Origin of the sequence: Yinghuangia seranimata (assembly GCF_029953285.1) — a bacterium.
Taxonomy (GTDB): domain Bacteria; phylum Actinomycetota; class Actinomycetes; order Streptomycetales; family Streptomycetaceae; genus Yinghuangia; species Yinghuangia seranimata.
Map to the genome: position 1 here is coordinate 1 of NZ_JASAOI010000079.1, position 46,975 is coordinate 46,975.

Here is a 46,975-nt window from a genome sequence, read left to right on the forward strand (position 1 = left end):
GCGCGCCTCCGGGCCCTCGGCGCGCCGGGCGTCGGCGGCGACGCGGGCGCCGGCGGTGGAAACCGGCGTGCCCGGCGCCGCATCGGGTGCCGGCGGCGCGAAGCACGCCGCAGACAGAGAGGACCAGCCCGTGTCACTCATGGAGCAACGCGACGCGGCGCCCGTACTGCGCGTGGTGCCGTACTCGTTCGCGCAGGCGTACGGCTATGCGCCCGCCGGTGTGTGGAGGGCGCCCTACGCGTTCCGCCTCGCCGGGATCCCGGGGCGGAGCGGCATCGTCACGGCGGCGGGCTGGCAGGTCGTCACGGCGGCCGCGCCGCGCGCCGACGGGATGCTGCGGGTCGGGTCGCTGAACCGGCCGGGGGACGCCGTCGAGGTGCCGGTCGGGCGGCCGGGGAACGTCCCGGCCTGGGCCGAGCCGATCGCCGCCGTCGCGCACGCGCTCGGCCGTACGGCGGGCCCGGGCGCGGGACTCGACCTGCTGCTGCACGCGGACCTGCCGGAGGCCGCGGGGCTCGCGCCGTCCGTGCCGATGGCGTGCGCGGCGGCGCTCGCCTGGACCACGTTCCACGGCCCGGAGGTGCCGACCGCCGCGCTCGACGCCCTGCTGCGCAACGTCGTGCCGCCGCCCGGCGACACGGCCGACGCGGACGCGCTGCGCACGGCGTCGCTGTACGGCGGCGAGGAGCGCGCGCTGATCATGGGCCCGTCCGGACCAACCGGCGAACTCCCGTTCGAGCTGGCCGCCGAGGGGCTCCGCCTCATGCTGGTCATCCCACGCGATCGCGGCACCACGCACACGCCGATGGCCTCGGTCGTCGAGTCGCTGCGCGGCGCACGCGACGAGGCGGAGCGGGCGCAGCGCATGGAGATGTTCCTCCGCGAACGCGAACTCCCCCGCGCGCTCAGCCTGCTGACCGCCTCGCAGCTGTCCCGCGTGCCGGGGTACGGCACGGGCTGGGCCGAGGCGGACACCACCGTCGACGCCGCCAAACGCGGCGGCGCCCTCGGCGCCCGCCTGGCCGGCGGCACGACGGGCTCGGCGGTCGTCGCGTTCGTACCGGGCCCGCTGCTGGCCGAGGTCAGGTCGAACGTCGTCGCGGCGTTCCGCCAACGCGGCCGGCTCACCCCGAGGTTCCTGACCGGCACCGGCGGCGCAGCGGCAGGGCCGGCCGAGGAAGACTGACCCGGGACGCGGCAGGCCTGACCCGGTAGCACGTGGGCGCCGACGGAGGGCGCCCACGTGCAGGACGCCAGACGGAGCCGTGGACCAGGTCGGCCTGTCGCCGTCCCGATCGGGCCTGCCGGGTCCGGCGGGTCTGTCGCCGTCCCGATCGGGCCTGCCGGGTCCGGCGGGTCTGTCGCCGTCCCGGTCAGGCCTGCCGGGTCCGGCGGGTCTGTCGCCGTCCCGATCGGCCTACCGGGTCCGGCGCGTCTGGCGCCGTCCCGGTCAGGCCTGCCGGGTCCGGCGCGTCTGGCGGGTCACTTCGGACGTGGCACGAGCGCTCACCCCACGACACGGGACGACCCGAAGCGATCCACCAGCCACGTCCGGTCGGCGCACGCCCTGCGCGCATCGATGCCGCCCGCAGCGCGCCGTGCACACCGTCGCCGCGCGCGGGGCTCGCCGCGCGCGGGGCTCCTCGCGACATTCCTTGCGCGTACGGTCCGCGGTGTTGGCTGCGCTCGCCCCATCTGCGCGAGGATGCGGCTTATGTCGCACCGTTTCCGCTCGTCAGCCGTCAGCCGCCTCGGGGTCGCGGGGCTCGCCGCCGGGGCGCTCGTGCTTGCCCTGGCCGGTCCTGCGTATGCGCACAACGAGGTGTCGGCCTCGGACTCGCACGCCCTTGCGACCGACGTCACGCTGACGTTCGGGGCGGAGGCCGAGTCGACGAGCACGGGCATCGTGGCGTTGCGCGTCGAGTTGCCGCAGGGCATCGCGCCGTCGGACGTCACCTATCTGACCGGCCCTGAGGGCTGGGCACTCGCGCCGAGCACCGGCGGGTACACGGTCGGCGGGCCCGCGCTCAAGGTCGGCACGGACGCGTCGTACCAGGTGAAGGTGCGGCAGCTGCCGGACGCTTCGTCGCTCACGTTCAAGACGCTGCAGGCGTACGCGGACGGCCGTGTCGACCGGTGGATCGACGCACCCGGCGCCGGGGCGGACCACGGCGACACGACCGGAAAGCCCGCGCCGACGCTGCGGCTCCAGCCGGCCCTGCCGGGCGCGACCCCGATGCCGCCGGCCGCGCCGTCCGCCGCCCCGGCCCCGACGCCGCCGACCGCAGCGGTGACACCGCCGGGTCCGGCTCCGGGATCGCCCGCGTCGGCGCAGACGCCCACCGCGACCGCGACCTCGGAGACGAAGTCCAGGCACACCGCCAACAATTCGGCCGCGCTCGTGGTCACCGTGGCCGTCGTGGCGGTGGTCGTGACCGGGGCGGTCCTGTGGTGGTGGCGCAAGCGCGCACCGGGGCGGGGGTCGGGCCCGGAGGCGTAGGCCCGTCGCCTCACGTGTACTCCGTCTCCTCCACCCCCGACTTCGCCCGCGCGAACGCGCACAGCGCGCCCACCTGCGGGCTGATCGGCTTGCGCAGCCACGCGAAGCCGATGGTGCGCTCCATCGGCGGCGTGAACGACCGTACGGTGACGGCCGACGAGAACCGCGTGGCCAGTTCGGCGTACCACAGCACCGATCCGATGCCGGCCGCCACGCAGGCGAGCCACGCGCCGCGTTCGTCGGTCTCCATGGCGACCTCGGGGCGGATGCCGCGGGTGGCGAAAAGCATTTCGAAGTCGCGGCGGCGGGCCGCGTGGGAGCTCGGCAGGATCATCGGCAGGCCGTCGAGCGCGGCCCACGGCACCGGGTCGGGCAGGTGGACGTCCTGCGGCGAGACCAGCACGACCTCGTGGTGCCGGACGGCGTGGACGCGCAGGTCGCCCGGCACGGGGAGGTCGGCGAGGACGAGGTCGGCCTGGCCCTTGCGGAGCCCCGCGAACAGGCTGTCGCGGCTGTCGTAGCACTCGACGGACACGTTGATGTCCGGGCGCTGCCGGTTGAAGGCCGGCAGCAGGTTGCTGATGAACTCGATCGCGAGCGTCTGGGTCGAGCCGAGCCGCAGCAGGACGGGCTCGGCGGTGCCCTGGGTGCGGACGGTGTCCTCGATGGTGCGGATTCCGGCCAGCACCTTCTTGGCCAGGTGGACGACGCGCACGCCCTCGGGGGTGAGCACCATGCCGCGTCCCGAGCGGACGAACAGCTCGATCTTCAGCTCGCGTTCCAGGGACTGGAGCGACCGCGACAGCGCAGGCTGCACCACATATAACGCGTGCGCCGCCGCGGTCATGCTCCCGTGCTCGACAACGGCGATCAGGTAACGCAGTTGTTGGAGAGTCACGTTCGCACCGTACTCCAGCGTATGTGAACGGTCATCACATCTGCACGGTTGTCATGTCCCGTTCCGTGTGCCGACACACGGTCGGCCCTACAGGTTCAGGAGGCCGGTGCCGTCGAGGGCTCAGAACCAGGTCACGGCCCATGTGAACGACGCCGTGCCCGACTTGCCCGCGCTGTCCGTCACGGTGACGGTCACCTGCGCCGTCCCCACACCCCACGCGGTGCCGGTGATCTGCCCCGTCGAGGAGTTGAGGGACAGCCCGAACGGCAGCCCGCTCGCCGCGTACGTCAGCGTCGCGCCCGACTGGCTCGGCGTCGCGCTGATCTTCAGGCTCACCTTCTGGTTGAACCTGCTGCTCTGGTTGCCCGGGTTGACGACCGAGACCTGGCCGCCGCCCGGACCGCCCTGCCCGATCGTCCACGTGAACGACGAACTGGCGCTGCCCGCGGAGTTGGTCGCCGTCACCATGACGGTCGACGTCCCGGCGGTCGTCGGCGTCCCCGACACCAGGCACCCCGGACTGACCGACAACCCGGCCGGCAGCCCGCTCGCGGTACAGGTCGGCGCCGGACTGCCGGTCACCTGGAGCTGCAGACTCACCGGCTGCCCGACCGGCGACGTCTGCGCGCCGGGGTTGGCCACCGTCGGCGCGCCACCACCACCGGGTGGGATCGCCTCGGGGGGCAGCGGGACCTTCCACAGCGGGCTGTTGGCGCCTTCCGAGCCGACGAGCAGCGCCTTGCCGTCCGCCGTGTAGGTCAGCGACTCGCCCTGCGACACGCTCGGCAGCGCGAACTGCGTGAGCAGCGTGCCGGGCGCGGTGTAGACGTACGCGTTGTTGTAGTCGCGGACGGTGAACGACCTGCCGTCGGGCGCGAACGCGCCGTCCGTGCCGGTCAGCGCCGACGCGCCGACGCGGGTGAACGTGTTGGTGCCGGACGTCGAGAGCGCCGCCGGGCCCTGGTACACCGAGCTGCTGCCGGTGCCGAACAGGATCTTCGACGCGATGTAGACCCGGTTGTCGCGCGGGTCGATCATCATCGTCTCAGCGTCGTGCTTGCCGTCGGCGTAGGCGACCGAGTACACGGTCGGCGTCACGTTCCCGTCGGCGAGCGTGTCGGGTTCGACGAAGCGGTAGATCTTCAGGTCGCCGCGCGAGGAGAGGTTGTCGCCGATGTCGCCGACGTAGAGGGCCGGGCGGCCCTGCTCGTCCTTGCCCATCGCGATGGCTTCCCAGTCGGTGTTGGTGGCGCCCGCGACGCGCAGCACCGCGCGCGTCTGACACGTCGCCGCGTCGACGGCGAAGATGTCGGGCGTATTGCCGCTGTCGTTCTGCGTGTACAGGACCCCGGGGTGCTTGACGCTCACCGCGAGGCCGCTCGACTCGCCGATGCGCGAGTCTCCGATGTTGCAGACGGTTGAGGGCGGGTCGGCGGCGTGCGCCGTGCCCGCCCCCAGGGTCGCGGCGCACAGCGCGGCGACGACCATGGCGGGGATGATCCGGACGGCGGTCCGGCCGGCCCGGCCGCCGTGCCCGGGTCGGAGTCTTCCGTGTCGGTCCATGCGTCCAAGGAGATGAGCGGGCGCTCCGCCCGGTCCAATACCGGTCGCTCATCGATCCATGACGGCAGTACATCGGCCCAGGCCCGACCGCTTCCGGTCCGAATCCGCCCACGACCCGGACCGATTCGGCATCGGTGCATGACGTCTGGGTCGGAATGCGGTGTTCCCCTCCGCGAACCCGCAGGTCAGAGCGGTGTGTTCGGTGCCTCGCGGCGGCACCCCGGATTCCGGTCGTTGACCGGTCCGGACGGCTGCCGCACCATGCCCCCGGTGCTGGCCATCCCTCCGCCACGCCCCGGCGCAGCCTCCGTCCGGCGCGCGCGAGCAACGAACCAATGCCCGTTCGCAGTGCACCCGCTCACTCCAAGGAGGCATCCCGTGCTCACACGCGCACGCCGGTCGTGGTCCGCGAAGGTGGCGGCACTCTGTGCCGGTACCGCCGCGGTCGCCACGGCCGGCATCGTGGCGATGACGGCCAGTCCGGCCGCCGCCGCCACCATCCCGACGTTCGACCACGTGGTCATCGTCGTGCACGAGAACACCAACTACGAGGACGTGGTCGGGAGTTCCTCGCTCCCGTACATCAACACGCTCATCAACGGCGGTGCCTCGTTCACCAACTTCCACGGCGAGTCGCACCCGAGCCAGGGCAACTACTTCGCGATGTTCTCGGGCGCCACCCAGGGCGCCACGTCGGACTCGTGCCCCGAACCCGGCCAGCCGTTCAGCGCCGACAACCTCGGCAAGCAGCTGCTCGACGCCGGCAAGACGTTCGGCAGTTACAACGAGGACTGGGACGGCAACCAGGCCACCTGCACCACGGCGAAGTACGCGCGCAAGCACAACCCGTGGATGGCGTTCAGCAACGTGCCGATCAGCACGGCGCACAAGATGTCCGCCTTCCCCACCGACTACACCCAGCTGCCCACCGTGTCCTTCGTCGTGCCGAACCTGTGCGACGACATGCACGACCCCGGGTGCACCACCACGGGTGACACCTGGACCAAGAACAACCTCGACGGCTACGCGCAGTGGGCCAAGACGCACAACAGCCTGCTGATCGTCACCTGGGACGAGGACGCGTTCCGCTCGCAGAACCAGATCGCCACGGTCTTCTACGGCGCGAACGTCAAGCCGGGCACGTACGGCACCAACTACAACCACTACAACACGATGCGCACCCTCGAGGACATGTACGGCCTGCGCACCGCGGGGCAGTCGTCCAGCGTCCCGGCGATCACCGAGGTGTGGAACACCTCGACGCCGACGACGCCGGTCATCGCCAACCCGGGACCGCAGGCGTCCGTCGTCGGCCAGGCGGTCAACGTGCCGCTGTCGGTCAGCGGCGGCACCGCGCCGTACACGTGCACGTTCAGCGGCCTGCCGGCCGGGCTGTCCAACCCGTCGAACGGCTGCACGGTGCAGGGCACGCCGACCACGCAGGGCACGTCGAACGTCACGGTGACCGCCAAGGACGCCGCGAACCAGACGTCCGCCGCGGTCGGCTTCTCCTGGACGGTCAACCCCAGCGGCGGCAACACCGCGCCGACCGTGACCAACCCGGGCAACCAGACCACCGCCAAGGGCGCGTCGGTGAACCTGCAGGTGCAGACCACCGGCAACCCCGCGCCCACCTGCTCGGCGAGCGGCCTGCCCGCCGGGCTGTCGATCAGCTCCGGGTGCCTGGTCACCGGTAGCCCGACGACCGCCGGGACGTCGAACGTGACGGTCACGGCGACGAACGCGGCCGGCAGCGCCAACGCCGCGTTCACCTGGACGGTCACCGACGTGACTCCGCCCGGCGGCGTCAAGGTGGCCAACCCCGGCAACCAGAGCAGCAAGTTCAACCAGAAGGTGAGCCTGCAGATCAACGCGTCCGGCGGCACCGCGCCGTACACGTGCTCGGCGACGGGGCTGCCCTCCGGGCTGTTCCTCAACCCGTTCAACTGCCAGATCACCGGCAACGCGTGGGGCGTCGGGACCGCCTCCGTGACGGTCACCGCGAAGGACAGCGCGGGCGCGACCGGAAGCACGTCGTTCACCTGGACGGTGACGTGGTTCTGACCGTGACCGGGCCCTCGGGCCCGGCCCCGGCCGAACCCCGCCACCCCCGGCACTGACACCGGCCGGCGTGCCGGGCCCGTTCCCACGAACGGCCCGGCACGCCGGTCCGGCCCGCCACGGACGGTCCAGGAGCGCACCGTGTACCTGTCCTCCAGCCGCAGCGGCGACGTGACGACCGGCGTACGCCCGGCACGCGACGGGCGTGTGCCGCAGGCCGCCACGCCGCCCGCCCGCGCCTCCCGCGTCGCGCGCGTCGTCGCGCCCAACGTCATCGCCCTCGGGCTCGTCTCCCTGGTGACCGACATCTCGTCGGAGATGGTCACCGCGATCCTGCCCGTGTACCTCGTCCTCGGCCTCGGCCTGTCGCCGCTCGCCTTCGGCATGCTCGACGGCCTCTACAACGGCGCCACCGCGTTCCTGCGCGTCGCCGGCGGCCACATCGCCGACCGCACCCGCCGCCACAAACCCGTCGCGGGACTCGGCTACGGGCTGTCCGCGGCGTGCAAACTCGCGCTGCCGGCCGTCAGTTCGGTGCCCGGCATCGGCGCCGTCATCACCGCCGACCGGATGGGCAAGGGCATCCGGACCGCGCCGCGCGACGCGCTGATCTCGCTCTCCAGCCCGGCCGACCAGCAGGGCCGGGCCTTCGGCGTGCACCGGGCGTTCGACACCACCGGGGCGCTGCTCGGGCCGTTCGCGGCGATGGCCGTGCTGTGGTTCACGGCGCAGGCGTACGACGCGGTGTTCGTGGTCAGCTTCTGCTTCGCCGCTTTCGCGGTGCTGCTGCTGGTGCTGTACGTCCGCGAAGCCCCGGCCGCGCCCGAGGCCAAGGCCGCGACGGGCCGCCCGCGGCTGCGCGAGGCCGTCGCCGTACTGCGCGTGCCCGGCTTCGCGCGGGTGTGCGCCTACGCGCTCGTCCTCGGCGCCGCGACCATCGGCGACGGCATGGTCTACCTGCTCCTCCAGCGGCGCGTCGACCTGCGGCCGCACCTGTTCCCCCTGCTGCCGTTCGGCACCGCGCTCGGGTTCCTCCTGCTCGCCGTGCCCGTCGGGCTGCTCGCCGACCGCGTCGGACGGCTCCGCGTCTTCCTCCTCGGCCACGGCGTGCTCCTCGCCTGCTACCTCACCCTGCTCACCCCGCTCCCGCGCGCCGCCGCCGTCGCCCTCCCCCTGCTCCTCCTCGGCGTGTTCTACGCCGCCACCGACGGCGTCCTCATGGCCGTCGCGGCACCGCTCGCCCCGGCGCGGCTGCGCGGCGGATCACTCGCCCTCGTCCAGACCGGCCAAGCCGCCGGACGCGCCCTCGGCGCGGTCGCCTTCGGCGCCGCCTGGACCGCCTGGGGCCCCCACCAAGCCCTCGTCGCCGCCGCCGTCACCCTCGCCGCGGCCGGCGCCGCGGCGGCCCTCACCGCCCACCGCTACGACACGTCCCCCCGGGAGCCCGCACGATGACCCGCACCACCCGAACCCTCGTCCTCGTCATCGTCACCGCACTCCTCGCGGCGGTCGCCGTCGTCTACACGATCCGCGCCGCGGGGCGCTCCGACGGGGGGCCCAGCCAGGACATCACCGAGGTCACGCTCGACCAGCCCGGGCGCATCCTGTTCCGCACCACCGCCGCGGGCACCGGACGCGACCACCTCGCGGCCGTCGACCTCGCCCGCACCGGCAAGGACGACGGGGCCGACGACCGGCGGATCTCCCCGACGTCCTGCCTCGTCTTCCACGCGGCCCACGGCACCGGCGTGTGCCTCAAGCTGGCCAACGCCGCCCTGCACACCTACAACGCGGTCGTCCTCGACAACCGGCTCCTGCCCGTCGACTCGCACGAGACCGCGGGCACGCCGTCCCGCGCCCGCGTCTCCCCCGGCGGCAACCTCGTCGCCTGGACCGTGTTCGTCGGCGGCGAGTCCTACGCGGGCCTCGACTTCTCGACCCGCACCTCGATCCTCGACCGGCGCAGCGGCACGCTGTACGACAACCTCGAGACCTTCACCGTCATCCGGGACGGCAAGCCGTACACCGCCGCGGACATCAACGTGTGGGGCGTGACCTTCGCCGCCGACGAGAACCGCTTCTACGCGACCGTCTCCACCGACGGCCACCGCTACCTCGCCGAAGGCGACCTCGCCGCGAAGACCCTGCGCACGATCCACGACAACGTGGAATGCCCCTCCCTCTCCCCGGACGGCACCCACATCGCCTACAAGAAACGCATCGCCGGCACGGACCCGTCCCGCCCGTGGAAGCTCTTCACCCTCGACCTCCGCACCGGCACCGAAACCCCGACCTCGGAAACCCGCACCCTCGACGACCAGGCCGAATGGCTCGACAACACCACCGTCCTCTACACCCTCCCCGGCGACCTCCGCGCCGACGTCTGGGCGGTAAACGCCGACGGCACGGGGCAGCCGAAGATGATGGTGCGGTACGCCCTCTCCCCGACGGTCTTGCGGCCTTGAGTCTGCTAGCAAATCGCTAGCAACGCTACTATCATGCTTGCATGACAACCGTTTACATCCGCGACGTCTCCGAGGAGACGCTGACGGTCCTCAAAGTCCGGGCCGCCCAGGCCCGCCAGTCGCTGCAGGCGTACATGCGCGACTTGATAGAGCGCGAGGCCGCGCTCCCGACGCTCGAAGAAGCCGCTGCACGCGCTGCGGATATCGCCAGGCTGAACGCCTCGAGCGGCCCGATCACGAACGACGACGTTCTCGCCGCCATCGACGAGGGGCGGAGGGGCCGATGATCGTCATCGACTGCAGCGCGCTCGTCCAGATGTACACCGACGCAGGTGCGGTAGGGGCTTCGGTTCGCAGCCGGTTGGCCAAGGCCGACATGCTCCTCGCGCCTCATTTATTGGATGTCGAGGTGATGTCGGCCTTACTCGGCATGGCCCGCGGAGTCCGGGGCGGGGTGCCCAAACTGACGCAGCCGGCCCTGGAAGCGGCACTCCAGGCATACGCGGCTCTCCCGATCCGGCGCATGGAGCACATGCCGTTTGTGGGCCGGGTCCGCGAACTGTCCGCGAACCTGTCGACCTACGACGCGGTGTACGTCGCATTGGCCGAGGCGTACAACGTGCCCCTCGTCACGACGGACGCGCGTATCGAGCGCGCCGGCGTCGCGCGCTGCGACATCGAGACGATCATCGCGCCGGAGCAATAACCGGTGGCTCGGTGCGGCGTGCCCATGCCTATCCTGGTGACCGTATGGATACGCCGCCTGCCTCCGCTCCGCTCGCTGATCTGCGGGCTCGTCTGACCGGTGTGACCCTGCGTGACGAGCGTCGGTTGGCGCGGCGGATCGACGGGGCACGCCGGGTTCGCGACCCCGAAGCACGGGCCGCCATCGCCGTCGAGCTGGCCGGGGAGGTGGAGAGCGCCGAGCTGAAGGCGCAGCTGCGGGTCGAGGCCCGGCCGGCGATCACGTATCCCGAGCAGTTGCCGGTGTCGCAGAAGAAGGACGACATCCTGGCCGCGATCCGCGACCACCAGGTGGTGATCGTCGCGGGTGAGACCGGGTCGGGGAAGACGACGCAGCTGCCGAAGATCTGCCTCGAGCTGGGCCGGGGGGTGCGCGGCCTCGTCGGGCACACGCAGCCGCGCAGGCTGGCCGCGCGGACGGTCGCGGACCGGATCGCCGAGGAGCTGAAGACGCCGCTCGGGTCGACGGTCGGGTACAAGGTGCGGTTCAACGACCAGGTGTCGGACGAGTCGCTGGTCAAGCTGATGACCGACGGCATCCTGCTCGCCGAGCTGCAGAACGACCGCGAGCTGCTGCAGTACGACACGCTGATCATCGACGAGGCGCACGAGCGCAGCCTCAACATCGACTTCATCCTGGGCTATCTGAAGCAGCTGCTGCCGCGGCGTCCCGACCTCAAGGTCGTGATCACGTCGGCGACGATCGACCCCGAGCGGTTCTCGCGGCATTTCGGGGACGCGCCGATCATCGAGGTGTCGGGCCGCACGTATCCCGTCGAGGTGCGCTACCGCCCGCTGGTCGCGGACGACGCGCACGAGGAGGACGGGAACGAGGACCGCGACCAGGTGCAGGGCATCCTGGACGCGGTCGACGAGCTGCAGGCCGAGGGCCCGGGCGACATCCTGGTGTTCCTGTCGGGTGAGCGGGAGATCCGCGACACCGCCGAGGCGCTGACGAAGCGGAACCTGCGGAACACCGAGATCCTGCCGCTGTACGCGCGCCTCTCGTCGGCCGAGCAGCACCGGGTGTTCCAGCAGCATTCCGCCCGCCGCGTCGTGCTGGCCACGAACGTCGCGGAGACGTCGCTGACGGTTCCGGGCATCAAGTACGTCGTGGATCCCGGCAGCGCCCGCATCTCGCGGTACAGCCACCGGACGAAGGTGCAGCGCCTGCCGATCGAGGCGGTGTCGCAGGCGTCGGCGAACCAGCGCAAGGGCCGGTGCGGCCGTACGTCGGACGGCATCTGCATCCGGCTGTACAGCGAGGAGGACTTCGTCGCGCGCCCGGAGTTCACCGATCCGGAGATCCTGCGCACGAACCTGGCGTCGGTCATCCTGCAGATGACGGCGATCGGCCTGGGCGACATCGCCGCGTTCCCGTTCATCGACCCGCCGGACCGGCGCAACATCAAGGACGGCGTCGACCTGTTGCAGGAGCTGGGCGCGATTGACCCGGCGCAGACGGACGTCCGCAAGCGACTGACGCCGGTGGGCCGCAAGCTGGCGCAGCTGCCGGTGGACCCGCGTATGGCGCGCATGGTGCTGGAGGCGGAGCGCAACAACTGCGTGCGCGAGGTGATGGTGATCGCCGCCGCGCTGTCGATCCAGGATCCGCGCGAGCGGCCGGCGGACAAGAAGGAGCAGGCGCAGCAGCAGCACGCGCGGTTCGTCGACAAGGAAGCCGGCTCGGACTTCCTGACGTACCTGCGGCTGTGGGACTACCTGCGCGAGCAGCAGAAGGAGCGTTCGTCGTCGGGCTTCCGGCGGATGTGCAAGCAGGAGTTCCTGAACTACCTGCGGATCCGCGAGTGGCAGGACGTGTACAGCCAACTGCGGCAGACCGTACGGCAGATGGGCATCTCGATCGGCGACCAGCCGGGCGACGCGCAGCGCATCCACAGCTCGATCCTGGTGGGCCTGCTGAGCCACATCGGCCTGTACGACGCGGCGAAGCGCGAGTACGGCGGCGCGCGCGGCACCCGGTTCGCGGTGTTCCCCGGTTCGTCGCTGTTCAAGAAGTCGCCGCGCTGGGTGATGTCGGCGGAGCTGGTCGAGACGACGCGGCTGTGGGCGCGGGTGAACGCGCGCATCGAGCCGGAGTGGATCGAGCCGCTGGCCGAGCACCTGGTGAAGCGTTCGCACAGCGAACCGCACTGGGAGCAGCGGGCGGGCGCGGTGATGGCGTTCGAGAAGGTGACGCTGTACGGCGTGCCGATCGTCGCGCAGCGCAAGGTCAACTACGGGAAGATCGACGCGGAGCTGTCCCGCGAGCTGTTCATCCGGCACGCGCTGGTGGAGGGCGACTGGCGGACGCACCACAAGTTCCTGAAGGAGAACCGCGCGCTCCTGGAGGAGGTCGAGGAGCTCGAACACCGGGCGCGGCGCCGGGACATCCTCGTGGACGACGAGACGCTGTTCGACTTCTACGACCAGCGCGTCGGCCGGGACGTGGTGTCGGGGCGGCACTTCGACACGTGGTGGAAGAAGGCCCGGGCGACGCAGCCCGATCTGCTGAGCTTCGAGAAGTCGATGCTCATCAACGAGCGGGCGGGCGGCATCGACGAGGCCGACTATCCGGACGTGTGGCGTCAGGGCGGCCTGGAGCTGCCGCTGACCTACCAGTTCGAGCCGGGCAACGCGGCCGACGGCGTGACGGTGCACATTCCGCTGGCGGTGCTGGGCCAGGTCGTGCAGGACGGCTTCGACTGGCAGATCGCGGGCCTGCGCGAGGAGTTGGTGACGGAGCTGATCCGGTCGCTGCCGAAGACACTGCGCCGCAACTTCATTCCGGCGCCGGACGTGGCGCGGGCCGCGCTGGCGCGCATGACGCCGCGTCAGGAGCCGTTGGCGGCGGCACTGGGCCGCGAGCTGCAGCGGCTGAAGGCGATCCCGGTGCCGCCGGAGAGCTGGGACTTCTCGCGGATACCGGACCACCTGCGCATGACGTTCCGGGTCGAGGACGAGCGCGGGAAGATGCTCGCCGAGGGCAAGGACCTCGCCGAGCTCAAGCTGCGGCTGAAGCCGAAGTCGCAGGCGACGCTGTCGCGGGCGGCGGACACCGTCGAACGGGCGGGCCTGACCGAGTGGGGCGACCTGGGCACGCTGCGCCGCACCTTCGAGAGCACCCGGAACGGCCATCCGGTCAAGGGCTATCCGGCGCTGGTGGACGAGGGCGACACGGTCGCGGTGCGGGTCTTCGAGACGGAGGCCGAGCAGCAGGACGCGATGTGGCGCGGCACGCGCCGGCTGCTGACGCTGGGCGTCAACTCACCGGTGAAGGCGATCGCGGGGCGGCTGCCGAACCGCGCGAAGCTGGCGCTCAGCCACAACCCGCACAAGAACATCAACGACCTGTTCGACGACTGCGTCTCGTGCGCGGTCGACAAGATCATGGCGGACGCGGGCGGCCCCGCGTGGGACGCCGAGGGCTTCGCGAAGCTGCTCGCGAAGGTCCGCGCCGACCTGCCGGCGACCACCGAGGACACGGTGGTCAAGGTCGAGCGGATCCTGACCGTGCACCACGCCCTCGAGGTCAAGCTGAAGGGCACCACGAGCCTCGCGCTGGTCCCCGCGCTCACCGACGTCCGCGCGCAGTTGGCGGCTCTGGTGCACCGCGGGTTCGTCACCGAGGCGGGCTGGCGCCGGCTGCCGGACGTGCTGCGTTACCTGCGCGGTGTGGAGCGCCGCCTGGCGAAGCTCCCGAACGACCCGCACGCCGACCGCCACCGCATGCTGAAGGTCGCCGACCTCCAGGAGGCCTACGACGCCCGCCTGGCGAACCTGCCCAAGGGCCGCCCGGTCCCCGACGAACTCCGCCAAGTCCGGTGGATGCTCGAGGAGTTGCGGGTGAGCTACTTCGCCCAGTCGCTGGGCACGCCGTACCCGGTCTCCGACAAGCGGATCCTGAAGGCGCTGGAGGACTGACGAGCCCGCCCGCGCACGAGCCGAGCGGCATACTGTGGGGGCGGATCCCCTGCACGTGCAGCGCCAGGCTCAGGGAGGAGCAGCCATGACCGCACAGCCGTTCGATGAAGGTCGGGCGACCATAATCCCGCAGCCTCCGATGGACGCGGATGCCCTGCGGGTGGCTGTCGCCAGGCTGACGCCTGAGGACTCGGCGCTCTTCGAGCAGAAGTACCGCGAGGCATGGAACGCCGCGTACCGGACGTCGAGCACGCAGCCGATGCGGGCGTTCCTGGTGGACTGGTCCATCCGGGTGGCCGTCCATCGCATTCCGGAACGCGCCCGGCGATGGCGCGACCTTGAGTACCTGTCCATGGCCGCGCCGAACCGCGAAGCGTCCCGGGCGGCCTCGGCCGCGCTCGGTGAGCTGCTGCGCGCCGCCGAACGCGAGGTACTGGGCCGTTGAGCAGGTGGGTCTGGGAGTTCGAACCGAACCATGAGTTAGTCGTCGAAGGGCTGCCGAAGACCGCGGCCGACCGGCTCGACGAGGTCGCCGCCAGGCTGGCAGCCGCCGCGGAAGTCGCGTACCCGACGCTGCCGAAGCCACCGCCAGGGGTGTCGAAGCTGCTTTCGTTCGCGGAGGGCGACCTCCTGGTCTACTACCAAGAGGACTACCGCGACCTCGACGAGATCGACACAGGCATCATCGTGATCGTCCGCGCTGTGTACATCGGCCTTGAGTGACTGCGTGCCGGCGCCGCCCCATCAGCGGCCGTTGACCGATCGGATGTGAACCCCGTGCACGCTCTTGTAAGTGCGCGGGGTCTGCCCTACGGTCCGCCGTCGTGGGACGTATACGCGGGGGAACCTTCGGGGTTGTGTCGGCCTGTGTCGCGGTGCTCGTCGCCGCGGTGGGGCTCGGTCCGGCGGCGCATGCGGTGCCGTCCGTGGTCGTGCCGACGGTCAGCGGGCCGGTGACGGGTCCCGGTGAGCCGTGGGGCGCGGTGTCGGACTCGGGGGCGTCGCGCGGGTACAGCCAGCGCGAGTACTTCCTTTCCGGGACGGCGACTTCGTACCGGGCGACGGGTCCGTGGGACGCCTCCGGCGTGTGGGGTGCGGCGCCCGACGCGACGGCGCCGTACACGACGCGCGTGCTGGTGCGCGCGCCGAGTGATCCGGCGCGGTTCAACGGCACGGTGGTCGTCGAATGGCTGAACGTCAGCGCCGGGTTCGAGACCGCGCCGGACTTCCTCTACAACGCCGAGGAGATGCTGCGGCGCGGGTACGCGTGGGTCGGCGTCTCGGCGCAGCTGGCCGGCATCTCCGGGACGGGCGCGTACGGCACGCTCGGCATCCCGCCGCTGAAGGGCTACAACCCCGCCCGCTACGCAGCGTTGGACCATCCCGGCGACGCCTACTCGTACGACATCTTCACGCAGGTCGCCGGCGCGCTGCACGTGACCGGCGGCGCGGGCGACCTGCTCCCCGGGTTCCCGGCCGCGCGGCGGCTGATCGCGGACGGCGAGTCGCAGTCGGCGTTCCGGCTGACCACGTACGTCAACGCGATCCAGCCGCTGGCGGGCGCGTACGACGGCTTCCTGATCCACAGCCGGTTCGGCGGCGCGGCGCCGCTCGGCGCCGGGCTGACGGACGTGGTGCCGGTCGCGCACGTCCGCACCGACCTGACGGCGCCGGTGCTGGTCGCCGAGTCGGAGACGGACGTGCCGTACCACCTCCCCGCGCGCCAGGACGACTCGGCGTCGTACCGGCTGTGGGAGATGCCCGGCACCGCGCACGCCGACGCGTTCGCGGGCGCGAGCGCGCTGGGCTGCGTCAAGCCGGTCAACGACGGCCCGCAGCGGTACGTGATGCGGGCAGCGTTGCGCGCGTTGGACGGCTGGGTCGCCGGTGCGGGCGCGCCGCCGTCGATGTCGCGGGTCGCGACGACGGCCGCGGGCGTCATCACACGCGACGCCCACGGCAACGCCCTCGGGGGCATCCGCACACCGCAACTCGACGTCCCCACCGCGACGTTGACGGGCGACGGCAACACCGGGGCGGGCAACTTCTGCTTCCTCACCGGCACCACGACGCCGCTCTCGGCCGACACCCTCCGCGCGCTGTATCCGACGCACGCCGCCTATGTGTCGGCGTTCGACGCGGCTGCCGACGCCGCCGTCTCGACGGGCGCGGTGCTCGCGGACGACCGCGCGGCGATGCACGGCGAGGCGGACGCCGCGGACGTGCCCCCGGCGTTCGGCACCGGGCCGGTGCTGACCGACATCACGATCCAGGCGGCCGTCCACCCGGGCCCGCTGTCGATGACGCAGACGGACGCCGGCATCACGCTCTCCCCCATCACCATCAACGGCACCGCGCAGACGATGACCGGCAAGCTGAACCCGGTCTCCGTGGCCGACTTCCGCGGCTCGGTCCTCGGCTGGTCGCTGACCGGCCAGCTCACCGACTTCCGGTCCGACACGGGCGGCCTCATCCCGCGCCGCGCGTTCTCGTGGACGCCGCGCTGCGCGGTGACCGACCCGGACTCGCCGAGCAGGCCGCAGGCGGGGGCGCAGGCGGACTTCGGGGGTGCCGCGGGCATGACGCTCTGCGCGCAGCCGACGGCGACCGGCGTCCAGGTCACCGGCGGCGCCTTCCAGGCCGACGCCGACGTGAAGCTGGCCGCGCCCGCCTACCCGCTCGCCGGGACGTACACCGCGACGCTGACGCTCTCGCTCAGCTGAGCACCCCGTACTCTGCCGATCATGGGAGATCCGTACCGCATCACGTTCGTCTGCACCGGCAACATCTGCCGTTCCCCGATGGCCGAGTGGGTGTTCCGGCGGCACGTCGAGGACGAGGGGCTCGACGGTGCCGTCGAGGTGGACAGTTCGGGCACCGAGGGCTGGCACCGGGGCAAGCCGGCGGATCCGCGCACCGACGCGACGCTGGTCAAGTTCGGGTACGAGACAGGGCATGCGGCGCGGCCGTTCGACGCCCGCTGGTTCCCGGCCTACGACCTCGTCATAGCGCTCGACGAGGACCACTTCCGCGAGCTGCGGCGCCGCGCCCCCGACGAGGCGTCGCGCGCGAAGGTGCGGCTGCTGCGCGAGTTCGACCCCGACGCGGAGGCCGGCGACCTCGACGTCCCGGACCCGTACTACGGCGGGATCGACGGCTTCGAGGACGTCCTGGCGATGATCGAAGCCGCCACCCCGGGCATGCTCGCCGAGGTCCGCAGGGGCCTGGACGCCCGGGCCTGAGCCCGAACGAAAGCGCGGGCCGCACCGGAGGGAGATCCGGTGCGGCCCGCGCTCAGGGTGTGCGGACGGGTCAGCCCACGTGCACGGCCGGGCCGCCGCCCGACGGCAGGGCGTCCTTGCCGGCGTTGACGAAGATCGCGCTGACCACCGCGCCGACCACCATGATGGCCGAGGCCCACGCGAACGCCGTGGTGTAGCCGTCGAGTTGCGCGTGCGCCACGGTGTTCTGGAGCACCGCCGGGTCGGCGAGGGCCGGGCCGAGCTGCGCCTTCTTGTCGGCCATGTAGTCGGCGATGGCCGTGGTGGCGAAGCTGTTGAGCAGCGCCGTGCCGAGCGCGCCGCCGACCTGCTGGACGGCGTTGATCGAGGCACTCGCGGCACCGGCGTCGCGCTCCTCGATGCCGATCAGCGCGGTGCTGGCGACCGAGGTGAACACCAGGCCGAGGCCCAGGCCGATGATGACCATGCCGGGCAGCACGTGGGTGGCGTACTGCGGTTCGACGGTGACGAAGGTCAGCCAGAAGGTGCCGACCGCGGCCAGGACGGCGCCGGTGAACAGCGGGACGCGCGGGCCGATCTTCGGCAGCAGCGCCGCGGAGGCGCCGGCCGTGATGAACACGCCGACGGTGATGCCGAGCGCGCCCGCGCCCGCCTTGACCGCGCCGTAGTGCAGCACGCCGCGCATGTAATAGATCATGAACAGCGTCGAGCCGATGAACGCGGCGCCGACCAGCAGCATGACCAGGAGCGAGCCGCCGCGGTTGCGGTCGGCGACGATGCGCAGCGGCAGCAGCGCGTGCTCGGTGCGCTTCTCGATGAAGACGAAGACGATCAGCAGCAGCACACCCGCGACCAGCATCGCCACGGTGAGGCCGTCGCTCCAGCCTTCCTCGGCGGCGCGGGTGAAGCCGTAGACGAGGGCGGCGAGGCCCAGGGTGACGGCGATGGCGCCGGGGATGTCGTAGCGGGTGTCGCCTTGGGCGCGGCTCTCCTTGACCATCGGCATCGCGGCCAGGATCGCGATCACCGCGATCGGGACGTTGACCAAGAGGCACCAGCGCCACGTCGCGTACTGGGTCAGGACGCCGCCGAGCAGCAGGCCGATGGCCGCGCCGCCCGCGGAGATGCCGCCGTAGACGGCGAACGCCTTGGCGCGCTCCTTGCCTTCGGTGAAGGTGACGGTCAGCACCGCGAGCGCGGCCGGAGCGAGCAGTGCCGCGAAGACGCCCTGGAGGGCGCGCGAGCCGAACAGCATGGCCTCGTTCTGGGCGGCGCCGCCTATCGCGGACGCGGCGGCGAAGCCGATCATGCCGGTGACGAACGCCTTCTTGCGACCCCAGAAGTCCGCGATGCGGCCGCCGAGGAGGAGCAGGGCGCCGAACGCGAGCGCGTAGGCGGTGACGACCCACTGCTTGTTGGCGTCGGACATGTCCAGCGCCTTCTGGGCGTCGGGCAGGGCGACGGTGACGATGGTCGCGTCGAGGACGACCATCAGCTGGGCGATCGAGACGATGACCAGCACCCACCAGCGGCGCGAGTCGGCCTCCGGCGCGCCGCCGGACAGCGGCGGCTTTTTGTCGAGTGTGGTTTGGGACATGGCGGTACCCCCGGTGGTGGGTGCGGTGAAATCCGGCTGGCGGGCAGCCGGGTGATGTCGGAACGGCGCGGTTCAACCGCGCGTCCCGCGATCCGATTCCCGGATCGGGCCGGGCGGGCGCGGACGGGACGGGGTCCGCGGGCCCGGGACGGTCAGCTGTTGCGCAGCGCGGGCAGGATGACGGTGTCGACGACGGAGATCAGGAAGTCCTCGTCCACGGGATGGCCTTCGCAGACCGGACGGTGGATGACCTGCTGGACGAGGATCGGCCCGCAGTGTTCGGTGGCCGCGGGCCGGTGGGCCAGTTCGCCGCGGTCGATGGCACGGCGGACGAGGTCCTCGAAGGCCTCGCGCTCGGGCCTGATGAGCTGTTCGCGCATCGCGTCGCCGAGTTCGGGGTTCTTCATGACGGCGTGCCCCATGGCGGTGAGCAGTTCGCCGTCCGGCTGCGCGAACCGCGCGAGCGAGCGGGCGATGGCGTGCAGGTCGCCGACCAGGCTTCCGGTGTCGACCGTCAGGGAGACGGGCTTGGCCCGGTGCATGGCGGCGATCACGAGGTTGGTCTTGTTCTGCCACTGCCGGTAGAGGGTGGCCTTGCTGGACTTGGCGCGGGCGGCGACCGCGTCCATCGTGAGGGCCTCGTAGCCGACCTCGCGGAGGATGTCGACGACCGCGTCCAGCACCTCGGCGGTGCGTTCGGACGTCAGCCTGCTGCGGCGCTCGCTGTCGGCCTTGACCTGCTCGGGTGACACCCGGCCCCTCCCTTCGGCACACCGGTGTACGGACGCATGGAGACTAGCGGAGCACAAAACCGGGAACGAAACGGTTTCGTACCGATAGCCATGAGCATACACCCATCGAAACGAAACCGTTTCGTACTTTCGAGGGTGACCGCCGCCACATGCGGCACCGGGGCCGGACCGGGCGGCCCAAGATCGCGTGGCGGCCCGGGACCGCGCCTAGGCTGAAGGCTCCGAGCACGTCCCCGACTTCGACCGAGGAGTTCCCGCATGGGTTCAGCCGACGGCTTCGTCCTGCTCGCCGACGCACACGCCTACCTCCGCGCCGCCGTCCGCGGCGTCCCCGCCGACGCGTGGGGCAGCGCCACCCCGTGCGACGAGTGGACGGTGCGCCAGGTCCTCAACCACGCCCGGCTGGACCAGCAGGCACTGCTGATACAGATCGCGCAGATCGGCCCGATGTCCGACCCGTTCGAGCCCGAGGACGCGGTCGCCGCCGACCCGTACGCGGAACTGGACGGCATCCTCACCGCCGCCATGGCCGCGTGGGAGGCCGTCCGCGACCAGGAGGTCGTGCAGACCCCCATGGGCCCGATGCCGCCCACCGCCGCCACCGCGGCCGCCGCGCTGGACGCCGGGCTGCACGCGTGGGACATCGCCCGCGGGACCGGCCAGGACCTCCCGCTCTCCGACGAACTCGCGGACGGCCTCGGCGACATCGCCAACCATCTGATCCCGTTCGTGCGCGACTCGTTCGGCAAGTACGCCGCCGAGGTCCCCACCGACGCCGCCGGTCCGGCCGCCGCACTGCTGGCGTTCTCCGGCCGCGACCCGCTCTGGAGCCCGAAGGCCTCCTGAACAGCGGTCAGTTCAGGAAGCGTTCGACGGCCTCGCGGGCCCGGGCGTTCGAGGCCGCGGCAGCGGCCAGCGCCCGGGCCAGCACGTCGATCCACTCGTCCAGGCCCACCTGGCGCCGCGAGAGCACGACGCCGCGGACCTCGTGGCAGACCTCCCCGACGACCCGGCCGTGCTCCACCCGCAGCGCGAGCCGCTGCTCGCCGAGCGCGACGTCCAGTTCGGCGACCGAGCCCTCGCGGCCGGCCAGCCGCTCCGCCAGCGAACGCCTGCGCGTGACCGTCACGGCACCGGGCGGCAGCGAGTCGGCGAGGTTCGCCGACAACACTGTGGCGTAGAGGTTCAGGTCCGCGCTGTCCCGGCGCAACGCCGCGGCCAGCAGCTCCACCTCGAAGTCAGGCATCGAGGCTCAGCACCATGGTCGGCCGGTCGATGACGTGGTCGTCGCGGAGCGGGCGCACCGCGGTCCCGATCGCGAAGAACTCGGTGGTGTGCGACCCCCACGTGTGCGAGTGCTGCCGCAGCTGCACCGCCACGATCCCCTCGGCCTCCAGGGCGCTCGCCTCGGCTTGCATGCGGGTCATCGCCAACTCGCGTGCGTCGTAGAGGGCTTGGGTGAACTGCTCGATCTCGACGTTGCGTCCCGCCGTGTTGAGCACCTGGCCGAGGCGCTGGTGCGCGACGTGGTAGACGCACGACCCCATGACCATGTCCAGCGGCGCGTACCCGGCACGGATCAGGGTCCAGAAGTCCTGGCCGGACAGGTCCGAGGTGAAGGGCCTGCCCTTGTTGTTGAGCCACGTGCCGCCGGCTCCCGGGTCGGCGCCGTCCGCCTTCACCGCGGTGCCGACCGCGATGAACTCGGCGATGTCGGAGCCGAACTCCTTGAACTGGATGTCCAGCCGCACGCCGACGACGCCGTCCGCGCCCAAGGCGCTCGCCTCGGCCTCCATGCGGCTCATCGCCAGCTCGCGCGCGTGGTACATCGCCTGCGAAAGCTTCGTCAGCTCCTGGTTCTTCGACCACCGGCCGAGCTGGATGCCGACGTGGTAGACCGAGGAGCCGAGCACCAGGCCGAGCGGCCGGAACCCGGCCTCGCGCACCAGCAGGAACTCGTTCACCGTCAGGTCCGACGTGAACAGCGAGCCCTTCTCCCCCGGCCGCAGCTGCGCAAGCCGCCGCATGGCGTCCTCGGGGACGCCCTCCATGGCCGGCTGCGCGCTTTCCCCCGTCCCGGCCGGTTCCCACCCTGCTCGCTCGGTCATGTCAGCGCTCGCGCTCCAGTCTCATGATGGTCAGTGTTCCAGGCCCGGCCGCCCGTTCGGAGCGGCGGAACCCGGCGATCGAGGTGCCGACGAAGACCGCCTCCACGACGACGTCGCGCGAACCTTCTGCCGCGGGGCACTCGTTCTCGCGCACATTCAGGTCGATCTCGTCCAGCACCACCCCGTCGCCGCCGTGCTTCCCGGCGTCGAGGGCCAGTTGCCGCCGCGCGTCGCGACGGGCGCTGTTCATCAGCCAGGTGTAGCCGTCGATCTCCTGGTTCTCGAGCCGCCAGGTGTTCCGGCCGAACCTGCGCCAGTCGTCGTGCCGGGTCGCGATGGCGATGCCGAGGACGAGTCCGGTGGGGACCCATCCGCTGTGCACGAGCTTGGCGAAGTCCTGGCCGCTCAGGTGCGAGGTGAACGGTCTGCGCGGCCGGACGCGCGAGTGCGCCCGGACCGCGGTGCCCAGCGCGGTGAACTCCACGCCCCCGGCCGGGAACCGACCGATCCGCAGCTTCACCCCGACGATCCCGTCGCCGCCGAGCTCGCGGCACTCCGCGACCGCGCGGGCCAGCGCCAGCCTGCGCGCCTCGTACAGCGTCGCGACCATCGGCCCGAACGACGGCGCCGACCACGAGGATCGGACGCTCGTCACGCCGGGCGCCGACCACGGTCCCGGGCAGCTCCAGGCGCCCGTGTACCCGATGTGGAAGACGGCCGTGCCGAGCACCTGCCCGACCGGCTCGAACCCGGCGCCCTTGATCGCCACGAACTCCTCGGCCGACAACGCCGAGTCCCAGGTGCCGGCGCCCCGGGGTCCCGCCGAACCGCCGGCGGCGTCCCCCGGCCCGCCTATCCCGCCCCCCGCTTGCACCTACGCCAACTCCTCGACGAACGCGGCCAGTTGGGCAAGATTACGGCACTCCACCATTGGGACCACCCGGTCGTAGGTCGACGCCGCCGAGTCTCCGGTGTCCCAGTCGCGCCGCGGCTCGGGGTTGAGCCAGTGCGCGCGGCGCGCCGCCTCGACCAGCTTCGCGAGCGTCGGGAGCGCGAGCTGCCCGTAGTTGGAGCGGGCGTCGCCGAGGATCAGCAGCGCCGTCTTCGGGCCCACGACGTCCGGGTACTTCTCCGCGAACAGGTCGAACGCGCGCCCGTAGTTGGTGCGCCCGGTCACCCACACGATGTCCGCCTCGGACGTCATGCGCTTCATCGCGTCGCCGACGTCCACGCCCGGCGCGAAGAACCCGGTCACCTCGTCGAGGTTGTCGACGAACGCGAACACCCGCACCTTGGTGAACTGTTCACGCAGCGCGTAGGCGAGCAGCAGCGTGAAGTGCGCGAACGACGCCACCGAGTCGCTCACGTCGCACAGCACGACCAGCTCGGGCTTGTGCGGCCGGCGCGGCCGGTGGAACGTGCGCACCGGCACGCCGCCGGTCGACAGCGACGCGCGCACGGTGCGCCGGAAGTCGAGCCGCCCGCGCCGCCCGGCCTTGTGCTTGACCGCGAGCCGGGTCGCCAGGCGGCGGGCCAACGGGTGGACGGCGCGCCGCAGTTCGGCCAGGTCGTTGCGGGTCGCGCGGAGGATGTCGAGGTGCTCCAGGGGCGGCCGCACCGCGACCTTCGCGACCCGTTCGGCGCCGGCGTCCTCGGCGAGCCGACGGCGCACCTCGGCGGTGATCATCTGCTGCAGCACCGCGAGCCGGTCCTCGAGCGCGCGCCGCGCGGTGCGCTCCGCGAGCCCGCCGCGGTCCTGTCCGGCGAGCACTTCGCGCAGCAGCCCGGCCATCAGGGTGCGGGCGTCGAGCGCGGAGCCGACCGCGTACGCCGACCAGGTCTGCCGCGGCGCCGACGCCGGCGAGCGCCCGTACGCGGCCACCGCCTCGCGCACCAGCTGCCGCATGCCCGCTTCGTCGCCGTCGAGCAGCAGGTCGAACAATCGCTCGCGCATCGCCTCGGCGACCGGGTCGGGGGTGAGCGGGCCCGTCCGCAGCGGCCGCTCCGCCCGTTCACCCGCCGGCGGGGTGGCGACACCGTCCCCGACGGCCGCCGGGAACCACAGGTCGAACAGCGTGTCGAAGGTCCCGCGGTGCGTCGGCCGCTTCACCAGCGTCGTCGCGTAGGCGGCCCGCAGCGCCTCGCGGTCCACCAGGTCGAGGACGGTCAGCGCGCGCGCCGCGTCCAGGCCCTCCGCGAGCGAGACCGGGAGCCCGGCGCCGCGCAGCGCCTCCAGGAACCCGACGTGCCGTTCGAGGAGTGCCATGTCAGCCCAACTCTGCGGTGGGCAGCCCGAGTTCCTTGGCGGCGCGGTTCTGGTCGGAGACGTGCTTGAGGACGACGCCGAGGGTGCGCGCGATGGCCTCCTCGTCCAGCGCGTCCGCCTCCAGCGCGAGCAGCGTGCGCGCCCAGTCCAGCGTCTCGGCGATCGACGGCGACTTCTTCAGGTCCAGCGCGCGCAGCGTCGCCACGGTCCGCACCAGCTGCTCGGCGAGCGCGTCGGTGATGCCCGGCACCTGGGCGAGCACGATGTCGCGCTCCCGCTCGGGCGTCGGGTAGTCGAGGTAGAGGTACAGGCAGCGGCGCTTGAGCGCCTCGGACAGCTCGCGCGTCGCGTTCGAGGTGAGCACGACGAACGGACGGCGCGCCGCGGTGACGGTGCCCAGCTCGGGGATGGTGACCTGGAAGTCCGACAGCACCTCCAGGAGCAGGCCCTCGACCTCGACGTCGGTCTTGTCGGTCTCGTCGATCAGCAGCACCGTCGGCTCGGTGCGCCGGATCGCGGTCAGCAGCGGCCGGGCGAGCAGGAACTCGTCGCTGAAGATGTCGTCGTGGGTCGCGTTCCAGTCCTGGCCCTCGGGGGTGGCCTGGATGCGCAGCAGCTGCTTGCGGTAGTTCCACTCGTACAGCGCGCGGCCCTCGTCGAGGCCCTCGTAGCACTGCAGGCGCACCAGGTCGGCGCCGGTGGCCGCGGCGACCGCCTTGGCGAGCTCGGTCTTGCCGACCCCGGCCGGGCCCTCGACGAGCAGCGGCTTGCCGAGGGCGTCGGCGAGGAAGACGGTGGTCGCGATGTGCGCGTCGGCCAGGTAGTCGCCGGCCGCGAGCCGGGCGCGCGCGTCCTCGGGCGAGGTGAACAAGGACACGGCGGCTCCCTCGGCTCAGCTTGACGTGGTCAAGATGCTACCGAGCCGTAGTCAGCGCATCGAGGCCAGGCGCAGCTCGACGACCACGCGTTCGACGCGCGCGTGGTCGGGGTGCTCGGGCAGCACCGAGTCCACCGTCTCGAGCGCGGCGAACTCGCTCTCGAACAGTGCCGCGAACGCTTCCGGGTCGGACGCGGCCAGCTCGCCGGCCGCGAACAGCTCCTCGCGCTGCGCGGACATGTCGATCGCCAGGTGACCGGTCGCGAGCAGGCCGCGCGCCTGGCGCAGCAGCCGCAGGCAGTGCCGGCCGTGCTTGGCGGTGCGCTTGGCCAGGTCGGACGAGAAGCCGCGCTGCCCCGCCCCGTGCCGGGACAGCAGCTTGCGGGACTGCTGCAGGGCGTAGCCGCCGTACGCGCCGCGCACCGCCGCCGTCGACAGGAACGCCTCCCGGACCTCGCGCAGCGCGCGGCCGCCCTCGGTCTCCACGACGTAGCCGTCGAGCCACAGCAGTTCGCTGACCGTCGGATTGCCCTTCAGGGCGAGGGTCGTGAACTTGTACAGCTCGTGCACGGTGACGTCGGGGTCGGTGGTGACGCGCGAACCGGTCAGCACCGAGGGCCCGCGCAGCCCGAGCACGTCGGCGGGCGGCGCGAGGTAGACGCCGAGCCGGTCCTCGTCGGAGCCCTCGCCGGCCAGCCCGTACGCGGTCGAGCCGACCACACCTAGCAGCAGCGTCGCTCCGGTGTCCTGAGTCACGACCGTAGGCCTTTCGCGTGGTGAGGCGGCGCCGACGCTCCCGGGTCCCCGGGTTCGGCTTCCGGTCCGGGTGGGGTCGGGTCCGGACATGAGTATCGGGGAGGGCTGCGGCCCGAAGACAGTGGATTTCCCCGACGACAAAGCCGCCTTGCCTACGCCCAAATGGTGAGAGGAGGCCACGACCCTCGGCCGATGACCGCGATCCGGTTCCGGCCGAGGATGGAGCGAGCCTCACACAACGGGGATGAGGGGGACGGTGGTGCAGGCCGGTCCCTTCGCTTGATCGGAAGGGAAGGTCGATGGGCTACGGGCTGGCCGCTCGACCGGCATGGGACATGGACATCACAAGCTGGTGGTTCGTACTGGGCATGGCGCTGGCGACGGTGGGGGCCGCCGTCGCGACCGTGCTGACCTGGCACCGCAGGCGGCTCAAGAGGACCCGCCGGGTCACCGCGCTGATCGTGACGCAGCTGATGGTCACGCTGACGATCCTGGCCGCGGTCAACAGCCAGATGTACTTCTACAGCACGGTCTCGGACGTCCTGTCGATCGCCGACGGGCCGCCGGGGCCCAAGCTGCACGTGCCGCACGTCGACGGCCCGGACCGGCTGCGCGCCGACGCGGCGACACCCGGGCCGGGGGTCCCCGGCTGGCTCTCGGCGCACAAGAGGCTCGACACCCGGCACGGCGTCCTGGTGTCGACGACGGTGACCGGCGCGAGGTCCCGGCACTCGCTGCCGGCGCACGTGTACCTGCCCGCCGCGTACTTCGACCCGGCGCGGGCGGACGAGCGGTTCCCGGTGATCCAGTTGCAGTCCGGCTACCCGGGCACGCCGAGCACGTGGGTGCGGCGCATGCGGATAGAGCGGATCCTCGCCGGGCTGATGGGCTCGGGCCGGGTGCCTCCGGTCATCGCGGTGCTGCCGGAGCAGAACCCGGTGCAGGGGCGGGACAGCGAGTGCGTGGACGCGGTGGACGGCGCGCGCGCCGCGACCTACCTCGGGGAGGACGTGCCGGACGCGGTCGCGGCGAACTTCCGGACCGCGGAACGCCCCGCGCGCTGGGGCATCATGGGCTACTCGACGGGCGGCTTCTGCGCCGCGAACCTCGCCATCCGCTACCCGGACCGGTTCGGCGCGGCCGCGAGCCTGTCGGGCTACTACAAGGCGATCACCGACATGACGACGGGCGACCTGTACAAGGGCGACGAGCAGGCGCGCAAGGACAACAGCCCGATCGTGACGATCGACCGGCCGCGTGAACGGCCGCTGCGGATGTACCTGTTCGCGGCGCGCGGCGAGGGGCACGCGGTGCGGGACATGCAGAAGTTCGCGCTGAAGTTCCGGGCGCCGAACGAGGTGACGACGGTGGTCGCGCAGTCGGGCGGGCACAACTTCCACACCTGGTCGGCCGGCATCCCGGCGGCGCTGGAGTGGCTGGGGGCGCGCGTCGGGGAGCCGCCGCGGGACGTCGTGCAGGCCCGTACGTCGCCGTCGCGCTGAGGACCGCGCGCACGGTGGGATCAGTCCGTGCGCGCGGTCGGTTCGGGGGTGCCGGTCAGCGGTTGGCGGCCGCGACGATCATCAGGGTGCCGAAGATCACCGCGAAGCCGAGCACGTAGATCGACAGCCGGATCCACATGCCGTTCTCGCGGCTCTTCTCGTTTTCGGGCAGCGCCATGGGACACGCGTCCTTTCGGTCGGAGCGCAGGAGGGGGTGCGGCGGGGTCGGTGGGTCAGTGCGTGGCGGGGGGCAGGCAGGCGGTGAGTCCGACCATCGCGGGCGCCGCGTGCACCATGAGGAACTCGACGGGCGTGTGCTCGTCGGCGGACTCCATGACGTGCGGCATCGCCGAGTCGAAGTGCGCGACGTCGCCGGGCGCCAGCATCCGGACGGTGTCGCCGAGGGTCAGCCGCAGCTGGCCGGCCGTGACGTACAGCCACTCCTCCCCGGGGTGGACGCGCGCCGGGCCCCGCGCGCGTCCGGGTGGGACGCGGACGCGCAGCGCCTGCATGCCGCGCCGCGGGCTGCCGGCCCGCCAGTACGTCCAGCCGTGCGCCTGGAAGGGCTCGGCCTGCTTGGCGCGGACGACCGGCTCGTCGCCGGCCGCGCTCTCGCCGAGCAGGACGGAGACCGCGGTGGCGTAGACGCGGGCCAGGGTCAGGAGGGCGGGCAGCGACGGCTGGCGCTGCGCGTTCTCGAGCCGGGACAGGTACGGGACGGACAGGCCGCTCGCGTCCGCGGCCTCGTCGAGCGTCAGCCCCAGCGCGAGTCGGGCCGACTTCAGGCGTTTGCCGAGGCCGGGGGATTCGGGCATAGCATCACGCTAGCCAGCCGCACCACACGTGGCAATTTTCTTGCCTTGGAGGCAAAACCCTCATGGACATAGCCCTGCTTCAGGGACAGTCGCAGCTGATCATCCGGCAGAACTTCCGGCTGATCGTCAACCAGTACGTGGTGCACCTGGTGAACCCCGACGGCTCGCACGGCGCGGTCGTCGGATACGCGCAGCAGAAGCGCGGCAAGCTCAAGGAAGAGGTCGTCCTCTACACGGACGAGAGCAAGCAGTTCGAGCTGGCCCGCTTCAAGGCCCGGCAGGTGCTGGACGTGCGCGCACAGCACGACGTCACCGCCGTGGACGGCACGCCGCTCGGGGTGTTCTCGAAGAACTTCAAGAAGTCGCTGATCCGTTCGACGTGGCACCTGGAGCGGCCGGGCGCCGAGCGGGCGACCGGGCAGGAGCGCAGCCTGTTCGGCGCGATCCTGCGGCGGCTGTGGGGGTTCATCCCGGTGGTGGGCGACTTCCTGCCGGCGCCGACCTACCACTTCGACTTCGTCGGCGACGACACCAAGGCTCCGGTGCTGCACGTCGAGCGGCAGATGAAGCTGCGCGACCAGTACTTCGTGACGTTCACCGACCCGACGATGGACCGCCGCTTCGGGATCTGCGTGGCGGTGGCGATGGACGCCATCCAGAACCGCTGACGGCACGCCGCGCGGGCCCCGGGTATCCGGGCCCGCGCTCCGGCGTCCGGGGCGGGAGGTCAGCCCTCGTCGGGCACCAGCACGGGCGTGTCGACCTTGAGGACCTCACCGCGGAAGAAGCGCGGGTTGCGGCCCCGGATGACCTCCATGACCACGACACCGATGACCAGGACGCCGACGCCGATGACGAACACGCTGCCGACGCCGAGCACCGAGCTGCCGCTGCCGTAGCCCGGGCTCCACGCGTCCACGAGTGTCTTGACGAAGATCGCGCCGAGCATGAGTCCGCCGGCCAGCGGCATGAGGCCCTTGATGAGGAAGTCCCGGGGGTCGCGCAGCAGGTCGTGGCGGAAGTAGCGGACGCTGGAGAACGCGGTCAGCGCGTAGTAGAAGCAGATCATGAGGCCGAGCGCGGCGATGGTGTCCTGCAGCACCGACGTGCTGACCAGCGTCATCACGGTGTAGAAAACGCCGGTGACGACGCCCGCGACGATCGTCGCGTAGCCCGGGGTCCGGTACTTCGGGTGCACGCGGGCGAACGCGGGTGGCAGCGCCTCGTAGGTGGCCATCGCGAGCGCGGTGCGGGCGACCGGGATGAAGGTGGTCTGCAGGCTCGCGACCGAGCTGGCCAGCACCGCGACGTAGAGCATCGTGCCGAGCCCGGAGCCCATGACCGGGTCGGCGAGCTTGGCGAAGATGTTCTCGTTGTCGGTGTTGAGGCCGAGCCCGGTGTCGCCGACGCCCGCGACCATGAGCGTGGCGATGCCGGTCAGCAGGTACGCGGTCACGACGACCAGCAGCGTGAGCATCGCGGCCCGGCCCGGCACGTTGCGGCCGCCCGCGGTCTCCTCGTTCATGGTCAGGGCGGTGTCCCAGCCCCAGTACATGAAGATCGACAGTGACAGGCCGGCGGTGAGCGCCGCGAAGTTGTCGATGCCGAACGGGTTGAGCCAGCCGGCCGAGAAGGACAGCGACGTGTCGAAGTCACCGGCCTGCGCCTTGGTGACCGCCATGACGATGAACAGCGCGAGCACCGACAACTGGAGGATGACGAGGAAGTACTGCACGCGCTTGGTGACCGTCATGCCGCGGTAGCTGATCGCCGTCGCGGCGGCGATGAAGACCATGGTGGTCGGGATGTGGATCGCCTTGTTGTGGTCCCACGACGCGACCCAGTCGCTGCCGGCGAGCTTGCCGAGCGTCAGGTAGAAGAACGACGTGCCGATGCCGGCCAGGTTGGACAGCACGATGATGGTGGCCATCACCAGTCCCCACCCGGTCATCCAGCCGACCCGGGGGCCGAACGCCTTGACCGTCCAGGTGAACGACGTGCCCGCGTCGGGAACGACCTTGTTCAGCTCGCGGTACGCGAACGCGACCAGCAGCATCGGGATGAAGCCGATGAGGAAGACCGCCGGCAGGTGCAGGCCGACCTCGCGGACGGTCGGGCCGAGCGCGCCGGTGAGCGTGTAGACGGGGGCCACCGTCGAGATCGCGACCACCACGCTGCCGACCAGGCCGATCGCGTTGTGACTCAGGCCCTTGTCCCGGATATCGGGTTCGTCCCGATAGTGCAGATGATCGGAGCCGTGATGGTCATGCGTGTGCTGATTGGTCACAATCGACCAGAATAAGTCAGCATCGATGGAATTTTGACCGGCACGCCTGGGCTTCCCAGGACAAACCGGGACATCTACAGAAGGTCCTCCGGGCGGATCGGGATCCGGTCCACCGCCCGCCCCGTCGCCGCGCGGATCGCCGCGACCACCGCCGGCGTCGACGAGACCGTGGGCGCCTCGCCCACCCCGCGCACGCCGTACGGCGCGTTCGGGTCCGGCAGCTCGAGGATCTGCACCGGCATCGCGGGCGCGTCGGCGATCGTCGGGATCAGGTAGTCGGTGAACGAGCCGTTCACCACCAGCCCGTCGCGCACCACGATCTCCTCCGTCAACGCCAGGCCGATACCCTGGGCCCCGCCGCCCTGGATCTGCCCGACCACCGCCTGCGGGTTCATCGCCCGCCCGACGTCCTGCGCGGCGGCCAGCTCCACCACCTTCACGATCCCCAGCTCGGTGTCGACGTCGACCACCGCGCGGTGCGCACAGAACGTGTACTGCACGAACGCGTCGCCCTGCCCCGTCACCGGGTCGAGCACGGCGGTCTTCCGGTGCCGGTACTCGGCGGTGTGCTCCACCGGCGTGTCGCCCAGCACCCGCGCGAGGTCGTCGAGCACGCGGCCGTCCGCGCCGACGATCTTTCCGCCGGACAGCAGGCAGTCGCCCGACCGTCCGGCCCGGCGCAGCACCTCGTCCCGCACCAGGCGGCACGCGTCGCGCACCGCGCCGCCGCTGACGTACGTCTGCCGCGACGCCGACGTCGACCCGGCCGAGCCCACCCGCGTGTCCGCCGGATGCAGCACGACCCGGTCCACGCCCAGCTCGGTGCGGGTGATCTGCGACCACACGGTCACCCCGCCCTGCCCGACCTCGGCGGCCGCGGTGTGCACTGTGGCGACCGGCTCCCCCGCGACCACCTCCAGGCGCACCCGGGCGGTCGAGTAGTCGTCGAAGCCCTGCGAGAACGCCACGTTCTTCACGCCCACCGAGTAGCCCACGCCGCGCCGCACGCCCTCGCCGCGCGTCGAGTACGAGTAGCCGCCGGGCAGTTCGCGCTGGTCGGTGGGCTCCGCGGGAAGCGGCAGCGCGCGCACCATGCCGAGCAGCTCGGCGACCGGCGCGGGCGCGTCCAGCACCTGCCCGATCGCCGTCACCCCTCCCTGCGCGAGCGCGTTGCGCTGCCGGAACTCGACAGGGTGCAGCCCGAGTTCGGCGGCCACCCGGTCCATCTGGCTCTCGTACGCGAAGCACGCCTGCACCGCGCCGAAGCCGCGCATCGCGCCGCACGGCGGGTTGTTGGTCACCATGCCGATCGCCTCTAGCGCGACGTTCGGGACGTAGTACGGGCCGATGCCCAGGCCGGCCGCGTTGCCGACCACCGCAGAGGTGGTGGACGCGTAGGCGCCGCCGTCGAGGACGATGCGCGCCTTGACGTAGACGAGCTTCCCGTCGCGGTTCGCGCCGTGCTCGTAGTCGAGCGTCGCCGGGTGCCGGTGCACGTGCCCGAGGAACGACTCCTCGCGCCCGTAGATCATCTTCACCGGCTTGCCGGTGTGCAGTGCCAGCAGGCACACGTGCGCCTGGAGGGTGATGTCCTCGCGCGCGCCGAACGCGCCGCCGACCCCGCCGAGGGTCAGCCGGACCTTCTCCTCGGGCAGCCCCAGGACCGGGGCCAGCTGCGCACGGTCGATGTGCAAATACTGCGTCGCCACGTACAGGTCGACGCCGCCGTCCTCGGCGGGCACGGCGAGCGCCGCCTCGGGGCCGAGGGGCGCCTGGTCCTGCATGCCGATCACGTAGTGGCCGCGCACGACCACGTCGGCGCGCGCGGTGTCGGGGTCACCGCGCCGCACCGGCTGGCGGGCGACCACGTTGCCGGGGAAGTGCGGGTTGAGCGTCGGCGCGCCGGGTCCGAGCGCCTGTTCCTCGGTCACCACGGGGGTCAGCGGCTCGTAGGTGACCTTGATGCGCGCGGCGGCGCGGCGCGCGGTCTCCGGGTGGTCGGCGGCGACGACCGCGACCGGTTCGCCGTGGAAGCGCACCTCGCCCTCGGCGAGGACGGGGGTGTCGGCGGTCTCCAGGCCGTACAGGTTCTGCCCGGGGACGTCCTCGTGGGTCAGCACCGCGAACACGCCGGGCAGCGCCAGCGCTTCGCCGATGTCGACGGCGGTGATGCGGGCGCGCGGGTGCGGGCTGCGCAGTGTGGCGCCCCACAGCATGTCGTCGGCCCACAGGTCGGAGGCGTACGCGAAGGCACCCTTGACCTTGAGGATGCCGTCGGGGCGCGGCGGGGTGGTGCCGATGCCCCCGTCCGCAGGTCGGGCGGGCGTCTCGGTCGACGTGCCGGTGCCGGTTCCGACGCCTGTGCCGGTTCCGGTTCCGCTGGTCGGGTGGTCCACGCGTACCCCCTCGTCGGAGTCTCGTTCCCCGTCCACTCCCTCAAGGATCCCGCCGCGGGGCTTCACCTTGCAGGGGGCGCGCCGTACAGTGCCGCACGAATGACACCGAGTGCCACGATCGCGGTACCGCCGGACCCCGGGGAGAGACCATGTCGCTGCCGCCTATGGACGCCCAGCTCAGCGCGTTCCTCACGCTCGCGCCGCCGATGGCGTACGCCGGCGATCCCGTCGAGTTCCGCGCGGAGATGCGGCGCCGGCTCTCGGTGCGCCCGATGACGACGCCGCTGCCGCGCGTCGAGGACCGCACGATCCCCGGCCCCGACGGCGCCCCCGACCTTCCGGCGCGCGTCTACTGGCCGAGCGACGAGGTCGGCCTGCCCGTGCTCGTCTATTTCCACGGCGGCGGCTTCTGCATCGGCGACATCGAGTCGCACGACGGCGTGACCCGCAAGCTGGCCGAGCAGGTCGGCTGCGTCGTCGTGTCCGTGGAGTACCGGCTCGCACCCGAGCACCAGTTCCCGGCCGCGTACGAGGACTGCTACGCGGCCTACCTGTGGGTCCGCGAGAACGCCGCCGAGCTGGGCGGCGACCCTTCCCGTGTCGCGGTGGGCGGCGACAGCGCGGGCGCCTCGCTGTCCGCCGGCCTGTGCCTGATGGCCCGCGACCGAGGCACGGCGCAGCCGACCTTCCAGCTGCTGTGGTACCCGGCGACCGGCCTGGTCGGCACCGACTCGCAGAAGGCGAACCAGGCCGACCCGCTGCTGCCGCCGGACGCCATCGCGTGGTTCGAGGACATGTACTTCTCGCGGACGCCGCGGGAGCGGTTCGTCCCGTACGGCGCGGTCGCGCTGGCCGAAAACCACACCGGCCTCGCGCCCGCGCACGTCGTCGTCGCGGGGCACGACCCGCTGCACGACGAGGGCGTCGCGTACGCCGCGCAGCTGACCGCGGCCGGCGTGCCGACGACGCTCGACGACGCCCCCACGATGTGCCACGGGTTCGTCAGCTTCGCGGACTTCGTGCCGGGCTGCGCCGAGGCGGTCGAGGGGTCGTACGCGGCGCTGCGCGCGGCGTTCGCCCGCTGAGACCCGCCGGGACGCGGGTGGCCCGCGCCGGATCAGTCGGCGCGGGCCAGCGCGATCACGGCCACGTCGTCGGGCGTGCCGACGGCGTACTCCGCCAGGTCCTCGCGCACGAAGCCGGCGACGGCGCCGGGGTCGAGCACGTCGCACCCGCCGAAGTGCGCGGCCAGCCGGTCGGCGAGCGGATAGAACTCGCCGTCGGTGCCGCGCGCCTCGCTGACCCCGTCGGTGTGCGCGACCAGCACCTCGCCGGGCGCGAGCGGGTGCCGGGTGACCTCCGTCGGGGCGCCGCCCAGCGCGCCGAGTCCGAGCGGCACGCCGGGACGGGTGGGCAGTTTGGCCGCGCCGCCGTAGCGGACCAGGACCGGCGAGGGGTGGCCGCGGTCGGCGATCCGGACCTCGGGCGCGTCGGGCGGGAACTCCAGGAAGAGCGCGGTGACGAACAGCTCGGCGTCGCCCGCGTCGGCCGCCTCGCGCGCGAGGCGGCGCTCCATGCGGTCGGTGAGCTCGGCGAGGTCGGGGATCTCGTGGGCCGCGTCGCGGAAGCTGCCGAGCACGGTGCCGACGTGCTGGATGGCCGCCAGGCCCTTGCCGCGCACGTCGCCGACGAGCACGCGGACGCCGTACGGGGTCGCGCACAGGTCGTACAGGTCGCCGCCGACCTGCGCCCGCGTGTCCGCGGCCTGGTAGTAGCCGGCGGCGCGGACCGGGCCCAGCGCGGCCGGGATCGGGCGCAGCAGCATCAACTGCACGGCCTCGCCGACCGAGCGGGCCTGGACGAGCTGCCGCGCGTCGCGTTCGCGCTGCACGGACAGCTCGACGCTGATCACGCCGACGATGCCGGTGGCGACGTATATGCCGACGTGGTGGACCTCGGACAGGTGGTCGAAGCGCCAGGCGAACAGCAGCTGGAGCCCGACGGCGACGAGCGTGAGCGCGGCGACGAGCCGCGCCGGCCGGGTGATGGCGGCGAGCACGGGGACGGCGACGAGCACGAAGCCGGAGGCCCAGCTGCGCGGCAGCAGGATCTCGCACACCACGTCCAGCACGATGACGGCGTACGGCGCCCACCACACCCAGGCGGCGGTGTACGGGGAGTCGGGCCCGCGGCCGAGGCGTCCGGCAAGCGGCGCGGGTCTCGGCTTGGTGCTCACAGGTCCCACGATATCGGGACATGTCCGCGCCGCCAGCCGGCCTCCGCCGCCGGCCGGACCGCGTCGTCAGGCCTTCTCGCCGCGGAACTCCCGGCTGAAGCGCCGCATTTCGGCGGCCGAGAAGTTCTCGTGGTCCTCGCCGTAGGCGGTCACGCCGTCGAAGGTCCACTCCGCCAGGCAGTTGACGGTGAACAGGTTCGGGTTGAGGAAGAAGCCGAGCCGGTTCTCCATGCGCCCCTCGGCGTGCAGCTCGCGGCCGAGCTCGTCGACGCCCTCCAGGACGACACGTGTCGCCCAGCCGCTGACGTCGTCCCGTTCGACGACCTCGCGGCGGCCCTTGGCGAGCTTCGACCACACGCCGTCGCGCAGCACGTACCCGTGGATCGCCACGCATCCGGTGCCGAAGTCCATCGTGATGGCGTGGAAGGCGTCGTTCTCGGACGCGGTCGCGTAGCTGTAGCCTCCGCGCTTGGCCGGCGAGGTCATCAGGCCCTGGCCGAACTGCGAGCGCACGCCCCACGAGCGGTCGCGGAAGCCGTACGCGTCGACGGGGATCACCTCGCCGCGCAGCACGATCTCGCCGGTGTAGCGGCCGGGCTGGTCAACGTGCTTGTCGCCGAGGTAGTGGGGCGGCAGCACGCCGGTGAAGGTCAGGTCGACGGAGATCTCGTCGCCGCCGTCCGGGTCGGCGTACTTGACCTCGTACACCTTCTGCGGCTCCAGGCAGCGGTAGCTGATGCCGTTGGGCAGCTGGATGTCGCTGAGGGGCTGGTCGGGGAGCGGGAGGTGCCAGAAGTTCTTGGCGTACAGGCAGTCGTGCATGTGGCGGCCCGTGTCGTCCCAGAAGTAGGCCCCGCCGGCGGCGACTTTCTGGTTCGGCCTGAAGAAGGGGTACAGCTGGCCCGACAATTTGCGCTCGGGAACCGTGAACGTGAACCAGCACGTCTCCGTCCAGTACGGGTCGTCGCTGGTCGGCGGGTGGAACTCGTCGTCGGGGTGCGTCGTCATGACGCCTGAGTACTACGAATACTTGGCAAGGTCAATTATCACGGGTGTGCAGGATGCGCCCGGTGCGCGCGGCGGGAGGTCGGAGCGGGCGTGGAGACGGTGTCGCTGCAAGAACTGTGGGACCGGGTGACGGGAACCCAGCCCGATCCGCCGCGCTGGCTGATCCTCGCGACGGGCCTGGCGGCCGTGCTCGCGGTGCTCTACCGGCCGGTGTGGCGGCCGCTGCGCACCGTGGTGACGATCGCGCACGAGGGCGGGCACGCGCTTGCCGCGCTCGCGACGGGGCGCCGGCTGACCGGCATACGGCTGCACTCGGACACGTCCGGTGTGACCGTCTCGGTCGGCAAGCCGACCGGGCTCGGCATGGTGCTCACGGCGTTCGCGGGGTACGTCACCCCGTCGCTGCTCGGCGCGGGCGGCGCGGCGCTGCTCGCGAACGGGCACATCACGATGACGCTGTGGATCACGCTGCTGTGGCTCGCGCTGATGCTGACCATGATCCGCAACCTGTACGGCGCGTTCGCGCTCGTCCTCGTCGGCGGCGTGGTGTTCGCGGTGTCGTGGCTGGCCAAGCCGGACGTGCAGGCCGGATTCGCCTACCTGCTGGTGTGGTTCCTGCTCGCGGCCGGCATCCGGCCGGTCGTCGAGCTCCAGCAGATGCGCCGCCGGCGCCAGGCGCAGTGGTCGGACGCGGACCAGCTCGCGACGCTGACGCGCATCCCCGGCGCGGCGTGGGTGGGCCTGTTCGGCATCGTGTCCGCGGTCAGCGCGGGGACGGCGGCGGGGTGGCTCGTGGCGTGACGTCCGGGACGTCCGACGGCTGACGACTCGTAGCCGCCGGAAACGACCGAGGCCGGGCCCTGGGGCCCGGCCTCTTCCGTCTCCGGCACCGGTCAGGCGGTCTCGTCGAGCTTCACGAGCACGCCGTCGTAGATCTTCCGCAGCCCGGACGGCGCGAACAGCTTCTCGAAGAAGCCGCCGACGCCGCCCGCGCCCTGCCAGCGGGTGTTGACGTTGACGCGGCTGCGCCCGGGACCCGACGAGACGACCGTCCACGTGGTGACCATCGTGGAGTTGCGGTCGGTCTCGACGAGCGTGCGGTCGGCCGGCTGCGTGACGTCGAACAGGCACTCGCGCGAGCGCTTCTCGGTGGCCTGGAGGCGCCAGTAGACGACGGTTCCGGCCCCCTGGCCGCCCTCGCGGACCTCGTAGCCGGAGAAGTGCTCGGTCAACAGCTTCGGGCGGGTCGCGACGTAGTCGGACAGCGCCGCGAACACCGCGTCCGGCTCTCCCGCGACATCGCGCGACGCATCGGCGTTGACCTGCCCCATGACCACTCCTCGTACTCGGACAACTGATGGCCACCAAGCAAACCACCTCCGCGCCCGGGGCTCCGAATCCGCGACGGGTTGACGCGCGTCAGTGTCGGGCAGGTCTCGGCCGGACGCCCCTCAGGCCGGTGCGGACTGCGGCTTCGGGGTGTACTTGTCCAGTTCCGGGATGACTTCCTTGCCGAGGATCTCGATCGTTTTCAGGATGTCCTGGTGGTCCAGGAAGCCCCACTGGACGTAGCAGATGAGTTCGTCGACGCCGAGGTCCGCGTAGCGCTTCATCTTCTCTATGCAGGTCTCGACGTCGCCGATGACGATCATGTCGGCGGCGTCGAACGTCTCGACCGGGACCTCGCCCTCGAACAGCGGCTTGAGGAGCGGGAAGGTCCGGTCCCGCTCCTCGGGCGTCAGGTGCGGCAGCTCCCACTCGAGCGTGAACATCGCGAGGTTCTTGTACCACCAGGCGACCGAGTCCCAGACCTTCTGCGACACCTTTTTGGAACCGGTGGTGTGCACAAGCGTGTAGGCCGCGACCTTGTCGGTCGTCACGTCGGTCAGCGGCGTCGCGTTCGCGGCGGCGGCGCGGTACGCCGCGACCTGGGCGGCCATCACCTCGAGCGGCTGCATGATCGAGAACGACAGCATGCCCAGGCCGTTCGACCCGGCGACCTCGGCGGAGCCCTGCGACGTCGCGGCCATCCACACCGGCGGGTGCGGGTCCTGGAACGGCTTCGGGGTCACCATGCGGCGCGGGAACGTGAAGCGCTCGGACTGGTACTCGAAGTGCTCCTCGCGCCACATGCCGCAGACGATCTCAATGGCCTCGCGCCAGTCGTCGCGGGACGTGGCGATGTCGACGCCGAACGCGGTCTGCTCCATCGGCGTCGAGCGGCCCGTGCCCCACTCGACGCGCCCGTTGGACAGGATGTCGACGGTGGCGACCTTCTCCGCGATGCGCTGCGGGGGCGTGAAGCCGAACGGCGTCAGCGTGACGCCGAAGCCCATGCGGATCTGCTCGGTGATCCCGGCGAGGTGGCCGAGGAACACCTCGGAGGACGGCATGTGCGAGCGGCCCTCGCGGAAGTGGTGCTCGACGGCCCAGACGGTGTTGAAGCCCACGCGGTCGGCCAGCCTGATCTGCTCGACCGCCTCGCGGTAGGCGCGCTGCTCCTCGCGGCGCTGGCCGTACGGGTGTTCGCCGTGCCAGGGGCGCGGGACGTCGACTTCGTAGAGCACGTCCAGTTTCATCGGCGAACTCCTCGGGTTTTGATATTCTGAAAACCGATTTGAAATCTGATAGAAGTCTGACGAGAGCACCGGCACAGAGCAAGGGAGTCCGCCATGGTCCGCCCCGCACTCGCGGCCGGTCGCGCGATCGACATCCTCAACTTCTTCGCGGCGCACCCCGGCGGCACGTTCACGCTGTCGGAGCTGTCGGCGTCGCTCGGCATCAACCTCGCCTCGGCGCTCTCGGTGCTCCAGGCACTGGAGGACGCGGGCTACCTGGTCCGGCATCCGCGCCGCAAGACATACGAACTGGGGCCCGCGCTGGTCGCGTTGGGCGACGCGGCGCTGCGCAGCAACCGTGCGGTCGACCTGGCGCGCGGCGAAATGCGGCTGCTGGCGGAGGAGTTCAGCACCGAGGCGATCATCAGTGTGTCGGTCGGCGACGACCTGGTGATCCTGGCGGTCGAGGGGCGGCCGCAGTTGACGTCGGCGGACATCCGGGTCGGGCAGCGCATGCCGCTGGTCCCGCCGCTCGGGCAGGTCTTCTTCGCATGGTCGGCGCAGGAGGACGTCGACGCGTGGCTGGGCCGGCTGGACCGCCGCATGCAGGCCACCGCACGCGTCCACCTGCCGGTGACGCTGGCGGCCGTGCGCGAGCGCGGCTACTCGATCACCGTGGAGAGCCCCACGCGCACCGAGATCGGCGCGACGCTCGAGCGGCTGGCCGACCGGCCGCGCGAGGCGCCGCGGCTGCGCGAGCGGCTGGCCGAACTGGCGGCGGCGCTCGGCGAGGAGGACTACGAGCTGGTCGGCGTCGAGCCGGACGCGACGTACGACATCACCACCATCGTGGCCCCGGTCTTCGACGCCCACGGACAGGTCGCCCTCGCGTTGACGCTGAACGGGCTGCGGCAGGTGACGGGCCGCCAGGTCACCGCGCACGGCGACCGGTTGGCGGCGACGGCGCGCCTGGTGACGAAGCAGACCGGCGGGCGGACGCCGGATCCGCTGTACGACCTCTAGCCGTTCGCAGGCAGCCCTCACACACACCACACAGGGCCGATTTCCGGCCACGCGGCACGGCCGAACTCCGCCCCGCGACAACCAACGCGATGGAGGGTTTTCGCCTGCGAACCAACGGGGCGTTTACCAGAGATTTACGGTGCTGCAGTGTTGTTGTCACATGTGACATGTGCAATTGTTCTGCGCGTCCTGCTCCATCACCCGTGGGCCGCCGACCGCGGCCCCGCCCCTGGAAGGGCACGAATGGGCATACGCGTGCGCCGCAGGCCGCTGATCGCCACAAGCGCGTCACTGGCCGCACTCGCGCTGGCAGTTCTGCCGGCGACAGGCGCCTCCGCCGCCGGGCTCGCACCCGCACCGGCACCCCACAGCACCACGTCGGCCGCACCGGCCGGCGGCACCACGGCCACCCCGCAAGGCGGCACCGCCGACGACGTCGACCACCTCGGCAAGGGCACCGCCGGCTCGGCCGCCGACAGCCGCCCAGGGTCGATCACCGTCGCCGGCAAGGACGTTCCCGCGACCGGCAAGGCCCCCAACGGCCCGGCGGCCGCCCCGGCGCCGGCGGTCTCGCGGTTCGCCGCCCCGGCCGCGGTACCGGGCTGCACCCTGGCCGAGTTCTCCCAGCTGTCCCCGAAGCAGCTGGCGGACTTCCTGGTGCGGCCGGACGTCAAGGCGTCCACCTGTCTCAAGCCGTTCCTGTGGACCTACTCCCCCGAGCTGGCCCGCGTCCTGACACCGGGTCACCTCAAGGCGGTGCTCGACCGGATCGTCCAGCTCGCCCCGAGCTACGACGGCACGGACAACCAGAACCTTTACGAGCTCTGGTACTTCACGCACGCCGCGCTCTACATCGACTGGAACGCGAACGACGTCAACCTGCGCGTCCCGGCCGTGCTCGACCCGCTCAGCGCGGCGATCGACGCGTACCGCGCCAACCCCAAGGCGTTCGGTGCGACGACGAACTCCGCGGCGACCATGCTCGAGGTCGTCATCTCCGCCGGCACGGACACCGTGCGCCCCCGGCAACTCGGGCTGTTCGCGGGTGTCTTCAACGCCATGAACGGAAGCACGACGGCCTGGCAGGACCCGGCCTGGCAGAACGTCACCCTGCAGTCCCAGGTCCAGGTCTACAACGGGATGGTCTACGAGGCGGACGCCTACCGGGCCGCCGTCGCCGCCGACCCGGCGTACCGCGCCGCGCTCAAGGCGTTCGTCGGCTACACCCACCTGAACGCCAACGCCGGCGGCCTACTGCGCAACGGCATCTTCGAGTACGGCCGCATCGGCCTGGTCCCGGCGGTCCGCGCCGAGGTCACCGCCGGGCTCGCCGACCTCCTCACGGTCACCGAGAACGCCTACGGCAAGTACGGCGTCGTGTGGAGCGAGACCGCGCACTGGCTCGAGTACTACGGGCTCTGCAAGCAGTACGACGTGTGCAAGGCCGACCTCGAGGCCAAGCTGTTCCCGCACACCTACAGCTACGACAACGGCGACTTCGAGGTGCACACCGGCCTCGACGCGGCCACCGTCGAGCAGCTGTACTACGCGTCCAAGCAGGTCAAGACGCAGTTCCTGCGGATCGTGGGCAGCGACCAGCCGGTCGCCGGCGACGTCAACCACAAGCTGACGATGCGCCTGTACGAGGCCATGGCCGACTACAAGAAGTACCAGTACTTCCTGTACGGCTACGGCACCAACAACGGCGGCCTGTACATCGAGGACGGCGCGACGTTCTACACGTACCAGCGCGTCATCCCGCGCGACTCGCTCCTCACCCTCGAGGAGCTGTTCCGCCACGAGTACACGCACTACCTCAACGGCCGCTACGCCGTGCCGGGCCTGTTCGGCGAGGCCCCCTGGTACACCGACAACCGCACCACGTCGTTCGACGAGGGCACCGCGGAGTACTTCGCCGGCTCGACCCGCGACCAGGGCGTGAAGGTCCGCAAGTCGCAGATCGACCGGATCATCAAGGACCTGAAGACCAACAGCCGTCCGTCGGTCAACGAGATCCTGCACTTCAAGTACGACGACGCCGGCTACTTCTTCCGCTACTACTCGTACGCGTGCGCGTTCTGGGCGATGCTCGGCCGCGACCACCCGGACGAGCTGCGCGAGATGTACAGCGACCTGCGGGCGAACAACGTCGCCGCGTTCGACGACTTCCTCAACCGCATGGGCACCAAGTACCAGGCGGCGTACGACGCCTTCCTGGACCAGCAGATCGCGGGCGTCGACCAGCTCACCATCCCGAGCGCGTCGTACACCCCGGTCGCGCAGCTGGCGTCGGCGAACACGGCCGAGGTCCAGCAGGCGTTCGCGACGTCCACCTGGGCGACGCCGACGTGCGCGACCACCGCCACCGACGGGCACCCGCGGTTCACCTGCAAGGGCATGATCACGGCGAACATCGCCTCGACCCAGCCCGGCCAGGTGCACAAGGACATGGACGCGACGGTCGACTACTTCATCCTGACCCGGGCCGGAGCGGCGACCAACAACCTCGCGGACATGAACTGCTACTACGCCGACCCGGAGCTGTGGAGCAACGGCAAGGCGGCGACGTCCTGGTACACGTGCGAGGGGCCGCTGCGCCCGTAGCCCGTCGTACCGCTGCGGTACCGGTCGTACCTGACGACCACTCATGAACGGTCCGGGCGCCCCGCGGTGATAGCGCGGGGCGCCCGGACCCCCATCGTGGCACGGCGTCAGGCACCGCGCGGGAGGTCCGCTCACCCCTCCGGGGGGATGTAGACGGCGCACGTCGAGAACGGCTGGTTCTGGACGCACATGTACAGGCTCTTCCACTTGGTGTCGTTGTCGGCGAGAGCCCTGGTCAGCGCGTCGGCGCACGAGGGGTCGGTCAGGCCCCAGAGGGATCCGTCCGGCCATCCGGCCTGCGTGGTGCGGTCCGCGATCGCCTGGAGGCAGGCGTCGGACGGGTTGTAGCGCTTCACCTCGTTCAGGAACCGCAGGTAGTCGTTGTTCTGAACGGCGTTCGTCCGCGCGTCCACGATCGCCTGGACCTGCTGCTGGGCCTGCTGCTTGGCTTCCGGCGTCGCGTTCGGGTCCTGGAGGACCGCAAGCGCGGCCGCGGCAGTGGTGTTCGTGTCCTGGAGGATCTGCTTGACCTTCTGCTGGTCCTCGGGCTTCTTCGGCGCCGTCTTCGGATCCACCGCCGCCAGCAGGCCGTTGGTGATCGAGTCCGCGATCTTGATGTAGAGGCCCTTGTACACGGCGGGAAGGCCGGGATCCTGGAGGTTGGTCGTGTAGGACGCCAGCGCACTCGCGAGTTGCAGGTAGACGGCCCGGTCCGTCGCCGAGAGGTTCGCGTCCTGCGTCAGTCTGGTCGCCTCGTTGATCCCCTGCACGTACTTCAGGTACATCGCGCGGTCCGCCTGCGACGTGGTCGGGTCCTGGATCAGTTTCAGCGCCTGGTTGATGCTGTCCACGATGTACATGAAGGAGTTCTTGTCCTTCTGGGGTGTGGCCGGGTTGTTGATGGCGTTCACCGCCACGGCCAGCCCCTCCCGGAGCCTCTGCTTCACGTCCTCGGAGACGTTCAGCCCCTTGATCTCCGCTTCCACTTCCGCGGGCGTCACCGCTGCGTCGTACTTCTGCCCTTCCGGTGGACTCGTCGTGATCTTCGTCTTCGTTTTCGTCGTGTACGAGGTTGTGAACTCCGACGGTGTGCCGGAGCTCGGAGAGGTGGCGGGCTTCCCGCTCGTCGGCGGGCCCTCCGAGTGCTCCGACGTATTCGGCGCCTGCGACGTGGCGCCGCCGGTCGGCGGCTCGCTGCTCGGCGGCTGGCTGCTCGGCGGCGGAGTGTCCACGGACGCCGCGTTCGGAGCGCGCGCCGGGTGATCGGGCGCCGTGGCCGCCACGGCGGCCGCCGGCAGGGCGACCGCGGCGGCCAAGCACGACGTCCCGACCATGCGGGAGATCCGTCGTTGAGGGGATGTGGACATGCCGGATCCAGGTGCTGTCACTGCGGGGGGATGTAGGCGGCGCACGTCGAGAACGCCTGGTTCAGGACGCACGAGAACAGGGCGTTCCACGCGCTGCTCTTGTCGGCGGCCGCCTTGGTCAGGGTGTCGGCGCACGAGGGGTCGGTCAGGCCCCAGAGGGATCCGTCCGGCCATCCGGCCTGCGTGGTGCGGTCCGCGATCGCCTGGAGGCAGGCGTCGGACGGGTTGTAGCGCTTCACCTCGTTCAGGAACCGCAGGTAGTCGTTGTTCTGAACGGCGTTCGTCCGCGCGTCCACGACCGCCTGGACCTGCTGCTGGGCCTGCTGCTTGGCCTCCGGCGTCGCGTTCGGGTCCTGAAGGACCGCAAGCGCCGCCGCGGCAGTGGTGTTCGTGTCCTGGAGGATCTGCTTGACCTTCTGCTGGTCCTCGGGCTTCTTCGGCGCCGTCTTCGGATCCACCGCCGCCAACAGGCCGTTGGTGATCGAGTCCGCGATCTTGACGTATACCGCCTTGTACACCGGCTCGAGGTTGGGATCCTGGATCGCGTTCACGTAGTTCGTGAGCGAGACCGCGAGCGACAGGTAGACGGCCCGGTCCGCGACGGAGAGTTTCGCGTCCTGCGTCAGCTTGGTCGCCTCGTTGATCCCCTGCACGTACTTCAGGTACATCGCGCGGTCCGCCGGCGACGTCGTCGGGTTCTGGGCCAGCTGCAACGCGCGGTTGATGCTGTCCACGAGGTACCTGTAGGCGGTCTTGTCGTTCGCGGACGTGGTCGGGCTGTCGATGGCGTTCACCGCCACCGCCAGCCCCTCCCGGAGCTGCTGCTTCACGTCCTCAGGGAGGTCCAGGGCGTTGATCCGCGCCTCCACTTCGGCAGGCGTCACGCCCGCCTGGAACTGCGCCCCCTGGGATGGCGACGACGTCGAGGTCCCGGGTTTCGTGGATGTCGACGTCCCCGGTTTCGATGAGGACGCGCCCGTGCTGGGTGCGCCCGACCCCGGCGCGGAGGTGGCGGGTTTCTGGCTCGTCTGCGGCTTCTGCGACGTTTCCGGGCCCTGCGTCTTCGGGGTGTAGTAGCCCGGCGGCCGGCTGCTCGGCGACGGCGGCGGAGTGTCGACGGACGTCGCGTTCGGCGCGCGCGCCGGGGCGTCCGACGCCGTTGCCGCCACGGCGGTGGCCGGCAGGGCGACCGCGGCCGCCAGGCACGACGTGCCGACAATACGGGAGATCCTTCGGTTACTAGACATAACACTTCTCACTGTTCGCTCCCCGGCGGCGCGCTGCAACCTCAGCACCGGTCGCCGGCCGCAGGTTTCAGGGAGATGTCACGGATAGGCCACGGCGTTTCCGGCTCATGTCGAACGTCGCACCGCGTGAGGAGAGGGACACGATGGCGACACGTCGAAGTAACACAGCATCAGATCGCGTAACGCGTACGTAACTTGGGCGTGAGCGTGTGGAAATCCGGCGTCTCCACCCTGGCGTGGGCCCCCGGCGCCGCCGAGGGCGCTTTGGTGCATATCGCCGACGGGAACGAGGGGGCCGATGACCGCCGCCGCAGCCACCACACAACTGGCCACACCCGCCGAACTGAGCGCCGGGGACACCGCGTGGCTGCTGGTCGCCACCGCGCTCGTCCTGCTCATGACGCCCGGGCTCGCGCTCTTCTACGGCGGCATGGTGCGCGCCAAGAGCGTGCTCAACATGATCATGATGAGCTTCTCGGCGATCGCCGTCGTCACCGTCGTGTGGTTCGCGTGCGGATGGTCGCTGGCCTTCGGCAACGACCTCGGCAGCGGTGTGCTCGGCGACTTCGGGCAGCTGTTCCTGCACGGCATGAAGCCCGAGTCGATGACCGGCAGCGTGCCGACGCTGGTCGTCATGGCCTTCCAGCTCACCTTCGCGATCATCACCGTGGCGCTGATCAGCGGCGCGATCGCCGACCGCGCGAAGTTCCGTGCGTGGCTGGTCTTCTGCGCGGTGTGGGTGACCCTCGTCTACGTGCCGCTCGCGCACTGGGTGTGGGGGCCCGGCGGCTGGATCCACGAGAAGCTCGGCGCGCTCGACTACGCGGGCGGCCTGGTCGTCGAGATCAACTCCGGCGCGGCAGGCCTCGCCGTGGCGATCGTGCTCGGCCCGCGCATCGGCTTCAAGCGCGACCCGATGCGCCCGCACAACCTGCCGCTCGTCATGCTCGGCGCGGGCCTGCTCTGGTTCGGCTGGTTCGGTTTCAACGGCGGCTCGGCGCTGGCGGCGAACGGGATCGCCGCGCAGTCGCTGGTCAACACGCAGGCCGCGGCCTGTACCGCGCTGCTGGGCTGGCTCGTCGTGGAGAAGCGCCGCGACGGGCACGCCACGACGCTCGGCGCGGCGTCCGGTGCGGTGGCGGGCCTGGTGGCCATCACTCCCTCGTGTGGTGTGGTGGACCTGACCGGCGCCCTGCTGATCGGCCTCGCGGCCGGCGTGCTGTGCTCGTACGCGGTCGGCTGGAAGCACAGGTTCGGGTACGACGACTCGCTCGACGTCGTGGGCGTGCACTTCGTCGGCGGGGTCGTCGGCACCGTGCTCATCGGCCTGTTCGCGTGGGACGGCATGACCGGCGTCGGCGGCCCGCGCGGCCTGCTCCACGGCGGCGGGGTCGGGCTGCTCGGCAAGCAGCTCGTCGCGGTGGTGGTGGCGGCACTGTTCTCGTTCGCGGTGACGTATGCCATCGCGAAGGTCATCGACCGGACAATGGGCTTCCGAGCGTCCGCGGACGACGAGCTCGCGGGGCTGGATCTGGCCGTGCACGCTGAGACGGCCTACGATCTCGGTTCGGTCGGCGCCGCATCGCACCTGTCTTCGTCGACTGCCTCCACCACGAAGCCACGGCCGGTGCGCGCCGACGAGGACTGACGAGACAACTCATGCGACTGATCACGGCGGTCATCAAGCCGCACCGACTGGACGACGTGAAGACCGCGCTGCAGACGTTCGGCGTGCACGGGCTGACGGTGACCGAGGCCAGCGGCTTCGGGCGGCAGCGGGGGCACACGGAGGTGTACCGCGGTGCCGAGTACCGGGTGGACCTGGTACCCAAGATCCGACTGGAGGTCGTCGTCGAGGACGACGATGCGGCGGACGTCATGCAGATCATCACGAAGGCCGCGCACACCGGGAAGATCGGCGACGGGAAGGTGTGGAGCGTCCCGGTCGAGACGATCATCCGGGTCCGGACGGGGGAACGCGGGCCTGACGCGCTGTAGGTAGGCCTGGGCCGACGAGGCTGTTTTTTGCGGCCTCTGTGCTGCACCGTTCCTGACCTGGTGCGTTTTGGTGGCCTGACGCCCCTCCCGCTTTTGGATTTTCCGCGCGGACGGCCCGCGCCTCAAGCCGTTCCTGCCAGCGCTTGGTCCCTTGGCCTGGTTCGGTTGCGGCTTGACCCGC

Annotated in this window: 43 protein-coding genes; 23 read left to right on the top strand and 20 right to left on the bottom strand. The window is 71.4% G+C overall.

All coding sequences use genetic code 11. From position 1 onward, the window contains the following. Positions 1 to 130: 130 nt before the first annotated feature. Positions 131 to 1,186: a hypothetical protein gene (locus QI554_RS39275; protein WP_281469827.1), complete on the top strand. Its 1,056-nt coding sequence runs from the start codon at positions 131 to 133 to the stop codon at positions 1,184 to 1,186. Between the two features lie 528 nt (positions 1,187 to 1,714). After that, positions 1,715 to 2,500, top strand: a complete 786-nt coding sequence (locus tag QI554_RS39280) for a DUF1775 domain-containing protein (protein ID WP_281469829.1) — start codon at positions 1,715 to 1,717, stop codon at positions 2,498 to 2,500. Between the two features lie 10 nt (positions 2,501 to 2,510). On the opposite strand, the gene QI554_RS39285 is transcribed toward QI554_RS39280, so the two are convergent. Further along, on the bottom strand, positions 2,511 to 3,398 hold the full coding sequence (locus QI554_RS39285; RefSeq protein ID WP_281469831.1) for a LysR family transcriptional regulator: 888 nt from the start codon (positions 3,396 to 3,398) through the stop codon (positions 2,511 to 2,513). A 120-nt stretch (positions 3,399 to 3,518) separates the two neighbouring features. Beyond that, positions 3,519 to 4,961 (bottom strand): putative Ig domain-containing protein, encoded by a 1,443-nt coding sequence (locus QI554_RS39290; RefSeq protein WP_281469833.1) that lies wholly within the window; start codon positions 4,959 to 4,961, stop codon positions 3,519 to 3,521. Positions 4,962 to 5,339: 378 nt separating this feature from the next. On the opposite strand from QI554_RS39290, the gene QI554_RS39295 reads away from it, so the two are divergent. The 10 genes from QI554_RS39295 to QI554_RS39340 all read left to right on the top strand — a co-directional run bounded on the left by QI554_RS39295 (position 5,340) and on the right by QI554_RS39340 (position 17,397). Continuing rightward, the gene (locus QI554_RS39295) at positions 5,340 to 7,025 is read left to right on the top strand and encodes a putative Ig domain-containing protein (protein WP_281469835.1); all 1,686 of its coding nucleotides are present in this window, start codon (positions 5,340 to 5,342) and stop codon (positions 7,023 to 7,025) included. Positions 7,026 to 7,163: 138 nt separating this feature from the next. Continuing rightward, the gene (locus tag QI554_RS39300; protein ID WP_281469837.1) at positions 7,164 to 8,477 is read left to right on the top strand and encodes an MFS transporter; all 1,314 of its coding nucleotides are present in this window, start codon (positions 7,164 to 7,166) and stop codon (positions 8,475 to 8,477) included. After that, the gene (locus QI554_RS39305) at positions 8,474 to 9,487 is read left to right on the top strand and encodes a TolB family protein (protein WP_281469839.1); all 1,014 of its coding nucleotides are present in this window, start codon (positions 8,474 to 8,476) and stop codon (positions 9,485 to 9,487) included. Before QI554_RS39300 ends, QI554_RS39305 begins: the two co-directional genes overlap by 4 nt. Positions 9,488 to 9,528: 41 nt before the next feature. Next, positions 9,529 to 9,774 carry a FitA-like ribbon-helix-helix domain-containing protein gene (locus QI554_RS39310; RefSeq protein ID WP_281469841.1) on the top strand — a complete coding sequence of 82 codons (246 nt, stop codon included), beginning with the start codon at positions 9,529 to 9,531 and terminating at the stop codon, positions 9,772 to 9,774. Beyond that, a complete protein-coding gene (locus QI554_RS39315) occupies positions 9,771 to 10,193 on the top strand; it encodes a type II toxin-antitoxin system VapC family toxin (protein ID WP_281469842.1) in 423 nt (140 codons plus the stop codon). Before QI554_RS39310 ends, QI554_RS39315 begins: the two co-directional genes overlap by 4 nt. Positions 10,194 to 10,237: 44 nt before the next feature. Next, positions 10,238 to 14,155: an ATP-dependent RNA helicase HrpA gene (gene hrpA / locus QI554_RS39320; protein WP_281469844.1), complete on the top strand. Its 3,918-nt coding sequence runs from the start codon at positions 10,238 to 10,240 to the stop codon at positions 14,153 to 14,155. Between the two features lie 85 nt (positions 14,156 to 14,240). Continuing rightward, on the top strand, positions 14,241 to 14,600 hold the full coding sequence (locus QI554_RS39325) for a hypothetical protein (RefSeq protein ID WP_281469846.1): 360 nt from the start codon (positions 14,241 to 14,243) through the stop codon (positions 14,598 to 14,600). Beyond that, complete coding sequence (locus QI554_RS39330) at positions 14,597 to 14,878, top strand: hypothetical protein (protein ID WP_281469848.1); 282 nt, start codon at positions 14,597 to 14,599, stop codon at positions 14,876 to 14,878. Before QI554_RS39325 ends, QI554_RS39330 begins: the two co-directional genes overlap by 4 nt. Positions 14,879 to 15,012: 134 nt before the next feature. Then, positions 15,013 to 16,878: an alpha/beta hydrolase domain-containing protein gene (locus QI554_RS39335; RefSeq protein WP_281469850.1), complete on the top strand. Its 1,866-nt coding sequence runs from the start codon at positions 15,013 to 15,015 to the stop codon at positions 16,876 to 16,878. 21 nt (positions 16,879 to 16,899) lie between these two features. Further along, on the top strand, positions 16,900 to 17,397 hold the full coding sequence (locus QI554_RS39340; protein WP_281469852.1) for a low molecular weight protein-tyrosine-phosphatase: 498 nt from the start codon (positions 16,900 to 16,902) through the stop codon (positions 17,395 to 17,397). Between the two features lie 70 nt (positions 17,398 to 17,467). Here the strand turns inward: QI554_RS39340 and QI554_RS39345 are convergent, their stop codons facing one another. Both QI554_RS39345 and QI554_RS39350 read right to left on the bottom strand, forming a co-directional pair. After that, positions 17,468 to 18,994: an MFS transporter gene (locus tag QI554_RS39345; RefSeq protein ID WP_281469854.1), complete on the bottom strand. Its 1,527-nt coding sequence runs from the start codon at positions 18,992 to 18,994 to the stop codon at positions 17,468 to 17,470. Positions 18,995 to 19,146: 152 nt separating this feature from the next. Beyond that, a complete protein-coding gene (locus tag QI554_RS39350; protein WP_281469856.1) occupies positions 19,147 to 19,746 on the bottom strand; it encodes a TetR/AcrR family transcriptional regulator in 600 nt (199 codons plus the stop codon). A 258-nt stretch (positions 19,747 to 20,004) separates the two neighbouring features. On the opposite strand from QI554_RS39350, the gene QI554_RS39355 reads away from it, so the two are divergent. Continuing rightward, positions 20,005 to 20,592, top strand: a complete 588-nt coding sequence (locus tag QI554_RS39355) for a TIGR03086 family metal-binding protein (protein ID WP_281469858.1) — start codon at positions 20,005 to 20,007, stop codon at positions 20,590 to 20,592. A 7-nt stretch (positions 20,593 to 20,599) separates the two neighbouring features. Here the strand turns inward: QI554_RS39355 and QI554_RS39360 are convergent, their stop codons facing one another. Genes QI554_RS39360 through QI554_RS39385 form a run of 6 tightly spaced genes read right to left on the bottom strand, consistent with a single transcriptional unit; the run spans position 20,600 to position 25,753 of the window. Continuing rightward, positions 20,600 to 20,992, bottom strand: a complete 393-nt coding sequence (locus QI554_RS39360; protein ID WP_281469860.1) for a hypothetical protein — start codon at positions 20,990 to 20,992, stop codon at positions 20,600 to 20,602. Continuing rightward, positions 20,985 to 21,854 (bottom strand): heavy metal-binding domain-containing protein, encoded by an 870-nt coding sequence (locus QI554_RS39365; protein ID WP_281469862.1) that lies wholly within the window; start codon positions 21,852 to 21,854, stop codon positions 20,985 to 20,987. The genes QI554_RS39360 and QI554_RS39365 overlap by 8 nt, the downstream gene beginning before the upstream one ends. 1 nt (position 21,855) lies before the next feature. Continuing rightward, positions 21,856 to 22,728, bottom strand: coding sequence for a heavy metal-binding domain-containing protein (locus QI554_RS39370; RefSeq protein ID WP_281469864.1), 873 nt, complete (start codon positions 22,726 to 22,728; stop codon positions 21,856 to 21,858). Then, complete coding sequence (locus QI554_RS39375) at positions 22,729 to 24,120, bottom strand: vWA domain-containing protein (protein WP_281469865.1); 1,392 nt, start codon at positions 24,118 to 24,120, stop codon at positions 22,729 to 22,731. Position 24,121: 1 nt separating this feature from the next. Beyond that, complete coding sequence (locus QI554_RS39380; RefSeq protein WP_281469868.1) at positions 24,122 to 24,997, bottom strand: AAA family ATPase; 876 nt, start codon at positions 24,995 to 24,997, stop codon at positions 24,122 to 24,124. A 51-nt stretch (positions 24,998 to 25,048) separates the two neighbouring features. Then, positions 25,049 to 25,753 (bottom strand): nucleotidyltransferase domain-containing protein, encoded by a 705-nt coding sequence (locus QI554_RS39385; protein WP_281469869.1) that lies wholly within the window; start codon positions 25,751 to 25,753, stop codon positions 25,049 to 25,051. A gap of 299 nt (positions 25,754 to 26,052) precedes the next feature. On the opposite strand from QI554_RS39385, the gene QI554_RS39390 reads away from it, so the two are divergent. Then, entirely contained in the window at positions 26,053 to 27,255 is a 1,203-nt protein-coding gene (locus QI554_RS39390) for an alpha/beta hydrolase (RefSeq protein WP_281469872.1), read from the top strand. A gap of 55 nt (positions 27,256 to 27,310) precedes the next feature. Here the strand turns inward: QI554_RS39390 and QI554_RS39395 are convergent, their stop codons facing one another. Beyond that, complete coding sequence (locus tag QI554_RS39395; RefSeq protein ID WP_281469874.1) at positions 27,311 to 27,433, bottom strand: hypothetical protein; 123 nt, start codon at positions 27,431 to 27,433, stop codon at positions 27,311 to 27,313. A 55-nt stretch (positions 27,434 to 27,488) separates the two neighbouring features. After that, positions 27,489 to 28,070, bottom strand: a complete 582-nt coding sequence (locus tag QI554_RS39400; protein WP_281469876.1) for a helix-turn-helix domain-containing protein — start codon at positions 28,068 to 28,070, stop codon at positions 27,489 to 27,491. A gap of 62 nt (positions 28,071 to 28,132) precedes the next feature. Between QI554_RS39400 and QI554_RS39405 the strand changes: the two genes are divergently transcribed. Further along, the gene (locus QI554_RS39405; RefSeq protein ID WP_281469878.1) at positions 28,133 to 28,738 is read left to right on the top strand and encodes an LURP-one-related family protein; all 606 of its coding nucleotides are present in this window, start codon (positions 28,133 to 28,135) and stop codon (positions 28,736 to 28,738) included. 59 nt (positions 28,739 to 28,797) lie between these two features. Here QI554_RS39405 and QI554_RS39410 read toward each other — a convergent pair whose 3' ends face one another. After that, the gene (locus QI554_RS39410) at positions 28,798 to 30,315 is read right to left on the bottom strand and encodes an APC family permease (protein WP_281469897.1); all 1,518 of its coding nucleotides are present in this window, start codon (positions 30,313 to 30,315) and stop codon (positions 28,798 to 28,800) included. Positions 30,316 to 30,431: 116 nt separating this feature from the next. After that, on the bottom strand, positions 30,432 to 32,753 hold the full coding sequence (gene pucD / locus QI554_RS39415) for a xanthine dehydrogenase subunit D (protein ID WP_425527969.1): 2,322 nt from the start codon (positions 32,751 to 32,753) through the stop codon (positions 30,432 to 30,434). A 149-nt stretch (positions 32,754 to 32,902) separates the two neighbouring features. Between pucD and QI554_RS39420 the strand changes: the two genes are divergently transcribed. Next, positions 32,903 to 33,838, top strand: coding sequence for an alpha/beta hydrolase (locus QI554_RS39420; RefSeq protein ID WP_281469880.1), 936 nt, complete (start codon positions 32,903 to 32,905; stop codon positions 33,836 to 33,838). A gap of 32 nt (positions 33,839 to 33,870) precedes the next feature. Here QI554_RS39420 and QI554_RS39425 read toward each other — a convergent pair whose 3' ends face one another. Both QI554_RS39425 and QI554_RS39430 read right to left on the bottom strand, forming a co-directional pair. Next, positions 33,871 to 34,989, bottom strand: coding sequence for a PP2C family protein-serine/threonine phosphatase (locus tag QI554_RS39425; protein ID WP_281469882.1), 1,119 nt, complete (start codon positions 34,987 to 34,989; stop codon positions 33,871 to 33,873). Positions 34,990 to 35,055: 66 nt separating this feature from the next. Then, positions 35,056 to 35,997: a DUF7064 domain-containing protein gene (locus QI554_RS39430; RefSeq protein WP_281469884.1), complete on the bottom strand. Its 942-nt coding sequence runs from the start codon at positions 35,995 to 35,997 to the stop codon at positions 35,056 to 35,058. A gap of 90 nt (positions 35,998 to 36,087) precedes the next feature. Between QI554_RS39430 and QI554_RS39435 the strand changes: the two genes are divergently transcribed. Then, positions 36,088 to 36,798: a M50 family metallopeptidase gene (locus QI554_RS39435; protein ID WP_281469885.1), complete on the top strand. Its 711-nt coding sequence runs from the start codon at positions 36,088 to 36,090 to the stop codon at positions 36,796 to 36,798. A 92-nt stretch (positions 36,799 to 36,890) separates the two neighbouring features. Here QI554_RS39435 and QI554_RS39440 read toward each other — a convergent pair whose 3' ends face one another. Continuing rightward, complete coding sequence (locus QI554_RS39440) at positions 36,891 to 37,328, bottom strand: SRPBCC family protein (protein WP_281469886.1); 438 nt, start codon at positions 37,326 to 37,328, stop codon at positions 36,891 to 36,893. Positions 37,329 to 37,448: 120 nt separating this feature from the next. Then, positions 37,449 to 38,576: an LLM class flavin-dependent oxidoreductase gene (locus QI554_RS39445; RefSeq protein ID WP_281469887.1), complete on the bottom strand. Its 1,128-nt coding sequence runs from the start codon at positions 38,574 to 38,576 to the stop codon at positions 37,449 to 37,451. 93 nt (positions 38,577 to 38,669) lie between these two features. Here QI554_RS39445 and QI554_RS39450 point away from each other — a divergent pair, with 93 nt between their 5' ends. Together QI554_RS39450 and QI554_RS39455 are read left to right on the top strand one after the other, a co-directional pair. After that, entirely contained in the window at positions 38,670 to 39,578 is a 909-nt protein-coding gene (locus QI554_RS39450) for an IclR family transcriptional regulator (RefSeq protein WP_281469888.1), read from the top strand. A gap of 243 nt (positions 39,579 to 39,821) precedes the next feature. Beyond that, positions 39,822 to 42,182 (top strand): collagenase, encoded by a 2,361-nt coding sequence (locus tag QI554_RS39455; protein WP_281469889.1) that lies wholly within the window; start codon positions 39,822 to 39,824, stop codon positions 42,180 to 42,182. Between the two features lie 131 nt (positions 42,183 to 42,313). Here QI554_RS39455 and QI554_RS39460 read toward each other — a convergent pair whose 3' ends face one another. Next, positions 42,314 to 43,183, bottom strand: coding sequence for a hypothetical protein (locus QI554_RS39460; RefSeq protein WP_281469890.1), 870 nt, complete (start codon positions 43,181 to 43,183; stop codon positions 42,314 to 42,316). A 37-nt stretch (positions 43,184 to 43,220) separates the two neighbouring features. Between QI554_RS39460 and QI554_RS39465 the strand changes: the two genes are divergently transcribed. Beyond that, positions 43,221 to 43,445 (top strand): hypothetical protein, encoded by a 225-nt coding sequence (locus tag QI554_RS39465; RefSeq protein WP_281469891.1) that lies wholly within the window; start codon positions 43,221 to 43,223, stop codon positions 43,443 to 43,445. Between the two features lie 121 nt (positions 43,446 to 43,566). On the opposite strand, the gene QI554_RS39470 is transcribed toward QI554_RS39465, so the two are convergent. Beyond that, positions 43,567 to 44,379, bottom strand: a complete 813-nt coding sequence (locus tag QI554_RS39470) for a hypothetical protein (RefSeq protein WP_281477498.1) — start codon at positions 44,377 to 44,379, stop codon at positions 43,567 to 43,569. 22 nt (positions 44,380 to 44,401) lie between these two features. Between QI554_RS39470 and QI554_RS39475 the strand changes: the two genes are divergently transcribed. The 3 genes from QI554_RS39475 (at position 44,402) to QI554_RS39485 (ending at position 46,794) form a co-directional block, all read left to right on the top strand. Further along, a complete protein-coding gene (locus QI554_RS39475; RefSeq protein WP_281477500.1) occupies positions 44,402 to 44,623 on the top strand; it encodes a hypothetical protein in 222 nt (73 codons plus the stop codon). Positions 44,624 to 45,094: 471 nt separating this feature from the next. Next, positions 45,095 to 46,444, top strand: a complete 1,350-nt coding sequence (locus QI554_RS39480; protein ID WP_281477502.1) for an ammonium transporter — start codon at positions 45,095 to 45,097, stop codon at positions 46,442 to 46,444. Between the two features lie 11 nt (positions 46,445 to 46,455). Further along, complete coding sequence (locus QI554_RS39485) at positions 46,456 to 46,794, top strand: P-II family nitrogen regulator (RefSeq protein WP_281477504.1); 339 nt, start codon at positions 46,456 to 46,458, stop codon at positions 46,792 to 46,794. The last annotated feature ends 181 nt before the right edge of the window (positions 46,795 to 46,975 follow it).

Bases quoted from the DNA above. Each gene is read 5' to 3' on its own strand.
- QI554_RS39445 (WP_281469887.1), bottom strand. From the start codon at position 38,576: ATGAAACTGGACGTGCTCTACGAAGTCGACGTCCCGCGCCCCTGGCAC.
- QI554_RS39365 (WP_281469862.1), bottom strand. From the start codon at position 21,854: ATGACCGAGCGAGCAGGGTGGGAACCGGCCGGGACGGGGGAAAGCGCG.
- QI554_RS39455 (WP_281469889.1), top strand. From the start codon at position 39,822: ATGGGCATACGCGTGCGCCGCAGGCCGCTGATCGCCACAAGCGCGTCA.
- QI554_RS39305 (WP_281469839.1), top strand. From the start codon at position 8,474: ATGACCCGCACCACCCGAACCCTCGTCCTCGTCATCGTCACCGCACTC.
- QI554_RS39360 (WP_281469860.1), bottom strand. From the start codon at position 20,992: ATGCCTGACTTCGAGGTGGAGCTGCTGGCCGCGGCGTTGCGCCGGGAC.
- QI554_RS39310 (WP_281469841.1), top strand. From the start codon at position 9,529: ATGACAACCGTTTACATCCGCGACGTCTCCGAGGAGACGCTGACGGTC.
- QI554_RS39340 (WP_281469852.1), top strand. From the start codon at position 16,900: ATGGGAGATCCGTACCGCATCACGTTCGTCTGCACCGGCAACATCTGC.
- QI554_RS39480 (WP_281477502.1), top strand. From the start codon at position 45,095: ATGACCGCCGCCGCAGCCACCACACAACTGGCCACACCCGCCGAACTG.
- hrpA (WP_281469844.1), top strand. From the start codon at position 10,238: ATGGATACGCCGCCTGCCTCCGCTCCGCTCGCTGATCTGCGGGCTCGT.
- QI554_RS39375 (WP_281469865.1), bottom strand. From the start codon at position 24,120: ATGGCACTCCTCGAACGGCACGTCGGGTTCCTGGAGGCGCTGCGCGGC.
- QI554_RS39280 (WP_281469829.1), top strand. From the start codon at position 1,715: ATGTCGCACCGTTTCCGCTCGTCAGCCGTCAGCCGCCTCGGGGTCGCG.
- QI554_RS39325 (WP_281469846.1), top strand. From the start codon at position 14,241: ATGACCGCACAGCCGTTCGATGAAGGTCGGGCGACCATAATCCCGCAG.
- QI554_RS39345 (WP_281469854.1), bottom strand. From the start codon at position 18,994: ATGTCCCAAACCACACTCGACAAAAAGCCGCCGCTGTCCGGCGGCGCG.
- QI554_RS39390 (WP_281469872.1), top strand. From the start codon at position 26,053: ATGGGCTACGGGCTGGCCGCTCGACCGGCATGGGACATGGACATCACA.
- QI554_RS39290 (WP_281469833.1), bottom strand. From the start codon at position 4,961: ATGGACCGACACGGAAGACTCCGACCCGGGCACGGCGGCCGGGCCGGC.
- QI554_RS39405 (WP_281469878.1), top strand. From the start codon at position 28,133: ATGGACATAGCCCTGCTTCAGGGACAGTCGCAGCTGATCATCCGGCAG.
- QI554_RS39430 (WP_281469884.1), bottom strand. From the start codon at position 35,997: ATGACGACGCACCCCGACGACGAGTTCCACCCGCCGACCAGCGACGAC.
- QI554_RS39420 (WP_281469880.1), top strand. From the start codon at position 32,903: ATGTCGCTGCCGCCTATGGACGCCCAGCTCAGCGCGTTCCTCACGCTC.
- QI554_RS39450 (WP_281469888.1), top strand. From the start codon at position 38,670: ATGGTCCGCCCCGCACTCGCGGCCGGTCGCGCGATCGACATCCTCAAC.
- QI554_RS39315 (WP_281469842.1), top strand. From the start codon at position 9,771: ATGATCGTCATCGACTGCAGCGCGCTCGTCCAGATGTACACCGACGCA.
- QI554_RS39355 (WP_281469858.1), top strand. From the start codon at position 20,005: ATGGGTTCAGCCGACGGCTTCGTCCTGCTCGCCGACGCACACGCCTAC.
- QI554_RS39440 (WP_281469886.1), bottom strand. From the start codon at position 37,328: ATGGGGCAGGTCAACGCCGATGCGTCGCGCGATGTCGCGGGAGAGCCG.
- QI554_RS39395 (WP_281469874.1), bottom strand. From the start codon at position 27,433: ATGGCGCTGCCCGAAAACGAGAAGAGCCGCGAGAACGGCATGTGGATC.
- QI554_RS39485 (WP_281477504.1), top strand. From the start codon at position 46,456: ATGCGACTGATCACGGCGGTCATCAAGCCGCACCGACTGGACGACGTG.
- QI554_RS39400 (WP_281469876.1), bottom strand. From the start codon at position 28,070: ATGCCCGAATCCCCCGGCCTCGGCAAACGCCTGAAGTCGGCCCGACTC.